55 protein-coding genes (2 of these 55 only partly in view) are annotated in these 56,262 nt (G+C 73.4%); 31 read left to right on the forward strand and 24 right to left on the reverse strand.

Annotation, left to right across the window (positions count from 1 at the left end):
- A protein-coding gene (locus Q6350_RS07840) for a lycopene cyclase family protein (RefSeq protein ID WP_305065896.1) crosses the window boundary here: on the reverse strand, positions 1-643 show its 5' portion. Its footprint begins 485 nt before the window's first position; the window shows 643 of its 1,128 coding nt (coding positions 1-643); it begins with the start codon at positions 641-643; its stop codon lies off the left edge, out of view.
- A 41-nt stretch (positions 644-684) separates the two neighbouring features.
- Here Q6350_RS07840 and Q6350_RS07845 point away from each other — a divergent pair, with 41 nt between their 5' ends.
- Entirely contained in the window at positions 685-1,095 is a 411-nt protein-coding gene (locus Q6350_RS07845) for a hypothetical protein (RefSeq protein WP_304607304.1), read from the forward strand.
- On the opposite strand, the gene Q6350_RS07850 is transcribed toward Q6350_RS07845, so the two are convergent.
- From Q6350_RS07850 to Q6350_RS07870, 5 genes are all read right to left on the reverse strand, one after another.
- Positions 1,038-2,276 (reverse strand): cytochrome P450, encoded by a 1,239-nt coding sequence (locus Q6350_RS07850; RefSeq protein ID WP_305065897.1) that lies wholly within the window; start codon positions 2,274-2,276, stop codon positions 1,038-1,040. The genes Q6350_RS07845 and Q6350_RS07850 overlap by 58 nt on opposite strands.
- The gene (locus Q6350_RS07855; protein ID WP_304603588.1) at positions 2,273-3,946 is read right to left on the reverse strand and encodes an FAD-dependent oxidoreductase; all 1,674 of its coding nucleotides are present in this window, start codon (positions 3,944-3,946) and stop codon (positions 2,273-2,275) included. Before Q6350_RS07855 ends, Q6350_RS07850 begins: the two co-directional genes overlap by 4 nt.
- Positions 3,943-4,728 (reverse strand): methyltransferase domain-containing protein, encoded by a 786-nt coding sequence (locus Q6350_RS07860; protein ID WP_305065898.1) that lies wholly within the window; start codon positions 4,726-4,728, stop codon positions 3,943-3,945. The genes Q6350_RS07855 and Q6350_RS07860 overlap by 4 nt, the downstream gene beginning before the upstream one ends.
- Positions 4,729-4,802: 74 nt before the next feature.
- Entirely contained in the window at positions 4,803-5,153 is a 351-nt protein-coding gene (locus Q6350_RS07865; RefSeq protein WP_304607308.1) for a DUF202 domain-containing protein, read from the reverse strand.
- Positions 5,150-5,608 carry a YidH family protein gene (locus Q6350_RS07870; protein ID WP_369810834.1) on the reverse strand — a complete coding sequence of 153 codons (459 nt, stop codon included), beginning with the start codon at positions 5,606-5,608 and terminating at the stop codon, positions 5,150-5,152. Before Q6350_RS07870 ends, Q6350_RS07865 begins: the two co-directional genes overlap by 4 nt.
- Before the next feature lie 64 nt (positions 5,609-5,672).
- Between Q6350_RS07870 and Q6350_RS07875 the strand changes: the two genes are divergently transcribed.
- The 7 genes from Q6350_RS07875 to Q6350_RS07905 all read left to right on the forward strand — a co-directional run bounded on the left by Q6350_RS07875 (position 5,673) and on the right by Q6350_RS07905 (position 12,620).
- On the forward strand, positions 5,673-6,098 hold the full coding sequence (locus Q6350_RS07875; protein ID WP_304603591.1) for a DUF4190 domain-containing protein: 426 nt from the start codon (positions 5,673-5,675) through the stop codon (positions 6,096-6,098).
- Between the two features lie 224 nt (positions 6,099-6,322).
- Positions 6,323-7,738 carry a trigger factor gene (tig, locus tag Q6350_RS07880; RefSeq protein ID WP_304603592.1) on the forward strand — a complete coding sequence of 472 codons (1,416 nt, stop codon included), beginning with the start codon at positions 6,323-6,325 and terminating at the stop codon, positions 7,736-7,738.
- A gap of 201 nt (positions 7,739-7,939) precedes the next feature.
- Positions 7,940-8,560 (forward strand): ATP-dependent Clp protease proteolytic subunit, encoded by a 621-nt coding sequence (locus Q6350_RS07885; RefSeq protein WP_304603808.1) that lies wholly within the window; start codon positions 7,940-7,942, stop codon positions 8,558-8,560.
- A 50-nt stretch (positions 8,561-8,610) separates the two neighbouring features.
- On the forward strand, positions 8,611-9,324 hold the full coding sequence (locus tag Q6350_RS07890; protein WP_304603593.1) for an ATP-dependent Clp protease proteolytic subunit: 714 nt from the start codon (positions 8,611-8,613) through the stop codon (positions 9,322-9,324).
- 153 nt (positions 9,325-9,477) lie between these two features.
- Positions 9,478-10,743, forward strand: coding sequence for an ATP-dependent Clp protease ATP-binding subunit ClpX (gene clpX, locus Q6350_RS07895; RefSeq protein ID WP_171246797.1), 1,266 nt, complete (start codon positions 9,478-9,480; stop codon positions 10,741-10,743).
- A 77-nt stretch (positions 10,744-10,820) separates the two neighbouring features.
- Positions 10,821-11,198, forward strand: a complete 378-nt coding sequence (locus tag Q6350_RS07900) for a chorismate mutase (RefSeq protein WP_171246798.1) — start codon at positions 10,821-10,823, stop codon at positions 11,196-11,198.
- A gap of 180 nt (positions 11,199-11,378) precedes the next feature.
- On the forward strand, positions 11,379-12,620 hold the full coding sequence (locus Q6350_RS07905) for a hypothetical protein (RefSeq protein WP_304603594.1): 1,242 nt from the start codon (positions 11,379-11,381) through the stop codon (positions 12,618-12,620).
- Positions 12,621-12,707: 87 nt separating this feature from the next.
- Here Q6350_RS07905 and valS read toward each other — a convergent pair whose 3' ends face one another.
- The gene (gene valS, locus Q6350_RS07910) at positions 12,708-15,494 is read right to left on the reverse strand and encodes a valine--tRNA ligase (RefSeq protein ID WP_305065899.1); all 2,787 of its coding nucleotides are present in this window, start codon (positions 15,492-15,494) and stop codon (positions 12,708-12,710) included.
- 109 nt (positions 15,495-15,603) lie between these two features.
- Here valS and Q6350_RS07915 point away from each other — a divergent pair, with 109 nt between their 5' ends.
- From Q6350_RS07915 to Q6350_RS07930, 4 genes are all read left to right on the forward strand, one after another.
- On the forward strand, positions 15,604-16,500 hold the full coding sequence (locus Q6350_RS07915) for a GNAT family N-acetyltransferase (protein ID WP_305065900.1): 897 nt from the start codon (positions 15,604-15,606) through the stop codon (positions 16,498-16,500).
- 27 nt (positions 16,501-16,527) lie between these two features.
- Complete coding sequence (locus Q6350_RS07920) at positions 16,528-17,538, forward strand: TIGR03557 family F420-dependent LLM class oxidoreductase (protein WP_171246802.1); 1,011 nt, start codon at positions 16,528-16,530, stop codon at positions 17,536-17,538.
- A gap of 53 nt (positions 17,539-17,591) precedes the next feature.
- Entirely contained in the window at positions 17,592-18,374 is a 783-nt protein-coding gene (gene cofE, locus Q6350_RS07925; RefSeq protein WP_305065977.1) for a coenzyme F420-0:L-glutamate ligase, read from the forward strand.
- Positions 18,375-18,473: 99 nt separating this feature from the next.
- Positions 18,474-19,262: an alpha/beta fold hydrolase gene (locus Q6350_RS07930; protein ID WP_304603597.1), complete on the forward strand. Its 789-nt coding sequence runs from the start codon at positions 18,474-18,476 to the stop codon at positions 19,260-19,262.
- Between the two features lie 36 nt (positions 19,263-19,298).
- Here the strand turns inward: Q6350_RS07930 and Q6350_RS07935 are convergent, their stop codons facing one another.
- Positions 19,299-20,519: an AI-2E family transporter gene (locus Q6350_RS07935; protein ID WP_305065901.1), complete on the reverse strand. Its 1,221-nt coding sequence runs from the start codon at positions 20,517-20,519 to the stop codon at positions 19,299-19,301.
- A gap of 114 nt (positions 20,520-20,633) precedes the next feature.
- On the opposite strand from Q6350_RS07935, the gene Q6350_RS07940 reads away from it, so the two are divergent.
- A complete protein-coding gene (locus Q6350_RS07940) occupies positions 20,634-21,071 on the forward strand; it encodes a cold-shock protein (RefSeq protein ID WP_305065902.1) in 438 nt (145 codons plus the stop codon).
- Between the two features lie 9 nt (positions 21,072-21,080).
- On the opposite strand, the gene corA is transcribed toward Q6350_RS07940, so the two are convergent.
- From corA to Q6350_RS07965, 5 genes are all read right to left on the reverse strand, one after another.
- A complete protein-coding gene (gene corA, locus Q6350_RS07945) occupies positions 21,081-22,238 on the reverse strand; it encodes a magnesium/cobalt transporter CorA (RefSeq protein ID WP_304603600.1) in 1,158 nt (385 codons plus the stop codon).
- 292 nt (positions 22,239-22,530) lie between these two features.
- On the reverse strand, positions 22,531-23,574 hold the full coding sequence (locus Q6350_RS07950) for an alcohol dehydrogenase catalytic domain-containing protein (protein WP_305065903.1): 1,044 nt from the start codon (positions 23,572-23,574) through the stop codon (positions 22,531-22,533).
- 105 nt (positions 23,575-23,679) lie between these two features.
- Positions 23,680-24,321, reverse strand: coding sequence for a maleylpyruvate isomerase family mycothiol-dependent enzyme (locus tag Q6350_RS07955; protein WP_304603602.1), 642 nt, complete (start codon positions 24,319-24,321; stop codon positions 23,680-23,682).
- A 49-nt stretch (positions 24,322-24,370) separates the two neighbouring features.
- Positions 24,371-25,057, reverse strand: coding sequence for a histidine phosphatase family protein (locus tag Q6350_RS07960; RefSeq protein ID WP_304607313.1), 687 nt, complete (start codon positions 25,055-25,057; stop codon positions 24,371-24,373).
- A 122-nt stretch (positions 25,058-25,179) separates the two neighbouring features.
- A complete protein-coding gene (locus tag Q6350_RS07965) occupies positions 25,180-26,127 on the reverse strand; it encodes an NAD(P)-dependent alcohol dehydrogenase (RefSeq protein ID WP_305065904.1) in 948 nt (315 codons plus the stop codon).
- A gap of 81 nt (positions 26,128-26,208) precedes the next feature.
- Between Q6350_RS07965 and Q6350_RS07970 the strand changes: the two genes are divergently transcribed.
- Both Q6350_RS07970 and Q6350_RS07975 read left to right on the forward strand, forming a co-directional pair.
- The gene (locus Q6350_RS07970; protein WP_304607315.1) at positions 26,209-26,850 is read left to right on the forward strand and encodes a TetR/AcrR family transcriptional regulator; all 642 of its coding nucleotides are present in this window, start codon (positions 26,209-26,211) and stop codon (positions 26,848-26,850) included.
- Positions 26,851-26,943: 93 nt separating this feature from the next.
- Positions 26,944-27,378: a hypothetical protein gene (locus Q6350_RS07975; protein ID WP_305065905.1), complete on the forward strand. Its 435-nt coding sequence runs from the start codon at positions 26,944-26,946 to the stop codon at positions 27,376-27,378.
- Positions 27,379-27,428: 50 nt separating this feature from the next.
- On the opposite strand, the gene ddaH is transcribed toward Q6350_RS07975, so the two are convergent.
- Positions 27,429-28,190, reverse strand: a complete 762-nt coding sequence (gene ddaH / locus Q6350_RS07980; protein ID WP_305065906.1) for a dimethylargininase — start codon at positions 28,188-28,190, stop codon at positions 27,429-27,431.
- Between the two features lie 161 nt (positions 28,191-28,351).
- Here ddaH and Q6350_RS07985 point away from each other — a divergent pair, with 161 nt between their 5' ends.
- The 5 genes from Q6350_RS07985 to cutA all read left to right on the forward strand — a co-directional run bounded on the left by Q6350_RS07985 (position 28,352) and on the right by cutA (position 33,265).
- Positions 28,352-29,599, forward strand: a complete 1,248-nt coding sequence (locus Q6350_RS07985) for an ATP-binding protein (protein WP_305065907.1) — start codon at positions 28,352-28,354, stop codon at positions 29,597-29,599.
- 135 nt (positions 29,600-29,734) lie between these two features.
- On the forward strand, positions 29,735-30,448 hold the full coding sequence (locus tag Q6350_RS07990; protein ID WP_305065908.1) for a hypothetical protein: 714 nt from the start codon (positions 29,735-29,737) through the stop codon (positions 30,446-30,448).
- A gap of 560 nt (positions 30,449-31,008) precedes the next feature.
- Positions 31,009-32,292 carry an MFS transporter gene (locus Q6350_RS07995; RefSeq protein ID WP_305065909.1) on the forward strand — a complete coding sequence of 428 codons (1,284 nt, stop codon included), beginning with the start codon at positions 31,009-31,011 and terminating at the stop codon, positions 32,290-32,292.
- Positions 32,293-32,350: 58 nt separating this feature from the next.
- On the forward strand, positions 32,351-32,869 hold the full coding sequence (locus tag Q6350_RS08000; RefSeq protein ID WP_304603620.1) for a hypothetical protein: 519 nt from the start codon (positions 32,351-32,353) through the stop codon (positions 32,867-32,869).
- Positions 32,870-32,947: 78 nt separating this feature from the next.
- Positions 32,948-33,265 carry a divalent-cation tolerance protein CutA gene (gene cutA / locus Q6350_RS08005; protein WP_304603621.1) on the forward strand — a complete coding sequence of 106 codons (318 nt, stop codon included), beginning with the start codon at positions 32,948-32,950 and terminating at the stop codon, positions 33,263-33,265.
- A gap of 25 nt (positions 33,266-33,290) precedes the next feature.
- On the opposite strand, the gene Q6350_RS08010 is transcribed toward cutA, so the two are convergent.
- The 6 genes from Q6350_RS08010 to Q6350_RS08035 form a co-directional block, all read right to left on the reverse strand.
- The gene (locus Q6350_RS08010) at positions 33,291-34,148 is read right to left on the reverse strand and encodes a hypothetical protein (protein WP_305065910.1); all 858 of its coding nucleotides are present in this window, start codon (positions 34,146-34,148) and stop codon (positions 33,291-33,293) included.
- Positions 34,145-34,777: a DUF6318 family protein gene (locus Q6350_RS08015; protein WP_305065911.1), complete on the reverse strand. Its 633-nt coding sequence runs from the start codon at positions 34,775-34,777 to the stop codon at positions 34,145-34,147. Before Q6350_RS08015 ends, Q6350_RS08010 begins: the two co-directional genes overlap by 4 nt.
- A gap of 100 nt (positions 34,778-34,877) precedes the next feature.
- Positions 34,878-35,723, reverse strand: a complete 846-nt coding sequence (locus tag Q6350_RS08020; protein ID WP_305065912.1) for a hypothetical protein — start codon at positions 35,721-35,723, stop codon at positions 34,878-34,880.
- A 10-nt stretch (positions 35,724-35,733) separates the two neighbouring features.
- Positions 35,734-36,351, reverse strand: coding sequence for a DUF4126 domain-containing protein (locus tag Q6350_RS08025; RefSeq protein WP_305065913.1), 618 nt, complete (start codon positions 36,349-36,351; stop codon positions 35,734-35,736).
- On the reverse strand, positions 36,351-37,415 hold the full coding sequence (locus tag Q6350_RS08030) for a glutathione S-transferase family protein (RefSeq protein ID WP_370375374.1): 1,065 nt from the start codon (positions 37,413-37,415) through the stop codon (positions 36,351-36,353). The genes Q6350_RS08025 and Q6350_RS08030 overlap by 1 nt, the downstream gene beginning before the upstream one ends.
- The gene (locus tag Q6350_RS08035) at positions 37,412-38,005 is read right to left on the reverse strand and encodes an HhH-GPD-type base excision DNA repair protein (RefSeq protein ID WP_304607325.1); all 594 of its coding nucleotides are present in this window, start codon (positions 38,003-38,005) and stop codon (positions 37,412-37,414) included. The genes Q6350_RS08030 and Q6350_RS08035 overlap by 4 nt, the downstream gene beginning before the upstream one ends.
- A gap of 30 nt (positions 38,006-38,035) precedes the next feature.
- Between Q6350_RS08035 and Q6350_RS08040 the strand changes: the two genes are divergently transcribed.
- Entirely contained in the window at positions 38,036-38,422 is a 387-nt protein-coding gene (locus Q6350_RS08040; RefSeq protein WP_304607326.1) for a DoxX family protein, read from the forward strand.
- A gap of 6 nt (positions 38,423-38,428) precedes the next feature.
- On the opposite strand, the gene Q6350_RS08045 is transcribed toward Q6350_RS08040, so the two are convergent.
- Genes Q6350_RS08045 through Q6350_RS08055 form a run of 3 tightly spaced genes read right to left on the reverse strand, consistent with a single transcriptional unit; the run spans position 38,429 to position 41,416 of the window.
- The gene (locus tag Q6350_RS08045) at positions 38,429-39,319 is read right to left on the reverse strand and encodes an ATP-binding cassette domain-containing protein (protein WP_305065914.1); all 891 of its coding nucleotides are present in this window, start codon (positions 39,317-39,319) and stop codon (positions 38,429-38,431) included.
- On the reverse strand, positions 39,316-40,389 hold the full coding sequence (locus tag Q6350_RS08050) for a putative F420-0 ABC transporter permease subunit (protein WP_305065915.1): 1,074 nt from the start codon (positions 40,387-40,389) through the stop codon (positions 39,316-39,318). Before Q6350_RS08050 ends, Q6350_RS08045 begins: the two co-directional genes overlap by 4 nt.
- Complete coding sequence (locus Q6350_RS08055) at positions 40,382-41,416, reverse strand: putative F420-0 ABC transporter substrate-binding protein (RefSeq protein ID WP_304607329.1); 1,035 nt, start codon at positions 41,414-41,416, stop codon at positions 40,382-40,384. Before Q6350_RS08055 ends, Q6350_RS08050 begins: the two co-directional genes overlap by 8 nt.
- Before the next feature lie 224 nt (positions 41,417-41,640).
- On the opposite strand from Q6350_RS08055, the gene Q6350_RS08060 reads away from it, so the two are divergent.
- Positions 41,641-43,245: a molybdopterin-dependent oxidoreductase gene (locus tag Q6350_RS08060; protein ID WP_305065916.1), complete on the forward strand. Its 1,605-nt coding sequence runs from the start codon at positions 41,641-41,643 to the stop codon at positions 43,243-43,245.
- A gap of 88 nt (positions 43,246-43,333) precedes the next feature.
- On the forward strand, positions 43,334-44,122 hold the full coding sequence (locus tag Q6350_RS08065) for an SDR family oxidoreductase (RefSeq protein WP_171246843.1): 789 nt from the start codon (positions 43,334-43,336) through the stop codon (positions 44,120-44,122).
- A gap of 18 nt (positions 44,123-44,140) precedes the next feature.
- On the opposite strand, the gene Q6350_RS08070 is transcribed toward Q6350_RS08065, so the two are convergent.
- On the reverse strand, positions 44,141-45,490 hold the full coding sequence (locus Q6350_RS08070; protein ID WP_305065917.1) for an MFS transporter: 1,350 nt from the start codon (positions 45,488-45,490) through the stop codon (positions 44,141-44,143).
- A gap of 345 nt (positions 45,491-45,835) precedes the next feature.
- Here Q6350_RS08070 and ileS point away from each other — a divergent pair, with 345 nt between their 5' ends.
- From ileS to smc, 8 genes are all read left to right on the forward strand, one after another.
- Entirely contained in the window at positions 45,836-49,186 is a 3,351-nt protein-coding gene (gene ileS, locus Q6350_RS08075; RefSeq protein ID WP_305065918.1) for an isoleucine--tRNA ligase, read from the forward strand.
- Between the two features lie 251 nt (positions 49,187-49,437).
- Positions 49,438-50,859, forward strand: a complete 1,422-nt coding sequence (locus Q6350_RS08080; protein ID WP_305065919.1) for a folylpolyglutamate synthase/dihydrofolate synthase family protein — start codon at positions 49,438-49,440, stop codon at positions 50,857-50,859.
- A gap of 102 nt (positions 50,860-50,961) precedes the next feature.
- Positions 50,962-51,957: a dihydroxyacetone kinase subunit DhaK gene (dhaK, locus tag Q6350_RS08085; RefSeq protein WP_304603635.1), complete on the forward strand. Its 996-nt coding sequence runs from the start codon at positions 50,962-50,964 to the stop codon at positions 51,955-51,957.
- Positions 51,954-52,598, forward strand: coding sequence for a dihydroxyacetone kinase subunit DhaL (gene dhaL / locus Q6350_RS08090; RefSeq protein ID WP_304603636.1), 645 nt, complete (start codon positions 51,954-51,956; stop codon positions 52,596-52,598). Before dhaK ends, dhaL begins: the two co-directional genes overlap by 4 nt.
- A complete protein-coding gene (dhaM, locus tag Q6350_RS08095) occupies positions 52,595-53,356 on the forward strand; it encodes a dihydroxyacetone kinase phosphoryl donor subunit DhaM (RefSeq protein ID WP_304603637.1) in 762 nt (253 codons plus the stop codon). The genes dhaL and dhaM overlap by 4 nt, the downstream gene beginning before the upstream one ends.
- A gap of 55 nt (positions 53,357-53,411) precedes the next feature.
- Positions 53,412-53,858, forward strand: coding sequence for a DUF4233 domain-containing protein (locus Q6350_RS08100; protein ID WP_304603638.1), 447 nt, complete (start codon positions 53,412-53,414; stop codon positions 53,856-53,858).
- A 24-nt stretch (positions 53,859-53,882) separates the two neighbouring features.
- Positions 53,883-54,323, forward strand: coding sequence for a nucleoside-diphosphate kinase (gene ndk, locus Q6350_RS08105; protein ID WP_304603639.1), 441 nt, complete (start codon positions 53,883-53,885; stop codon positions 54,321-54,323).
- A gap of 135 nt (positions 54,324-54,458) precedes the next feature.
- Positions 54,459-56,262 carry the 5' portion of a chromosome segregation protein SMC gene (gene smc, locus Q6350_RS08110; RefSeq protein ID WP_304603640.1) on the forward strand. The gene runs 1,766 nt beyond the window's last position, so only the first 1,804 of its 3,570 coding nucleotides appear in the window; it begins with the start codon at positions 54,459-54,461; its stop codon lies beyond the right edge, outside the window.

Below are 56,262 nucleotides of genomic sequence, written 5' to 3' on the forward strand. Positions count from 1 at the left end.
GCCGTCGGAGCCGCGTCCGCAGCTCGGCGACGGGAAGGCCCGGCGCGGCGGCCAGGCAGGTCTCCTCGAGCAGCATCCGGCCGGCACCCACCGGGATGGCGTAGAGGAAGGTCGGGGTGGCGGTCGGTCGCTCCTGCGCCGACCAGTCGGTGCGCCAGTCCATCAGCAGCGACTCGGCACCCTGGAGGGCCGGCTCGGCAGCCTCGCCCGGCACGACGACGCCGTAGGCGGTCTGCATCGGCGCCGGGTCGTCGGGGCGCAGGCCCGCGGGTCGTGCGCCGCGCGCGTCGACGACCACCGCGGCCTCGGCGCGCAGGGCGCCGACCTGCGCGTCGTCGAGTCGTCCGGCGCGCACCTCGACGCCGTCCAGGGGCAGGGCCGTCTGCAGCGCCGCGTTGTCGAGGACGAGGTAGGCGCGCTCGAGCGGGTGCACGCCGAGGGCCCTCAGCTCGGGGTTCTCCGCGCGTGCGCGCACCACGGAGGAGGGCAGGTCGCCGAGCTCGTCGGCCCAGAGGCCGTACGTCGGCGTCCACGTCGCGGTGGGCCGCGGGTCGACCGCGATCACCGACAGGCCGTGGGCCGCGCACCGCGAGGCGAGCGCACGCCCTGCCGGGCCCAGCCCGACCACTGCCACGTCCGCCATGTCCACCTCCGGGCCACACCCTATGTCGACAGGAGATCGCCATGCCCCACCCGCACCTGATCTGGCTGCGCAGCGCCGCGACCGTGCTCATCAGCTGCGTCATCGCGCAGGCCGGCTGGGCCTCGGCCTACCTCGGCGGAGAGCCGGGCTACCTCGACCAGCACCGGGTGGGCGCCTGGGTCACCCTGGCGGTCGCCTGGCTGGCCGTCGTGGTCTACCTCGTGCTCCGGCGTTCCGCGGGGCCGGTCAACGTGGCGCTGGCCGTGGCGGTGGCGGTGCTGGTGACCGTGCAGTTCACCCTCGGTCGGCTCGGCGGGGACCTGCGGGCGCTGCACATCTTCACGGGCGTGCTCCTCGCGGTGCTCGTGACGGCCCTGACGTCGTGGACCTACCGTCACCGGCTGCCGGAGGAGGTGGCCGGCAGCTCCAGCTCCAGCCCCCGCAGCGTGTAACCCTCGATGAGGTCGTCCCAGCCCACCGCGGGCTCCCGCACGAGACGCGGTGAGCGCGCCAGGAGCCGGGTGAGCAGCACGTCGGACTCCAGGATCGCCAGCGGCTGGCCCGGGCACTTGTGGGCGCCGTCGCCGAAGCTGAGCCCCGCGGCGTTGACGCCGCGCGGCAGGGAGCGGCCCGGGCACAGGTCCAGGCCGTCCTCGTCCGGAGCCTGCGCCTGCGGGTCGGCGTTGGCGGACCGGACGCACACGTCGACGAGGTCGCCGGCCTCGATCGTCCACGAGCCGTCGCCGTCGGTGACGCCGATCGGGTCCTGCGCGCGCCGGTACAGGTGCCCGACGACCGGCTCCAGCCGGATGATCTCGTGCAGGATCGCGAAGCGCTCCTCCTGCCCGGCGACCGCGTACCGCTCGCGCAGCGCGTCGTCGCGCAGCAGGTGCCAGGCGGCCATCGTCACGAACTCGCGCGTGGTCACCATGCCGGCCGTGCCGTAGGTGACGCACTCGACGAGGATGTCGACGTCGGTGTAGCCCTCGTCGACCAGGTGGCTGATGATGTCGTCGCGGCGCTCCCGGCGGCGCTCCCGGATGGCCGGGCGCACGTCCGCCAGGAAGAAGCGCCCGATCGGCAGCAGCCCGTTGAACGCCGCCCGCATCCACTGACGTCGGGTGCGGCCCAGGTCGCGGCGGGTGATGTCGAAGGGCGGCTGGCGGAAGAAGCTCACCAGCCGGCGCGACATGCGCGGCACCGACGACTCGGTCAGCCCCACCACCTCGGCGGTGACCTCGACGGTGTAGTGCAGCGCGAGCTCGTCGAGCTCCAGGCGGCCGCCCGGCTTGGTCTCCCCGAGCAGGCGGTCGGCGCACTCCTCCATCTGCGCGGTGTAGCGCTCGGCCACGACCACGGGCGCGAAGAAGCGGGCGACCTTGCGGCGCTGCTCGTCGTGCAGCGGCCCGTCGGAGACGAGGATCGGGTGGTGCTTGAGCCGGCCCTGGGGGATCGCCTCCGCGGTGAAGCCGGCCTGGGTCGTGGCGTGCCGGGCGCGCAGCACCTGCCGGGCGGCCTCCAGCGACCGGATACGCCACACGGTGCTCACCCCGGGGCTGCCGTCGGCGCCCTGCCGCTCCACGCGGGGTGAGCTCGGCTCGTCCGGGCGCACGGCCCGCCGTCGCGCCGTCATCGCCGCCCGACGGGGAGGCGGTCACGCACGGACCGTGCCGCGCGGGCCACGGCAGCGCCCGCCGCCGACAGGTCCGGTCGACGCCGCAGCACGCCCTGCAGCGGGACGGTCCAGACGTCCTCGCCCCGCACGCCCCAGCCCTGCAGCAGGTGGTTGGCCGCGAGCACACCGGTCACGGCGGCGCGTTCCATGAGGGCGATCGGCCAGTCGACGCGCAGGCCGTCCCCGGCCAGGGCCAGGCCCGGGTACGGGGTGTCGACGGTCAGCCGGTCGCGCCACGGGCCCGTGCCGACCAGGCCGCAGTCGTCCTCGACGAGCAGCTCCTCGTGGACCGCCTGCAGGGTGCGCGTCTCGGGGTAGACCTCGTGCAGCGCGTCGAGGAGCCGGGTGCGCAGCCGCTCGGTGTCCAGCCCGCGCGGCCCGTCGCCGGCCAGGTCGGGATCCCGCTCGGGGTCGACGGCGTAGCCGTGCAGCTCCACGACCGAGCCCCCGTGCTCACGGCTCCAGTCGGCCGCTCCCTGCTCGAAACGCTCCAGGACGGTGACGTTGTCGAGCAGGTCGTAGCCGCTGGTGCCCAGGAACGCCTCCCGCTCCGGCGCGACCGTGCCGTCCAGCCACAGCCGCAGCACCGCGAAGGGCGGGGCGTTGCGGCCCGCGGCCACCCGGCGGTGCCAGTCCTGGCGCTCCGGGGTCCCGGCGCCGCCGTCCGCCTCGTCGGCCAGCGGCGCCAGCAGCTCACGGGTCACCCGCGGATCGGTGGCGACCACGACCGCGTCCGCGGTGAGGTCCCCGGAGGTGGCGTGCACGTGCCACGTGCCGTCCTCGGCCCGCGCCAGCGCCTCCGCGCGGGTGCCGGTGCGGACGTCGACGCCCAGCCCGGCGAGGTAGCGGCCGAGCGGGGCCCACAACGCGGTGTCGTAGTCGTCGTCCGGGACGTCGAAGAGCAGACCCTCCGACGACCCCGCGAAGTAGGTGTGGAACATGCCCACCAGCTCGCCGGCTCCGAAGTCGGTCGGATGGGCGAAGAAGGACCGGGCGAACACCTCCAGGGCGAGGTGCCGTGCGCCCTCGGGGAAGCGCAGGCGGTCGAGGAAGTCCTGGGCGGACTCGCCGTCGTAGCGCTCGTGGCTCGCGGGGTAGGAGACCGAGACGAGCTCGACGGCGCTGGGCAGGTGCACCTTGGGCAGCGCCGAGACGGGGAAGGTGGGGCTCCGGACGACGAAGGCCGCGAGGTTGACCGGCGGCGTCAGCGGCAGCGCCGCGAAGCTGTCGGTGAGGCCGTCGCCGCGGCGCAGCGGGTAGTCCGCGACGGGCACCAGGTGGTCGAGCTCCGGGTCGGAGCGGCGCAGCAGCGCGCGCAGCGTGTAGTACTGCCGGAAGAAGGCGTGGAAGCCGCGGCTCATCGTGCGGCCGTCGCCGTCCGCGGGCCCCTCCGGGTCCTCGGCGTGCTCCTGGACGGGCCACGCGCGGACCCGGCCGCCGAGCTGGTCGCAGGCCTCGAGCAGCGTGACCCGCGCACCCCGCTCGGCCAGGATCGCGGCCGCGGCGAGGCCGGCGATGCCGCCCCCGACGACGACGACGTGCTGGTCGTCGGCGACGCGCTCGGCGCCGGGTGCGGCCGGGTGGAGGACGGCCGCGCCGTCGCGGCCGGGCGGGACGGGGCGGGTCATGTCAGGTCCTTCTCGGGTCGGCGGGCCAGGACGGTGTGCAGGATGCCCCGCTGCCATCCCGTGCCGGTGCGCCAGCGGATGTCGGTGAGGCCGGCCCGCTCGAGGCGGGCCTGGAGCTGGGCGGTGCTGTCGTTGTCGACGACGCTGCGCCACAGGTAGCGGTAGATCGACGGGTTGCCGCGCAGGACGACGGCCAGGGGCATGACGAGCGCCCAGCAGACGGCGGTCCAGACGGCCTGGGCCACGCGGTCGCCCTTGACGTGGTAGTCCTGCAGCGTGACCCAGCCGCCGGGCCGCACCTCGTCGTGGATCGCGGCCACGACCTCGTCGCGCTGGTCCTCGGGCACGTTGCGCAGGAGGTACGCGGCGAACGCGCCGTCCGCGTCCCGCTGGCCGTGGTCGCTCGCCACCTCGGGCAGGGCCTGGGCGAACGCCTGCACGAACCGCACACCCTGCGGCCAGGCCTTGGCCCGGGCGCGGCTCAGCATCCCGGCGGAGGCGTCCAGCCCGACGACGCGGGCGTCCTCGCCGGCCGCGTCGAGCACGGCGCGCGTCGACAGCCCGGAACCGCACCCCAGGTCCCAGAGCACGAGCGGCTCCTCGCGGGAGCGCCGCGGCAGCAGCGAGACCATCTCGCGCGCCGCGGCGTGCAGGGCGTCGTGGTAGCCCGGGTTGAGCCGGGTCAGCAGGTCGTAGCGGTCGGCGGCGCGGTCGAACTCGTCGGCGAGCTGCGCTCCGCGCGTCTCGACATGGCCTACGGCGGCGGGGCGTTTGCGTAGCACGGGCTCAGCCTACGGCGTCGGTCCGTGATGTCCGGGCTCCTGCGGACGTGTCCGGTTCACGGTCCGCGACCTCCTCAGGCGAGCAGGACGAGCAGCAGCGCGCCCAGGGCGAGCAGGCTCGTGGCGACGCAGACCGTCACGATCCGCCGGCCGTGCCGCAGCCGGGGAACCTCCTGCTGCAGACCGGCCCGCGTGTGCCGCGCATGGCGGGTGGTGAACCACCAGCCCGGCGTGACCAGGACGAGGGCGACGACGGCGGCCGCGGCCAGGGCCTCGGCGCCCTGGACGGCGGGGAAGGCGTGGATCGCCACGAGGGTGGCGGCGGCGAAGGAGATCAGGGTCCGGCGCCACGCGAGCGCCGTGCGCTCGGCCCAGCGGCCCGGGACCTCCGGCCCCGCCGGATCCTGCGCGGCGGGGGAGCTCATCGCAGGAGCAGCGCGAGCAGCAGGAGCACGCCGACGACGGCCATCGTCGCGACGAGGACGAACCCGGTCGTCGCGCCGGGCAGCTCGGCGCTCAGGCGCATCGCCCGCTCGGTGCGTGCCCACTCGACAGCGGCCACCAGGGGGACGGCGACACCGGCGAGCAGCAGCACCACCGCCGCGGCGAGCCGCAGGTGCGGCTCCATCGGCAGGTCGAGGGCCTCCAGAGCCGTTCCCGCCGCGATGAGGCCCAGCGAGGTGCGGATCCAGGCCAGCAGGGTCCGTTCGTTCGCCAGCGAGAACCGCGCGTCCGGCTCGTCGCCCCGCGCGTAGACCCACCGCGGGAAGCGTTCGGTGCGCGGACGCCCGGCGTCGCGGCGCTCGTCCGAGGTGTTCTCGTGCGGCATGGTCGACGTGGCCTCCGGGTCGGGAGCGGGCGTGCCCGGCCATCGTGGCACCCGGACGGTCCACCGGCGCGGGGTGCCGCACCGCTGGACCGTCGCGACCGCTAGGGTCGACGTCGTGACCGTGCCGAACGACCCGTACGCCGCACCCGACGGCGGCGAGCACCCGCAGCAGCGCCCGACGCGGCCGGTGCCGCCGCACTCGTCGGCCACGCCCGCCGCACCGCCGTCGTACCCGAGCCCCGCCGGTCCGGCGCCGGGCCATCCCGGCGCCGGCTGGCACTACCCGGTGCGCCGCACCAACGGCCTGGCGGTCGCCTCGTTGGTCCTGGGCATCCTGTGGCTCGGCTGGGTCGGCAGCGTCCTGGCCGTCGTGTTCGGTCACGTGGCGTTGAGACAGATCAGCAACGCGCCCCCGCACGCCCCGCAGGAGGGCCGTGGCATCGCGATCGCCGGCGTCGTGCTCGGGTGGGTCGGCGTCGCGACGCTCGGTCTCATGATGCTCTTCCTCGTCCCCGTCGCCCTGGCGCCGGTCGGCCTCTGAGGGCCGTCTCCCGGGGGGGGCGGGGCGCCACACCGTGGGGTGTGCCACTGGACGGGCGGTGTCGTCCCCTGGGGCGCGTGGCGTATGATCGTCGGGTTGCCCGTGCGCCCGTCCTCCGGGCGTCGTTCGACAAGCATCGCAAGCATCCCCGCGCCGCAGCACACCGCGCCGGCCCGCTCCGGCACGACGCGCGCGCACGCACCCGACAGTTGGAGACCATCGAAGTGAAGAGCGCCGTCGAGACCCTGGAGCCCACCAAGGTCAAGCTGACCGTCGAGGTGGAGTACGACGAGCTCAAGCCGAGCATCGACCACGCCTACAAGCACATCGCGGAGCAGGTGAACATCCCCGGCTTCCGCAAGGGCAAGGTCCCCCCGCGCATCATCGACCAGCGCGTCGGCTGGGGTGCCGTCATCGAGCACGCCGTCAACGAGGGCCTCTCCGGTTTCTACCGCGACGCCGTCAGCGCCGAGGAGCTGCGCCCGCTGGGTCAGCCCGAGGTCGAGGTCACCGGGATCCCCGAGAAGGCCGGCGAGGGCCAGCTCGAGTTCGTGGCCCACGTCGAGGTCCGTCCTGAGCTGGAGCTGCCCGAGCTGTCCGCCATGGAGCTGACCGTCGACTCCACCGAGGTCTCCGACGAGGACGTGGCCGAGCGCCTCGACTCGCTGCGCGAGCGCTTCGGCACCCTCGTGGGCGTCGACCGTCCGGCCGTCGAGGGCGACTACGTCGTCATCGACCTCAAGGCCGTCGTCGGCGACGAGGAGGTCGACTCGGTCTCCGGCGTCTCCTACCAGATCGGTGCCGGCAACATGCTGGACGGCCTGGACGAGGCCCTCACCGGTCTCTCCGCCGACGAGACCACCACCTTCACCACCAACCTCGCGGGTGGCGACCACCAGGGCGAGGAGGCGACCGTCACGGTGACCGCCACCTCCGTCAAGGAGCGCGAGCTGCCCGAGGCGGACGACGACTTCGCCCAGATGGCCTCGGAGTTCGACACCCTCGAGGAGCTCAAGGCGGACCTGCGCGAGCAGGTCGCGTCGTCCAAGTCCTCCAACCAGGCCGTCGCCGCCCGCGACGCCCTGCTCGAGAAGCTGCTGGACGCCGTCGAGGTGCCGGTGCCGTCCGGTGTCGTCGAGGCCGAGGTGAACCGTCACCTCGAGCAGGAGGGTCGCCTCGAGGACGACGAGCACCGTGCCGAGGTCACCGAGGACGCCACCAAGGCGATCAAGAACCAGATCCTGCTCGACACCCTGGCCGAGAAGCTCGAGGTCCAGGTGGGCCAGGGCGAGCTGATCGAGTACCTGGTGCAGGCCTCGCAGCAGTACGGCATGGAGCCGCAGCAGTTCATCCAGACCCTCGACCAGTCCGGTCAGATCCCGGCCATGGTCGGCGAGGTCGCCCGGTCCAAGGCGCTCGCCGTCGCGCTGCGCGACATCGAGGTCAAGGACTCCGAGGGCAACGTCGTCGACCTGACCGAGTTCATCGGTTCCGAGGAGGACGACGAGGCCGCTGCGGCAGCCACCGAGGCGGCGCAGTCCGAGATCGCTGACGCGGAGTCCGGCGACTCCGCGGCGTCGGCCGACTCGCCCGACTCGGCGGACTCCGGCGAGTCCGCGGACGAGGCCACCAAGGCCTGACGGTCCCGCACCGCACGACGACGGCCCGTACCTTCCGCGCGGAGGGTGCGGGCCGTCGTCGTCCCCGGGCCGTCCGGAGGGCCCCGGCGCCTGTGCGCCTGCAGCGAAACCGGCGCTTCCCGGGACTCTGCGGGCACCCGGTGCACGTTAGGGTCGAGCGACAGCGAAGCGAAGGAGACGGACGTGAACGACTTGCTGCAGATGGGTGACGTGGCACCGCAGGCCCGCGCCGAGGGCCAGGGCTTCGGCCTCAACGACTCCATCTACAACCGGCTCCTCAAGGAGCGCATCATCTGGCTGGGTTCGGAGGTGCGCGACGACAACGCGAACGCCATCTGCGCCCAGATGATGCTGCTCGCGGCGGAGGACCCCGAGAAGGACATCTACCTCTACATCAACTCCCCGGGCGGCTCGATCACGGCCGGCATGGCGATCTACGACACCATGCAGTTCATCCAGCCCGACGTCGCCACCGTCGCGATGGGGATGGCTGCCTCGATGGGCCAGTTCCTGCTGTCCTCCGGCGCGAAGGGCAAGCGCTACATCACGCCGCACGCCCGCGTGCTGATGCACCAGCCCTCCGGCGGCGTCGGCGGCACCGCGACCGACGTGCGGATCGGTGCCCAGCTGATCATGCACATGAAGAAGGTGCTCGCGGAGCTCACGGCCGAGCAGACCGGCCAGCCGCTCGAGAAGATCCTCAAGGACAACGACCGCGACAGCTGGTTCACGGCCGACGAGGCGCTCGAGTACGGCTTCGTGGACCGCGTCGTCGCCAACGCTTCCTCGGTGTCCGGGGGCGGCGGCACGACCGCCGAGTGACCCGACCACGGTCGACCGAGACCCCAGCTGATTTCCCACCGAGGAGAACCATGAGCTACTCCGCCGAGTACCAGTTCGCCGAGCGGGCCGCGCGTCTCGCCGGCGACGCCGCCCGCCCGGGCGGGATCGCGCTGCCGCACGGCGCCCCGTCGTCGCGGTACGTCCTGCCGCAGTTCGAGGAGCGCACGCCGTACGGCTTCAAGCGCCAGGACCCGTACACCAAGCTGTTCGAGGACCGCATCATCTTCATGGGCGTCCAGGTCGACGACGCGTCGGCCGACGACATCATGGCCCAGCTGCTCGTCCTGGAGTCCCAGGACCCGGACCGCGACGTGATGATCTACATCAACTCCCCGGGCGGCTCCTTCACCGCGATGACCGCCCTGTACGACACGATGCAGTTCATCAAGCCCCAGATCCAGACCGTCTGCCTCGGGCAGGCGGCCTCGGCGGCGGCCGTGCTGCTCGCCGCCGGGCAGCGGGGCAAGCGTCTCGCGCTGCCCAACGCCCGGGTGCTGATCCACCAGCCCGCGATGGAGGGTGGCGGTTACGCCCAGGCGTCCGACATCGAGATCCACGCCAACGAGCTCATCCGGATGCGCGAGTGGCTGGAGGAGGCGTTGGCGCACCACACGGGCAAGCCCGTGCAGGAGATCCGCGACGACATCGAGCGCGACAAGATCCTCACCGCCGCCCAGGCCCAGGAGTACGGCCTGGTGGACCAGGTCCTCGACTCCCGCAAGCCCGCTCAGCTCGGTGTCTGAGCAGCCGGTTCACCGGTGACGACACCGCTCGCGACCCGGGTGCCGACCGTCGTGTCGGCACCCGGGTCGCGCCACACCGGAGTTCTCGGCTGACAACCGGGCCCGGGTGGTGTGGAATGGTCGGAGACGCGCACGAGAACAAGGAGGCCCGCGGTGGCGAGAATCGGTGACGGTGCAGACCTGCTCAAGTGCTCCTTCTGCGGGAAGTCGCAGAAGCAGGTCAAGAAGCTCATCGCTGGGCCGGGTGTGTACATCTGCGACGAGTGCATCGACCTGTGCAACGAGATCATCGAGGAAGAGCTCGGTGAGACCACGGAGCTGGGGCTGACCGAGCTGCCGAAGCCGCGGGAGATCTTCGACTTCCTCGAGCAGTACGTCATCGGCCAGGAGCCGGCCAAGCGGGCCCTGGCCGTCGCGGTCTACAACCACTACAAGCGCGTGCAGGCGGCGCCGGCGGCGAAGGACGACCAGGACGCGGTGGAGATCGCCAAGTCCAACATCCTGCTCATCGGCCCCACGGGGACGGGCAAGACGTACCTGGCGCAGACGCTCGCGAAGATGCTCAACGTCCCGTTCGCCATCGCCGACGCCACGGCGCTCACCGAGGCCGGGTACGTGGGCGAGGACGTCGAGAACATCCTCCTCAAGCTCATCCAGGCCGCCGACTACGACGTCAAGAAGGCCGAGACCGGCATCATCTACATCGACGAGATCGACAAGGTGGCCCGCAAGGCCGAGAACCCGTCGATCACGCGGGACGTCTCGGGCGAAGGCGTGCAGCAGGCGCTCCTGAAGATCATCGAGGGCACCAGCGCGTCGGTGCCCCCGCAGGGCGGGCGCAAGCACCCGCACCAGGAGTTCATCCAGATCGACACCTCGAACGTGCTGTTCGTCGTCGCCGGAGCGTTCGCGGGTCTGGACGACATCATCGCCTCGCGGGCGCGGCAGCGCGGGATCGGCTTCTCCGCCCCGATGGAGTCGACCACCGACGTCGACCTCTTCTCGGAGGTCCGGCCCGAGGACCTGCACAAGTACGGACTGATCCCCGAGTTCATCGGTCGACTGCCCGTGATCTCCTCCGTCTCGCCGCTCGACCGAGACGCCCTGGTGCGCATCCTCAGCGAACCGCGCAACGCCCTGGTCAAGCAGTACCAGCGCATGTTCGAGATCGACGGCGTGCGCCTGGAGTTCGCCGACGACGCGATCGACGCGATCGCCGAGCAGGCGCTCCTGCGCGGGACGGGTGCACGCGGGCTGCGCGCGATCATGGAGGAGGTCCTCCAGCAGGTGATGTTCGACGTGCCGAGCCGCGACGACGTCGAAGGGGTGGTCATCACCCGCGAGGTCGTCGAGGAGAACGTCAACCCGACGATCGTGCCGCGGTCCTCCGGTCCCGTGCGCAACCGCAAGTCCGCCTGATCGCACCGCCTCGGACGGCCGGCGGCCACATCGTGGCCGGGCCGTCGCGCTGACGTCGACGCCCGTAGGATCGAGCCATGGCTGAGCCCTTCGACGAAGCGCCCGTGCCCGAGACCGGTCGTGCGCTGCCGACCGAGATCCTCGGCCTGCGCAGCACGATCGACAACATCGACGCGGCCCTGGTGCACCTGCTCGCCGAGCGGTTCCGGGCGACGCAGCGCGTCGGGGAGCTCAAGGCCACCGAGGGGCTGCCGCCGGCGGACCCGCAGCGTGACCGTCAGCAGATCGACCGTCTGAAGGCCATCGCCTCGGGCGCCGGGCTCGACCCCGAGTTCGCCGAGCAGTTCCGCCACTTCATCGTCTCCGAGGTGATCCGCCGCCACGAGCGCATCGCGGCCGAGCACGCCGCCGCCGGGCGTGCCGACGAGGTACCACCCCTGGACACCTACAGTTGAAGAGGTGGCGGCTTCTGAGCCGCCCGAGCACCTCGCCGCGCCCGGCCCCGGTTCACGGCGGACCTGCGCCCCTCCGTGCATCGCCCCTGGTGAGAAGGCCTTTTCGCCATCGCGGATGCGCACTGCGCCGATCCGGAGCAGGCTGGAGGTTCACAGTCGACGGACCCGAGGGGGAACTGCATGAAGATCGATTGGCTCAAGCCCTTGGTCGGCCGCCCCGGCCCGTTCGCGACCGTCTATCTCGACGCCACGCGTTCGGTCGAAGCCGGTGACAAGGATGTGGCGAACCGCTGGCGCTCCGTGCGCCGTTCGCTCGCCAAGCAGGGTGCCACGGACCAGGTCCTCAACGACCTGGACGACGCCGTGGACCGCCCGACGTGGGTGCACGGGCCGCACGGTCGAGTGCTCATCGCCGACGACGAGGGTGTTCTCGTCGACCGGGTGCTGAAGGAGCCGCCGCCGGTGATGGCGGGTGTCTGGCACCGCGTGCCGAGCCTGCTGCAGGCGGCACGCTCGGCCGACGAGGAGGTGGACGCGCTGGTCGTCGCCGTCGACCGGCTGGGGGCCGACTTCTTCCCGGTGGGGTCCGACGGGTTCCCGTCCGGGGACAAGGAGACGTTCGAGGGCCCCGACGACGAGGTGTCGAAGACCTCGAGCACCTCGACGAAGCGGTCGGTGATCGAGTCGCGTGCCGAGGACTCCTGGCACCGCAACGCCGAGGCGATGGCCGGCGAGATCGACCGCCGCGTGGCCGCCTCCCGACCGGAGATCCTGCTGCTCACCGGCGACGTGAGGGCCGTGAGCATGGTCCGGGACGCGCTCGGCCAGCAGGCGGCTCAGCTGACCGTCGAGGTGTCCGGCGGCGGCCGGGACGACGGTGTGCACGCAGGGCACTTCGCCGAGACCGTCGCCGAGGCGCTGGACTCGTTCCGGGAGCGCCGCCGCGAGGCGGTGCTGGCCGCGCTGCGTGAGGGCCTGGGCCGTGAGTCCGGTGCCGTCACGAGCATCGGTGACGTCGCCCAGGTGCTGGCCCGTGGCCAGGTGAAGCAGCTCGTGCTCTCCGAGGAGCTCGCGGACGACGCGGCCCGGGCGCTGCACGCGTGGGTCGACGGTTCGGTCGACGAGCCCGGGCTCGGTGGGCTGCTCAACGGTTTCCAGCTCTGGATCGGACCGGACCCGATGCACATCGCGGCCTCGCGGACCGAGCTCGACGGGGTCGGGGACCTCGAGGAGCTCCCGGCCGCGACGGCCCTGCTGCGTGCCGCCATCGGCCAGGACGCCGGGCTGGTCTTCGCGCCGACCGGGTCGGTCGAGCTGCGCGACGGCGTCGCGGCGACGCTGCGCTGGGACGACGGCGGCACGCCGCACGAGTCGGCGGCCACGATGAGCGGCGACGACGGACGGGTCTCCATGGCCCACTGAGAGGTCGCACGACAAGGCCCCGGCACCCTGGGAAGGGTGCCGGGGCCTCGTGCTGTCGCGGGTGTCCGCGGAGGAGCGCCCGGGGGCTCAGCCGCGCGGCTTCTTGACCGGCGGCTCGCCGAGCTCGTGGTCGACCACGACGATGCCGCCCTGGACGTCCGGGTCGCCCTGGCCGTCGGTGGCCTCGACGAGCTCGAGGGGCCCGGTGACCCGGCCGGCGCCGCGCAGGTCCACCACGGCGGACTCGACGCCCGGGAGCAGGTGCGCGGGCACGGCCACCGTCCCGGACAGGATCGGGGTCTTCATGGAGACCTTGGCAGCCGACTTCAGCTTGCGCAGCGCCGCCAGCGCGTGGCCCGCGGCGGTCAGGGCGGTCGGGTCGACGCCGGCCGCGGCGTCGCGCAGCGGCCGGGCCGTCGGCCACTCCGCGCGGTGCACGGACCCGCTGCGCCACCAGGACCAGACCTCCTCGGTGGCGAACGGGATGAACGGCGCCAGCAGGCGGAGCATGACGTCCAGCGCGATCGCCAGCGCCGTGCGGGCCGAGAGCGTGTCGGCGGTCACCGTGCCGTCGGCGCCGTAGGCGCGGTCCTTGACGAGCTCGAGGTAGTCGTCGCAGAACGCCCAGAAGTACGACTCGGTCAGCTCCAGGGCCCGGGTGTGGTCGTAGGACTCGAGCGCCGTGGTCGCCTGGTCGACGACGTCGGCCAGCCCGGCCAGCATGGCGCGGTCCAGGTCGACGGTCACGGCCCCGGGGTCCAGAGCGATCTCGCCCGCACCGGTCTCCGGGTCGACGCCGAAGGTCAGCGCGAACTTCGAGGCGTTGAGCACCTTGATCGCCAGGCGCCGGCCGATCTTCATCTGACCGATCTCGAACGCCGCGTCCGTCCCGAGGCGTGCCGCGGCCGCCCAGTACCGCACGGCGTCGGACCCGTGCTGCTCCAGCAGGTCCATCGGGGTGACGACGTTGCCCTTGGACTTGGACATCTTCTTGCGGTCCGGGTCGAGGATCCAGCCGCTGATGGCCGCGTGCTTCCAGGGCAGCACGCCGCACTCGAGGTGCGAGCGCACGACCGAGGAGAACAGCCAGGTGCGGATGATGTCCTGGCCCTGCGGGCGCAGGTCCATGGGGAAGACGCGGTCGAACAGGTCGGCGTCGCGCTCCCAGCCGGAGACGATGAGCGGCGTCAGCGAGGACGTCGCCCAGGTGTCCATCACGTCGTTGTCGCCGACGAACCCGCCCGGTACCCCGCGCTGGGACTCGTCGTAGCCGGCCGGGGCCTGCGACGTCGGGTCCACCGGGAGCTCGGCCTCGGACGGCGTGATGAGGCGGTCGTAGTCGACGTCGCCGTGCTCGTCGACGCCGTACCAGACCGGCACCGCCACGCCGAAGAACCGCTGCCGGGAGATGAGCCAGTCACCGTTGAGGCCGTTGACCCAGTTCTCGTAGCGGACCCGCATGAAGTCGGGGTGGAAGTCCAGCTCCTTGCCCCGTCCGAGCAGCTCGGCCTTCAGGTCGCGCCGGGTCCCGTCGGCGTTCCACTCGCGACCGCCGTTGCGGATGTACCACTGGCGCGAGGTGACGATCTCGAGCGGCTTGTCGCCCTTCTCGTAGAAGTTCGTCATGCGCTGGGTCGGGGTCGGCTCGCCGTCCAGGTCGCCGGACTCGCGCAGCGCGTCCACGACGGCGGTGCGGGCGCTGAACGACGTCTTGCCGGCCAGTCCCTCGGCGTAGAGGTCGGCGCCGGGGCCGCCGGCGATCCACTCGGGCGTCTCGCGGGCGAGCCGGCCGTCCCGGCCGATCACCGAGCGGGTCGGCAGCTGCAGCTCGCGCCACCACTGCACGTCGGTCAGGTCGCCGAAGGTGCAGCACATGGCGATGCCGGCACCCTTGTCCATCGCGGCGGCGTGGTGGGCCAGCACGGGCACCTCGACGCCGAACAGCGGCGAGGTGACCGTGGTGCCGAACAGGTGCTGGTAGCGCTCGTCGTCCGGGTGGGCGATGAGGGCCACGACGGACGGCACCAGCTCGGGGCGGGTCGTCTCGATGTGGACCGGCTCGCCGCCGTCGCGGTGGAACGCGACGCGGTGGTAGTGGCCGGGGTACTCCCGGGCCTCGAGCTCGGCCTGGGCCACGGCCGTCTGGAACGTGACGTCCCACAGCCCGGGCGCCTCGGCCTGGTAGGCCTCGCCCCGGTCCAGGTTGCGCAGGAACGCCCGCTGGGAGGCCGCGCGCGAGGTCGAGTCGATGGTCTGGTACGTCTGCGACCAGTCCACGGACAGGCCGAGCAGGCGCCACAGCTCCTCGAACTGGCGCTCGTCGTCGGCGGTGAGCTCCTCGCAGAGCTCGATGAAGTTGCGGCGGCTGATCGGCACCTGGTCCGCCGGCTTCACCTTCTTGCCCTCGGTGCCCTGGTGGGGCGGGGTGAAGTCGGGGTCGTAGGGCAGCGACGGGTCGCAGCGCACGCCGTAGTAGTTCTGCACGCGGCGCTCGGTGGGCAGGCCGTTGTCGTCCCACCCCATCGGGTAGAAGACCTCCTTGCCGCGCATGCGCTGGAACCGGGCGACGACGTCGGTGTGGGTGTAGCTGAAGACGTGGCCCACGTGCAGCGAGCCGGAGACGGTCGGGGGCGGGGTGTCGATCGAGAAGATCTGGTCGCGGGTGGCCGACCGGTCGAAGGCGAACGTGCCCTCGGCGGCCCACCGCTCGTCGAACTTCTGCTCCAGACCGTCCGTGCTGACCTTGTCCGGTACCTCCCTGACCACCGCGCGCACGACGTCGGCTACCTGCTCGGCCTGGCTGCCGGAGGTCGCGTTCGCTGCGGGGGTCTGTGCGGGCGCGGCGGGCGCCCCGGGGTTCGGGAAGTCGCTCATGGTGCCTCATTGTCCCAGATCCCCCGGGGCGGGCGGACGCCCGCCCGACACGGGGGAACGCGGGGTGGGGCGTGGTGCTCGAGCGGCACGACTGGCTAGGGTCGGGCCCATGAGCGTGAGGGGTCACGTCGACGTCCTGCGGCGGTTCAACCGGAGCTACACCCAGCGGGTGGGCGTGCTGGAGGAGTCCTTCCTGGGCCTGGGCATGGCGCTCGGCACCGCGAGGCTGCTGTACGAGATCGGCGCCGCCCCGGACACGACCCGCGCCCTGCGCGCGCGGCTCGGCCTGGACCGCGAGTACCTGCGTCGGTTGCTGCGTCGGCTGCAGGAGGAGGGGCTGGTGAGCGTCGCGCCCGACCCGGAGGACCCGCGCCGTCGGCGGGTCACCCTGACGCCGGCGGGCCGTACCGCCTGGGAGGAGCTCGACCGACGCTCCGACGAGCGGGCCCGTCGGCTCGTAGACCCGCTCACCGCGCGGCAGCGTGCCCGGCTCTCGGCGGCGCTCGGCGAGGCGGACCTCCTCGTCCGCGCCGCCACCGTCGAGCTGGTGACGGTCGCGCCGGACGATCCCGTCGCGCGGCGGGCCGTGCTCGCGTTCTTCGCGGAGGTCGGCGACCGTATCGGCGGCACCGCGGTGTTCGACGTCGACGCCGCGCTCGCCGCGGACGCCGAACGGCTCGTCCCGCCGCTCGGCGGGTTCGTCGTCGCCGCCTCCGGCGGGGACCCGGTCGCCTGCGGGGGTGTCCAGGACCTGGGGGACGGTGTCGCCGAGATCAAGCGGATGTGGGTCGACCCCGCGTGGCGCGGTGCGGGGCTCGGCTCGCGACTGCTGCGCCGCCTGGAGGACCTCGCGGTCGAGCTCGGGCACAGGGAGGTCGTGCTCGACACGAACGGGGTCCTCGGCGAGGCGGTCGTGATGTCCGAGGAGGCCGGCTACCGGCAGGTCGAGCGCTACGACGACGACCCGTCCGCGACGCACGTCTTCGCCAAGGACCTGACCACGTGATGTCCGCGGCGGCGTAGGGTCGTCCCCATGGCAGCTTCGAAGGACTTGACCGTCGGCTACGCCGCGATGCTCGAGCAGTTCCACCCCACCGACGTGGTCGACTACTCGGCCTACGCCGAGGAGCACGGATTCGACGGCGTGATGGCCGCCGACCACTTCCAGCCCTGGGTGCCGCAGCAGGGGGAGGCCGCGTTCGTGTGGAACGTGCTGACCGCCCTCGGCGAGCGCACACGCGGTGACATCGGTCCGGGGGTGACCTGCCCGTCGTTCCGGTTCCACCCGGCGATGGTGGCGCAGGCCTCGGCGACCCTCGCCGCGATGTACCCCGGTCGGCACTGGCTCGGGCTGGGCTCCGGCGAGGCGCTCAACGAGCACGTCACCGGCGGCTACTGGCCGGAGGCGCCGGAGCGCATCAACCGGATGTTCGAGGCCATCGACATCATCAAGAAGCTCTTCGCCTCCGGCGTCGAGGGCAAGGACGTCAAGCACTCCGGGCAGTTCTACAAGATGGAGTCCACGCGGTTGTGGACCATGCCCGAGGTCCCGCCGGAGATCCTCGTCGCCACCGCCGGGCCGATCACGGCCAAGCGGGCCGGCAAGCACGCGGACGGCCTCATCACGGTGGGGGCGCCGCTGGAGAAGATCGAGATGCTGTTCGGCCGGTTCGACGCGGGCGTCAAGGAGTCCGGTCGGGACGCCTCGACGATGCCGAAGGTCCTCCAGGTGCACATGTCCTGGGCGGAGACCGACGAGGAGGCCATGGCCAACGCCATGACCGAGTGGCCGAACGGCGGCATGAAGTTCCCCAAGGCCGACATCCGGTCGCCGCACGACTTCGCCCAGATGGCCAAGCTGGTCCGCCCCGAGGACTTCTCCGGGCGCATGGTGGTCTCCGCCGACCCGGACGAGCACCGCCAGGCCATCCAGCAGTACGTCGACCTCGGGTTCGACCGCATCTACCTGCACAACGTGGGCCGGAACCAGAAGCAGTGGATCGAGGTCTTCGGGCGCGAGGTGCTGCCGAAGCTGGTCCGGTGACCGGTCCCGACGACGCGGCGCACGGCGCCACGGCCCTGCTCGACGGCGCCCGGATGATGCTCTGGGCGCCGCCGGGCCTGGGCGAGGTCCGCCCGGGCGACGATCTCGCCCTGCTGGTCGGCGACCTGCTGGCGGCCGACGCCGACCGGACCGGTGACGCCCTCGCCGAGGGTGACGTCGTCGTCGTCACGTCGAAGATCGTCTCCAAGGCCGAGGGGCGTGTCGTGCGCGCCGCGGACCGCGAGCAGGCGATCACCGACGAGACCGTGCGGGTCGTCGCCACGCGCGAGCGGCCGGACGGCCTGCCACCGCTGCGGATCGTCGAGAACCGGCTCGGGCTGGTGATGGCCGCCGCCGGGGTCGACGCCTCGAACACGCCCGACGGCACCGTGCTGCTGCTGCCCGAGGACCCGGACGCCACCGCGCGCTCGGTGCGGGCGGCACTGCGGGCACGGTACGGGCTGGACCGGCTCGGCGTCGTCGTCACCGACACCGCGGGGCGCCCGTGGCGGGAGGGTGTCACCGACATCGCGATCGGCGCGGCCGGTCTGACGGTGCTGGACGACCTGCGCGGCGGCACGGACTCCCACGGGCGGCCGATCTCGGTGACGGTCACCGCGGTGGCCGACGAGATCGCCGCCGCCTCGGAGCTGGTCCGCGGCAAGGCGACGGGCCGGGCGGTCGCCGTGGTGCGCGGCGTCGGGCGGTTCGTGCTCGGCGGTGACGACGGTGCGGGACCGGGCGCGCGCCGCCTCGCGCGGACCGGTCCCGACGACCTGTTCCGCGAGGGGAGCGCCGAGGCGTACGCCCGGGGACTGGCCGACGGCCGGGGGTGACGGGCCTCACGAGGTGGGGCGTCCCGTCGCCGAGCGGCGCCGGGTGCTGCACTATGGCCCTGGCGACCGGGTCGACCACCCGGCGGGAAGGAGACGGAGATGACCCACCACGTGACGAGCGTGGCCGGAGACAGGGTCGGGTTCGACCGCGACGGCGAGGGGCCCGCGGTGGTCTTCGTCGCCGGGGCGGGGCCGTACCGGGCGATCGACCCCGTGACCACCGAGACCGCTCAGCGGTGCGCGCGGCAGGGGCTGACCGCGGTGGTGTACGACCGGTTGGGTCGGGGCGACAGCCCGGCGGACGGGGTGCTCGACCTGGAGCGTGAGCTGTCCGCCCTCCACGCCGTCATCGACGCCGCCGGTGCGCCGGTGGTGCTGGTCGGTCACTCCTCGGGCGCCGCGCTCGCGCTGTGCGCCGCGGACGCGGAGATGCCGGTCTGCGGGCTCGTGCTGTGGGAGGCGCCGTTGGCGCGGTCTGCCGACGACACCTACGAGTGGATCACCGAGTTCGAGAAGCGGCTGGACGCCGAGGACTACGTGGGCGCCCTCGAGCAGTACATGAAGGACCTGCCGCGCGAGTGGCTCGAGGGGCTGCGCGCCTCGCCGGACTTCGAGCAGATCGCACGGGCCTCGATCAGCCAGCGCGCCGACGGCCAGGCGCTGGTGCGGGCCACCGACCTCATCGAGGCGGACCTGCTGCGCGAGCTCGCCGTCCCGGTCCTGGCGACCTACGGCACGCGGACCTTCGACGAGATGCCGGTCGCCGCCCAGCGCGTCGCGGACGCCGTCACCCGCGGCCAGGCACGGGAGGTCGCCGGCGCCGACCACACCTGGGACGTCGGGGCGATGGCCGACCAGATCGTGCAGTTCGTCCGCGACGAGACCTGAGTCCTGCCCACGCGGCAGCGCGTGCGCCGACCGGGGTCAGCGCGGCGCGTCGTCGTCGGCGTCGCCCCTGGCGGGGCCCTCCGGATCCTGCGGGGCGGTGGCGGGCCGGTCCGGTGCCGCCACCACGGGGTCCGGGGCGGCCCGGTCCTCCGCCGCGGGTTCGACGTCGTCACCGGAGAGCCAGCGCAGCCAGTCCTGACGGGGATCGCCCTCGAGCAGCAGGGCCCGGACCAGCAGCGTCAGCGGGATCGACAGGATCGCGCCGAGCGGGCCGATGACGAACGTCCAGAACACGACGGACACGAAGCTCAGGGTGAGCGAGAGCGAGACGGCGTCCGAGACGAACTTCGGCTGGACGAACACCTGCAGGACGACGTTGACCACGCAGTAGATCGCCACCACGGCCAGGGCGAGCTGCCACCCGCCCACGACGAAGGCCATGACCATGGGTGGCACGAGGCCCAGGATGAAACCGATGTTCGGCACGAAGTTGGTGACGAACGCCAGGATCGCCCAGATCGCGGCACCCGGGACCCCGAGCAGCGACAGCGCGATCCCGTCCACGACCGCGACGACCGCGCCGAAGGTGGCGTTGACGACGTAGTAGCGGCGCACCCCGCTGCTGAAGCGGGTGGCGCGCTCGATCGCGCCCGCACGCGAGACGCCGAAGTACCGGGGGGCGGTGGCGTACCGGCCGGCGTCGGCCGCCATGAACACCGCGTAGGCGAGCACGAAGAAGAACGCGGTCCCGATGCTCAGCGCCGTCCCGCTCACGCCGCCCGCCAGCGACAGGATGTTCGTCGGCTGCACCCAGGAGGTGACCGCGTCGGCGATCTGGGTGTCCAGCCCGGCGGTGGCGAGCCAGGTCTCGACCTCGGAGACCGCGTCGCGGAGCTGCGGCACGAAGTCGCGCACCAGCGCGGCGAACCGGAAGCCGGACCACACCAGCATCGCCAGGAGCGCGGCGAGGATCAGGTACGCGACGACGATGACGGCGGTGGTGGCCAGCCAGCGCGGCCAGCCCCGCGCCAGCAGCGGGAACCGGACCGGGTGACAGATGATGATGATCACCGCGGCGAGGAACAGGGGGGCGATCACCTCGGCGGCCGCGTGCAGGCCGGCGAGCACCACGACGCCGCAGGCCAGGGCCAGCAGCGTGCGTGACGCCGGGGACGACGCGGGCCCGGGCCCGGCCGACCGGCGGTCGCCGTGCGGGGGAGGCGTGCTGCTGGCCGGGGAGCCGGGCGTGGACGTCACACGGCGACCCTAGCCGCGGGGTGTACGTTCCAGCCCGCCGCCGCGCCGTCCCGCGGTTATGCTGCAGTGAGACGGGGCGACGGCGACAGGGGGCGGTGGACGGTGCGCGGTGACGTGGTGCGGTACGACGCGATCAAGGGCTACGCGTTCGTCGCGTCCGACGAGCTGGACGAGGACGTGTTCCTGCACGTCAACGACCTCGACTTCGACAAGGCGCTGATGGCGGTCGGCACCGTCGTCGACTTCACCCACGAGATGGGCGAGCGCGGCCCGCGGGCGGTGAGCGCCTCGCTGATCTCCTCCCCGGTGGCGGACGCGGTGCATGCCGCGATGGGCGGACCGTCGTCGCGCGACGGTGCCGCGCCGGCGAGTCCCGCCGCCTCGGGCGACCAGCACGACGGGTACGCCGACGTGCTCTCGACCGCCGAGCTGCGGTCCGAGGTCACCGAGACGTTGCTGTCGACGGTCGGCGACCTCACCGGCCGGCAGGTGCTGGCGGTGCGCAGCGCGGTCGAGAAGATGGCGCGACGCCACGGCTGGCTGGACGCCTGACGGACGTCGTCAGATCCACTTCTTCCAGCGGAACACGGCGAACAGGCTCACGCTGACGCCGAGCATGAGCACCAGCGCGACCGGGTAGCCCCAGGCCCAGTGCAGCTCGGGCATGATGTCGAAGTTCATGCCGTACACGGTGCCCACCAGGGTCGGGGCGAACAGGATCGCGGCCCAGCCGGAGATCTTCTTGACCTCCTCACCCTGCTGGATCGACACCTCGGTCAGGTGCGTCATCTCCTCGTTCTGCCGCTGGGCGACGAGGGTGGCGTTCACCGTGAGGATGTCGCGCAGCGCGACGCGGTAGGTCTCCACCGACTCGGCGACCTCCGTGAGGTGGTCGGCGACGTCGCGCAGGTAGGCCTGGAGCTCCTCGTCGACCTGGTACTTCTCGGCCCCCTTGGCCAGGGACAGGCAGACGCTCTGCAGCGGGCGCACCGCGCGCTGGAAGTCGACGAGCTCGCGGGACAGCTCGTAGATGCGCCGCGACACGTGGGCGTCGCCGGAGAAGACCTCGCCCTCGATCTGGTCGATGTCGTAGTCGAGCCCCGAGACGACCGGCGCGTAGTCGTCCACGACGCGGTCCATGATCGCGTACAGCACGGCCTCGGGGCCGCGGGCGAGCATCTGCGGCGTCGACTCGAGCCGGGCGCGCACGGCGGTCAGGTCGGGGGAGTCCCCGTGCCGCACCGAGACCACGAAGTCCGGTCCCACGAACAGGTGCAGCTCGGAGAACTCGACCTCCTCGATCGAGTCCAGGTAGCGCGCGGCGTGCAGGACGACGAAGAGCGTGTCGCCGTACCGCTCGATCTTCGGGCGCTGGTGGGCCTGGATCGCGTCCTCGATCGCCAGCGGGTGCAGGTCGAACTCCCGCGCCAGGGCGGCGAGCTCGTGCTCGTCGGGGCGCTCGAGCCCGATCCAGGCCATGCCGCCCGGCGTGGAGCGCAGCGCGCGGAACGCGTCGGCGAGCCGGGTCACGCTCGCGCTGCGGTGCCCCTCCTCGTCGTAGACGGCGGCGGCCACCATCGCGGAGCGCGGGCGGATCGGCGTCGGCGGAGTCGGGGTCTCCGCGGCGTACGGCGGCGTGCCCGGCGCGCCGGGACGACGCGGGCGCAGGGCACCCAGCATCTGGCGGGTACGGACGGAACGGTTGGAGCTGAAGGCCATGAGGGGACTCCCAGGCGTGCAGGAACGGTGGTCTGCGTGCTGGATCCCGCGACTGACGACGAGTGCGCCGTGCCGACGGCGTGGGGGAGCGGTGGCATCACCCGCCCGATGACGGACGGGTCGTGTCGAGCCGGGTCAGTCGCGGCTCGGACTACTGGGAGGCTCGCTGCGGGTCATGCGCGTACCTCCTTCACGTTCGGGCGGCGCTCGCGCCGCCGACTCCTGGCCGAGGTCAGTCTACTCCGGGCCTGTTCACGGTGCCCGAGCCGGGCGCCGTGGCATCGGTCACGCGTCAGCGCCGCGGGTCGCAAACCGTCATGCCCGCCCGGCTCGTGGTCCGCAGGTTCGGCAGCAGGCGGGCGGCGGTGTCCAGGTCGACCACGTCGTCGAGCAGGTCCTGGGGGCGCAGGGTGCCGTCGGCGACCAGGGCCATCATCGCGGGGTAGTCGGCGGCGGGCATGCCGTGCGAGCCCAGCAGGTCGAGCTCGAGCGCGATGACGCGGTCCATCGGCACCGGGGGATGACCCTCGACGGCGGGCAGCAGCCCGACCTGCACGTGCCGGCCGCGCCGGCGCAGCGCGCCGATCCCCGTCGCGCAGGTCTCCGGGGAGCCGACGGCGTCGAGCGCGACGTGCGTCCCGCCGTCGGACAGCTCGTGGATCGCCGCCACCGTGTCGCCGCCGTCGGCGAGGAGCGTGTGGTCGGCGCCGGCCCGGCGCGCGGCCTCCAGCGCGGCCGGGTCGCGGTCCACGGCGATGACGCGGGCCCCGCGGGCGGCGGCGACCATGACGGCGCTCAGCCCCACGCCGCCGGCCCCGACGACGGTGACCTGCTCGCCGGCACGCACCCGGGCCCGGTGCGTGACCGCGCGGAACGCGGTGGCGAACCGGCAGCCCAGTCCGGCCGCGGTGGTGTCGGTGACGTCGTCGGGCACGGCGACGAGGTTGGTGTCCGCGGCGTGCAGCGCCACCAGCTCGGCCCAGGAACCGTGGTGGGTGAACCCGGGCTGGGTCTGGTCCGGGCACACCTGGGCGTCGCCGGCGCGGCACCAGGCGCAGCGCCCGCAGCCGCACACGAACGGCGTGGTGACCCGGTCCCCGACGCGCCACCGCTGCACCCCCGCGCCGACGGCGGCGACCGTGCCCGCGAGCTCGTGCCCGGGGACGTGCGGGAACGTGGTGATGTCGCCGTCGTGGCCGGCCCACCCGTGCCAGTCGCTCAGGCACAGCCCGGTGGCGTGCACCCGCACGACGACGCCGCCGTCGGGCGCGACGGGGTCGGGCAGCTCGCGCACGGTCACGGGGCCGCCGAAGGCGTCGTAGACGACGGCGCGCACCTCAGGCCTCCTCGGCCATCGGCCGGGGCGACGCGGCGCGGGGCCGGGCTGCGGTTGGCATGTCGCGATGATCGCACGTGGGCGGACGGTCCGGTGGGGCAGTTCTCATGCAGCGCGCGTGCGGTCGCCCATCAGCTCGACGCCCGCTCCATCGAGCTCGTCGAGGAACGCGGCCCGGCCGGCCATCGCCATCACCAGGGCGAGCGTCGTACCGCGGACGACCGGACCGTCCCCGTGCCGGAAGGGAGAGTCGGTGGCGACCAGCTCCAGGCCGCGTGCGACACTGCGGCTGTCCACGGCGGCGTCCTTGGTCACGAAGAACTGCGCCACCTCGACGGCGGACTCGACGGACGGCCCCCCGACCAGGCCCAACGGTCGGCGCACGTCCTCGCCGTGCACGACGACCTCCCCCAGCCAGGCGCCGACGTCGCGGGACGGCGCCACCGTGCTCGCGGTGACGGCCCGGAACCGGGCCAGGGTCTCCGCGGGTGTGCTCCCGCGGTGCTCGGCCAGGCGGCGGGCGTTGTGGCGGTCCGGGTCGAGGCCGGCGCCGACCATGCTGCGCAGCCAGGCCCACCGCCCGAGACTCGCCCCGGCAACCAGGTGGGCGACGACGTCCTCGACGGTCCAGTCGCTGCACAAGGAGCGCGCTCGCCACTGCGCGTCGTCGACCTCGGCGAGGTCGTCGGCCAGCGCCGACCGTTCGGTGTGGACCAGCGCCCAGAGGCGCTCGTGGTGCGTCGTCACCCGCCTATCCCAGCGCATCGGCGGCGAGCGGGCCACTCCGGGGCGGCCGTCAGCGCGCGGCCGCCGCCGGGACCGGGGCCGGACGGGCCGCGACCGCGCCGTGGCCGGCGACGTCGACGCCCGCCTGCACGACGCGGGTGACGCCGTCGGAGACCTCGACCGTCGAGACCGACGCGTTCGGCAGGGCTGCCAGCCGGGACGGCTCCACCGTCCACAGGTAGGCGGCCAGCGTCAGGCCGTGGCCGACGACGAGGACGTGCTTCCCGTCGGCGCGACCGGCGCCGGTCGCGCCGCCGTCCGGCGCCGCGTGGGCCGCGACGATGCGCGCGAACACCGAGCGCACCCGGTCCATGAAGTCACCGCCGGACTCGCCCCCGCCGACACCCGGGTGGGTGCCCGCGAGCATGGCCGGGACGAGCTCCGACCACGGGACCTCGGCGTCGAGGGTGCGCTCCGGGCGCCGCTCGAAGCTGCCGAACGACAGCTCGCGCAACCCCTCCTCGATGCGGAGCCGGTGGCCGGGGTGGTGCTGGAGGATCTCCGCGGCGGTCTGGACGGCGCGGCCCTGCGGGGAGGAGTAGACCGCGTCGAAGGACCGGTCGGCCAGGTGTTGCGCCGTGACGCGGACGCCGGCGCGGCCCGTCCGTGTCAGCGGGGAGTCGCAGGCGCCCTGCAGGTGACGTCGGGCGTTGAGCGTCGTCTGCCCGTGGCGGACGAGCGTGAGCGTGAGGGTCATCGTCGGTGTGACCTTTCGTCGGGTGTCTTCCTCCTCGACGGTAGGGCCGCGGGGTGGACCGCCGGTGGCCGGCCGGTGTACGCGCGCCGGCGGTCCGACGGCGGATGCGTGGCGCCTGTCCCTCAGGGCGTGACGACGATGTTGCCGACCTTGCGGCCGGTGTCGATACGTGCGTGCGCGGCGGCGACGTCGTCGAGCCCGCCGACGGACTCGACGACCGGGGCGAGCTCCCCGTCGGCGAGGAGGCGGAGCAGCTCCGCGACGTCCTTGGGCTTCTCGGGTGCCGGGCCGGAACGGACCCGGCCGAACGAGGTGATCGTCTGGCCGAACGTGCCGGTGACGAGCAGCAGGATGCCGTCCTCGGTGAGCAGGCGTCGTCCGGCCCGGGTGCTCAGCGCCCCGACGACGTCGACCACGACGTCGTAGCGGCCGGTGAGCTCGGTCACGGGTGTGGTCGTGTAGTCGACGACGTGCTGGGCGCCGAGCCGGCGGACCAGGTCGAGGTTCGGCGTGCTCGTGACGCCGGTGACCGTCGCGCCGAGGTGGCGGGCGAGCTGGACGACGCTCGTGCCCACCGCGCCGGAGGCACCGACCACGAGAACCGTCGTGCCGTCGGTGACCGTCGCCCGGCGCGTCAGGTAGTGCAGGGCCGTCGTGCCGCCGAACAGCACGGCCGCGGCGTCCTCGTGGCTGACGCCCCCGGGCTTCGGGACGGCCCGCTCGGCGGGGACGACGACGAGCTCGGCGTGGGTCCCCATCCGGCCCCCGGTCATCCCGGCGACCTCATCGCCGGCGGAGAGGCCGGTCACGTCCGGACCGACCGCCTCCACGACGCCGGAGTAGACGCCGCCGAGGATCGGGCGGCGCGGACGGCGGAGGCCGAGGCCGAGCCGGGCGAGGAGGCGGAAGCCGGCGGGGAACCGCGACCCACGGATGCGGGCGTCGGCGACGGTGACCGCGGCGGCCCGCACGCCGACGAGCACCTCGCCCGGTCCTGGAACCGGATCGGGGACGTCGTCGACGTGGACGACCTCGGGCGGGCCGTACCGCCGGGCGACTGCTGCACGCATGATTCCTCCTGACAGGTGTAAGGCTGGTGGCTCCACTGTAGGCTTACGGGTGTAAGAACGGCAAGGGTTCGAGGAGGATTCGTGGCACGCACGACGCTGAGCAGCGCGAAGATCGTCGAGGCGGCGGTCCAGGTCGCCGACGAGGGCGGGCTGACGGCCGTCAGCATGCGCAACGTCGGACGACGTCTCGGCGTCGAGGCGATGTCGCTCTACCACCACGTCGCGAACAAGGAGGCGTTGCTCGACCAGCTCGCCGACTGGGTGTTCACCCGCATCGCCCTGCCCACCGTGGGCGACCCGTGGCGACCGGCGATGGCGGCCCGGGCCGAGTCGGCGCGGACGGTCCTGGCGGCGCACCCCTGGGCCCTCGGCCTCGTCGAGTCGCGGCGCACTCCCGGCCCCGCTCTGCTGCACCATCACGACACCGTGCTCGGGTGCCTGCGTGCCGGCGGCTTCTCCGTCGTGCTCGCGAGCCAGGCCTTCGCGGCCATCGACGCCTACGTCTACGGGTTCGTCCTCACCGAGCAGAGCCTCCCGTTCGAGGCCGGTGAGGACGCCGGGGAGTTCGTGGCGGCCGTCGACCTGCCGCTGGCGGAGTACCCGCACCTGGCCGAGATGGTCGGCGAGCTCGTGGTCGGCGGCGACTACCGCTTCGCCGACCAGTTCGACGACGGGCTCGCACTCGTCCTGGACGGCCTCGAGCGGCGGCTGGCCGGCGCCTGACCCTGAACGAAGCCGTCCGCCGCCGGGGGTTCCGCACGGCGGTTCGCGAGGTTACGGTTCCCGGGTCGGGCACGTCGACGAGGGGCCAGGGGCATGGACGATCTGATCGGACCGCGCTACTACGACCTGGACGGCATGCCCATCTCCCAGGCGCGCTGGGCCGTCATGTGGCACACGGCCGAGCGGCTCGTGGCGCAGACGCTGGTGGGCGCCGACTACGTCGTCGAGGTCCGCTGGGTCGGTGTCGATCGGGAGGAGGTCCGGCACGAGCGCCCGCTGATCTACCGGGTGACCGTGCACCCGCTGGGGTACGTGCTGCCCGCGGGCGCCGACGACGACAGCCCGGTCTCGCTGCTGCTCACCGACGAGACGACGCACGAGGAGTCCTACCCCGACCGGGCGACGGCGATCGTCGGCCACGACCTGCTCGTCGACTCCGTCCGGCGTGGCCTCGCCGCGGCGTCGTTCGGGACCAGCGGGTGCGTCCCGTTGCGCGACCTGATCGCCGAGCCGCCCCTGGCGGCCTGATCCCCGCGAGTCAGGACGTCCGGCCGCGAGTCAGGACGATCGGCGGCGAGTCAGCGCACCCGCACCGACAGGCAGGTCACGCACCCCTCGAGCTTCTCGAACTCCGTCACCGGTGTGGTGACGACGTCCAGGCCACGGTCCCGGAGCAGGTTCGCGGTGCGCGGCGCGCTCGCGGACAGCAGCACCGTGCGGTCGTCGAGGACGACGACGGCGTTCCCCTCGGGCTCGGGGACCGGCACGAAGCGATCGAACAGGTCGGGAGCCTCGACCAGCGGCTCGTGGCCGATGACGGTGCCGTCCGGCAGCGCGGTCACTGCGCTCTTGAGGTGCAGCACGCGGGTCACCGGGACGGTCACGACCCGCCAGCCGCGAGGCTCGAGGAGCGTGCGGAGCTGCTCCACGCCGTCGTCGTCGGTGCGGCTGCTGCGTCCGACGTAGACCGTGCGCCCGACCTTGAGGACGTCGCCGCCCTCGAGGGTGGCGGGTGCCTCGATCGCGGCGACGTCTAGGCCGAGCGACTCGACGACAGGACGCATGCTCGCGACTTCACCCCGGCGCGACGCGGCCCCGGGGCGGGTCAGGACGGCGAGGTCGTCGAACACCACGACGGCGTCCTCGACGAAGACCCCGTCCGGGTGCTCGTCGGCCGCCGGGAGCTCGTGGACCTGCCAGCCGCGGGTCCGGAACCCCTCGACGTACTCCTGCCACTGCCGCTGGGAGAGCTCGGCGTCGACCGGGACGCGGTCGAGGTGGGTCAGCTCGCCCTCGGCGAGGCGGGGTGACGGCGAGCGGACGAGCAGGGTGCCGGGCATGAGGCGACCGTAGCGTGCCGCCGCCTGGCCGCAGACGCCACGGGCGGCGTGGCGCCGCACGGGTGCACGTCGTCGAGCTTGCGTGCTGACGTTCTGCCATCTGCAGCGTAGAGGGGCTGCTATCTGTAGCGTAGAAAGCCTGCTATATGTACAGTAGCCTGGTGGAAGCCTACCGGCGCAGAGTTCTCGATGCTGTTCTCGACGACCTCCAGCCGAACCTGCGCGCCGTCGTCATCCAGGGCGCCAAGGGCGTCGGCAAGACGGCGACCGCGGCGCGCCGTGCTCGGAGCGTCATCCGTCTCGACCGCGAGGTGGAACGGATCGCGTTCGCCGCCGAACCCGAGGTGATCAGGGAGATGCCGGGACCGGTTCTCCTGGACGAGTGGCAGCGTTGGCCCGAGTCCTGGGACGTCGCACGGCGTGCAGTGGACGACGGCGTCGCCCGCGGTCACCTGATCCTCGCCGGCAGCTCCGCCCCTCGGGGCGCCACGGTCCACTCCGGGGCCGGCCGCATCGTCCCCTTCCGGTTGCGGCCCATGAGCCTGTCCGAGCGCGGTGTCGATGATCCGACCGTCAGCCTCGCGGACCTCCTCGCCGGCGAGGCGACCGTGCGCGGTGCAACCTCGCTCTCGCTCTCCGACTACGCGGAACAGATCGTGGCCACCGGCTTCCCCGGCATCTACGCCGAACCGGCACGTACCCGGCCGGCACTCGTCGACGCCTATCTGGAGAACCTCGTTCAGCGCGAGTTCCCCGAGCAGGGTTACCCCGTGCGCAAGCCCGAGGTGCTCGGTGCCTGGATGGCGGCCTACGCTGCGGCGACGTCGACAACGACCGGGTACGGCCGGATCCTCGACGCGGCCACGCCCGGTCAGGGGGACAAGCCGGCGCGGACCACCACCATGACCTACCGCGACGCCTTGAGCGGCCTGTGGGTGCTGGACCCACTTCCGGCGTGGCTCCCGACCCGCAACGAGTTCGACCGCCTCGCCAGCACGCCGAAGCATCAGTTGGCCGACCCCGGACTCGCGGCCCGTCTGCTGCGTGCCACAGGTCCATCCCTCGTGCGAGGTCGTCACGATCATCTCCTCGGGCCGCTGTTCGAACACCTCGTCGCCCTGTGTGTGCAGGTGTACGCCCAGCCGAGCGGGGCGACCGTGTCGCACCTACGCACCCGGAACGGTGACCACGAGGTCGACCTCGTCGTGGAAGGACCGGACGGAGGCGTGGTGGCGATCGAGGTCATGGTCACCCCGACGCCGACCGACGGGGACCTCAAGCATCTGCGTTGGCTGCGGGGCAAGCTGGGCGACGACCTTGCCGACGCGGTGGTGGTGACGACCGGGCCGCGCGCCTACAGGCGGCAGGACGGGATCGCCGTCGTGCCGGCAGCGTTGCTCGGGCCGTAGGCCGCGGCGGGTCGATCGACGACCGGTGCTGGCCACCCAGCGTCCCGTCCGCCAGGATTCTGGTCGTGACCCGCACGTCCTGGTGACGGAGCGAGACCTCTCCGTCCGACCCCATCCGAAGGAGCATCAACGACCATGGCGACACGCCTGGCCAGTGGCCAGTCCCTGCTCGACCGACTCCCCGGGCGGGAGGCGCTGCTCGAGCAGGACGTCCGGTTCCGTCCGCGGTGGTGGACGACGCGCGTGCCGGCGTCGGGGTGGCTCGACGACCTGCCCGAGGACCCGCCCGGAGGGGATTACCGCCGGATCTCGCGCGGCCGGGTGCTCGACGCCGCCGACGGTTCCGACGACTGGGAGGCGCGGACGCTGCTCGCAGCCGGCGTGTGGAGCGCGGGGGACAGGGCCCTCGTAGCGAGCCGCGGCGCGCGAGCCCTCGGCGGGACGGAGCCGTCCGAGCTGCTGTCACGGCTGCGCCTGGCCGCCAAGCACCTCGGCACCGGGCGGGGCGCCGTCGATGCCTACCGCTCGATGCTGCGTGGCGGGTCCGCGCACGTGAAGCACCTCGGCCCCACGCTGATCAGCACGTACCTCTACGCCGCGGACTTCGGCAACCGGGGTGGGGTCCGGGGCGGTGACGCGCTGGTTCTGGACCGTTTCGTCGTCCGGGCGCTCAACGACCACCACGGCTGGTCGGTGCCCGAGGACGGTCCGTGGTCCGCCGACCTGTACGCCCGGTGGCTCGACGTCGCCACGGAACAGGCGTGGCTGGCAGCGATCGAGCTCGGCCGCACCGTGCGGGGCGACGAGATGGAGTTCGCGTACGCAGCGCACGGCAAGTCGCTGGGGTAGTCAGACGCCAACCGGGTGAAACCGGACGCATGCTCTGGTCACCCCGCCGTCGTTGTCGGCATGTCGAGCTCGACGCCCTCGCCGAAGGAGCCCAGCGTCAGTGGGTCCGTGCCGTGAGCGCGGGCAGCAGGCGGGCCTTCGGCTGTCCAACGTGGCCCTCGACGTCGTCGATTTCGTCGAGCGTGGCCGCGAACGCCGCCGGCGCACCCTGCGGCATGTCACCAACACGACCAAGGACTGTGCCCATCGCGCGTCGTTGACGAGTCGGAGCGGCGCTCCGAGCTGGGGGAGGGACCGGGCGTCGAGCAGGGTCGGTTCCACCTGGTCGCCGTACGGCGACATGACAGCCATGTCGCCGTACGGCGACATCCGCCTGCTCACCGTTGCGGCGACCCAGGTCACGGCGCAACGCGTCGTGAGCATGTACCGTGGCCCACGGTCGGATCGCCTCGGCGCTCCGACCGTGAACCAAACCAGGCTTGTGTATCTACCAGGTGCTCCTCGCGCCCACGGCGGCACGACGATCGTGCGGCGACGCCGCGCTGGAGGAGACCGAGAGCATGACCCTGTCCGAGACGCTGGCCCGGACGACGAACGCCCCGGCCACGGACCGCCCCGCCGACGAATCCGGTCCCACCCTGGTCCAAGCCATGGGCCGCACCTACTTCCCGCTCGCGTTCGTCGCGCGGCTCCCCTTCGCGATGATGGTTGTCGGGGTCCTGACGATCGTGGTCGCCGGACGTGACTCCCTGACCCTGGGCGGCCTGACGTCAGGTGTCGTCGGCATCGGTGGCGCGGCGATCGGCCCGCTGATCGGCGCCTGGGCGGACCGCGCCGGGCAGCGCACCGTGCTGCTCGTCACCGCCGCCGTGAACAGCCTCCTGCTCGTCGCCCTGACCGCTGCGGTGTACGCCGCGGTGCCGGACGTCGTCGTCCTGGCGATCGCGTTCGCCATCGGCGCCTCCGCACCGCAGGTGCCCCCGATGTCGCGCAGCCGCCTCGTCGGGGTCATTCACTCCCGCCTTCCTGCGGCCGTCCGCGCTCGCACGGTGAGCCGCACGATGTCGTACGAGTCCGCCGCGGACGAGATCGTCTTCGTCATCGGGCCGTTCGTCGTCGGCCTGCTGGCCGCGGCGTTCGGTCCCGCCGCGCCGATGCTCGCCGCCGCGGCGCTGACCGCGCTGGCCGTCGGCGCGTTCGCGCTGCACGCCTCGGCCCGCACGACGGCGGCCCAGGACGCGGGCACGACGGCTCACGCTGCGAAGTCCGCCGAGCAGGCCCCGGCCTCCGAGCTGTGGCAGGCGCGCGTCCTGGTGCTGGTCGCCGGGTTCGTCGGCATCGGGCTGTTCTTCGGCGCCACGCTGACGGCGATGTCCGCCGTCACCGGGGACGCCGGCCACTCCGAGCGGGCGGGTCTGCTGTACGGGTTCATGGGCATCGGCTCCGTGGTCTCGGCCCTGGCGGTCTCTGCGCTGCCCGCTCGGTTCAGCCTGCGGGCACGCTGGCTGACGGCAGCCGTCGTGCAGCTCGTGGGTGCCGTCGTCGTCGCGACCGCGGCCTCGACCGGCGTGCTGATCGCCGGGCTCGTGATCGCCGGTCTCGGCATCGGCCCGAGCCTGGTGACGATCTACTCCCTGGGCTCGCACCGCAGCCCGATCGGGCGTGGCACGACGCTGATGACGATGCTCGGATCGGCCATCATCCTCGGGCAGTCGGCCGCCTCGGCGGGCACCGGTGCCCTCGCCGACACCGTCGGGACGACCGCCGCCCTGGCGATGCCGGCCGTGGCCGCCGGCGTCGTCCTCGCGGCCGCCGCTGGGAACTGGCGGCAGGCCGACCGATAGACTCGGCTGAATGCCTCCTGCCGACCGCTGGGATCAGACTCTCGCCGACGATGGCGCGGTGCAGTTCAGCGCGTCGCGACGGTGGCTGTTCTTCCCGCTCGGTGTCGCGGTCGTCCTCGTCGGCCTCGGGGTGCAGCTCTGGAGCGATCCGGGGGCGTCTCGCCTGATCGCCGGTCTCGTCGTCGGGGTCCCCGCGGTCGGTGTCGTCGCCCTCCTCTGGCGTATCGCACGACCGTTCCGCCTCGTCGTCACCCCGGACGTCGTCCGGTACCGCCGCCTGGAGGTGCCGTGGAGCGACGTCGTCGCGGTGCACGACCGGACCACCGGGGCGAACCGGTTCCTGCTCCTGCAGTGCACCGAGGACTCTGCCGCGCGGCTCGGGTCCCATCCCGGCCTGACGCGCCGGCTTCTGCGGCACGACGACGAGACGCGCGGCCGAGCGTGCGTCGAGATTCCGGGGCCGTTCGACCACCACGAGGAGCTGGTGGCCTGGCTCGAGGCCGTGCGCGCACGGAACGCAGGGGGCGACGTCGAGGCTCCCGTCGACGACCCGGAGAACGCCGAGCCTCCGCACTGAGTGGTGACGCACGGGCGATCGACGCCCGTCGAGGCTGCCTGCTGCTCGATGGGTGACTCACGGGATAGCGTCGTCGGCATGGATGATGTCGTGCAGGTCGTGACCACGATCGACTCCGAGGACACCGCGAACAAGCTGGTTCGCGACGCCGTCGCGCGCCGTCTGGCCGCCTGTGGGCAGGTGGACGGCCCCGTCACCAGCGCCTACTGGTGGGACGGCAGCGTCGAGACCGCCACCGAGTGGCGGGCGACCTTCCGAACGACGGCGGATCGTGCCGGCGAGCTGCAGACATGGCTGATCGAGCAGCACCCGTACGAGGTGCCCGAGGTGCTCGTGAGCCCGGTGACCGACGGGAACCCCGACTACCTGGCCTGGGTGCGTTCCGAGGTGGGCTGACCCGCCTGAGGGGCGAAACGCCGCTTCAGCCCGTGAGCCGCACCTCCGCGTCATGCACCTCGATCGGGTCGGTGCTGTCCGTGGTGGTGAGCTCGCCGTCGATGTCGGTCCAGGTCGGTGTTCCGGTGATGCGGAACTGCCCGTGCCAGGTGGTGGTGAGGCTCGCGGTGAACGTGCCGGGTTCGGGGTAGGGCAGGTTGATGGCGTCGGCGCTGTCCCAGCGGCCGCCCGGATGGTCCGTCGTGATCGGCGTGGTGTCGTCGCCGGCGTCCCAGGTGAACTCGGCAGGATAGGCCCGGATCTGGACGGGGACGCCGAGGAGCGCGGTGTCCATGACCTGGTCCGTGTCGTCGGTGCGCGGATGGATCCCGAAGTTGACGATCGCCCAGTCGCGCTCGATCTCCAGATGAATCTGTGCGGGTTCGACGGGCATGTTCTGGAAGGCGCGCTCAGCCTCGGCCTCGAGGTCGGCCGCCGTGACGCAGGTCCCCTCGCTGATCAGCCGGGGCGCGGACTCCGCGCCATTGGCGGCGAGAGTGACCGCGAAGAGGCCTGCCAGGGCGAAGGCGTCGTCCGGGCAGTCGATGCCGGTGGCTATCGTCTCGGTGCCCTCGTCGCAGACGGTGCGGAGCACGCTGTTCTCCAGGTCGCTCAGCAGGCAGTAGTGCACCGTGGCGCGGAAGTAGCGGGTGTCGGAGGCGAAGTCGCCGCCGGTGCCGTTGAGGAGGGCGTCCTGCTGCTCAAGCGTGGCACCGACAGTGACCGAAGGATCCTGTCCATCTTGAACGCCAGTCTGGTAATCGGGAGGTTCAGCAGCGACTGCGCCGGATGAACACAAGAGAACCATCGCGAGCGCACCTGCAACGGAAGCTCTGGGAGTCACGGCGCATCGTTCGGGATCGGGGCAATCTCGACGAGAACCCAGGTGCCGTCACGTAGCGCGATTTCGGCTCGACGTTCTGCTGTCGTTGCTGCGGAGTCCATGAGTACCTCGCCAGAAGGTGCCGCAATGCTTGTTGCATGCTCGCGAACGGTGATGTTCATGGGCCAGATGCCGGTGATCACGTCGCGTGCAAACACCTTGTCTACCCTGACTTCGTAGCCGCCACCTTCGAACAGGTCACCCCTCTCAGCGATCAACTGCGCTTGATCGAGACGCGATTCGCAGTAGTCGCAGGACCTGTGCGAGTGCCGTTCCCACGCGGTGGTGTCGCCAGAGACCATCATCGGCTGTTCGAGTCCGAGGATGTACTCGACCGCCGCCGCAGCGCCCTCGGCGTTCTTCTTGTCCATCGCCGCCGGGCGCTCGGGCTTCGTCGGGCCGGTGGGGGAGGGCGACGGGGACGGGGTCGGCTCCTCCGATGGCGCCGTCGTCACAGGGGCAGAGGAAGGCTCGCTCGCCTGCGCTTCCGGCTTCGGATCACCCCCGGTGCATCCGGCCAGGAGCCCCAGGACGACCAGGGCCGGGACGAGTCGTCGAAGCGATGAGTGGTGCCGGGGTGTGCGCGCCATTGCGTCTCCAGGGCATCAGTGGCAGGACGTCACCAGACCCTAGCGAGCCGGACACATCGGGCGAAACCTCCCGCCCACCCTGTGGACGGAGCTGCCGACCTCAGGCGAGCTGCGCGGTGAGGACGATGTCCTCGCCGACGTCGAGCTGCACGTCCGCCAGCTCCACGCCGGGCGGCAGGGACGCGCCCAGGTCGACCTTGCGGCCCGCGGCGGCCTCGAGCCGGCCCTTGATGGCCCCGAGCATGGCTCCGACGATCGGGTTGCCGCTGGACAGCTCGACGTCACCGACCGTGAGCACCATGGCGTCGTCGACGGACGCCGAGGCGGTCGCGGTCACGGTCGCCGACAGGAACGACTTCTTGATCCCGGCCTCGATGCGCAGCGACGCCGCGCGCGGTCCGGCCTGCTCGACCTGCAGGTCGAAGTCGTTGAGCGCGATGCCGTTGCCGGACAGCGCCACCGCCAGCAGTCCCTGCACGGTGCCGGCCAGCCCCTCGTGGGACACGGCCAGCCGGGCGTTCCCGGAGACGGGGGAGTCGTCGGACGGCTCGACGAGCTCGGCGCCGACCATCTCGTCGGCCGTGGTCACCCAGGAGAAGCGGAGCCCGGTGATCTCGGCGGTCAGGTCGACAGGCAGGTCGACGGCAGCCATCGGGTGCGCGTCGATCCGCAGCCGGCGCAGCACCGCGTCCTCACGTCCGGTGATCTCCGGCCGCCACGGCGCCGGGGTCTCCTGCGCACCGGTCGGCATGCCCATCACCACGCCCGTGAGGTCCACGTCCAGCGAGGAGATGTCGCCGCCGTCGAGCACGGGCAGGACCTTGGCGTCGTCCAGGTTCTGGACCTGGTCGCCGGCCAGGGCGACGAGCGCGGCGCGCAACCGCGCGGCCAGATCCTCGTCCGTGGCGGGGCGCGGGGCGGTACCGAGGGGGAGCAGTGCGTCCATGCGGTCGAGCCTAACCGCCGTCCCCGATCGTCGGCGCCACGGGTGGCGACGCCCCGGCTCGCCGTCGGGCGCGGACCAGCCGCCATCCCGCGATCGCGAGAAGGACCACCAGCGGGACGACCAGCAGGGGGAGCAGGATCGCCGTCAGCGACAGGCCGACCGACGCGCCGTCCTCGGCCGAGGACAGCACGGGCGCCGCGAGACCACCCGTGGCCGCGTTGGCGCCCGCCCGCACCCCGGCCTTGGTGAGGTGCACGATCAGTGCCAGGACGATGCCCAGCACCACCGGTACCCAGTCGCCGGACTCCACGAAGGCACCCGGGTCCTCGACCCGCGTGGTCGACGACGTCGCCCCGGCGCCGAACGCGATCCCCCCGGCGCCGGGGCGCACGACGGTCTGCACGAGGTCGTTGACGGAGTCCAGCACGGGCACCTTGTCGCCGACCGCCTCGAGAACGAGCAGCACCCCGAGGACCACCAGCACCCAGCCGTTCTCCAGCCAGGACCAGGAGGCGGGGAGCGTCAGCAGGTCGCTGTACCGGGCGAGCAGTCCCAGCGCCAGCAGCGGGATCCAGGCGTTGAGCCCGGCGGCGAGCGCGAGCCCCGTCCCGGTGGCCAGCTCCAGCATCAGCGGGGCACGAGCGGGTTGTGCCCCGCCGTCACCCGCTCCTCCGTACGGACCGGCCCCGGCGCGGTGCCATCGCCCCAGGGGTCGCCGCCGAAAGACTCCCGGCCGTGCGGCGTCAGCCAGCCGGACAGGTCCGGTCCGACGGGGACGATCTGCGTGGGATTGATGTCGGTGTGCACCACGTAGTAGTGCTGCTTGATCTGCTCGAAGTCGACCGTGTCGCCGAACCCGGGCAGCTGGAACAGGTCGCGGGCGTACGCCCACAGCACCGGCATCTCGGTGAGCTTGTTCCGGTTGCACTTGAAGTGCCCGTGGTAGACGGCGTCGAACCGCACCAGCGTGGTGAACAGCCGCACGTCGGCCTCGGTGACCGCCTCGCCCATGAGGAACCGCCGGGTGCTGAGCCGGTCCTCCAGCCAGTCCAGCGCGGTGAACAGCCGCTCGTACGCGCTCTCGTACGCCTCCTGCGACCCGGCGAACCCGCACCGGTAGACGCCGTTGTTCACCTCGGTGAACACCCGCCGCATCACCGACTCCATCTCGGCGCGCTCGTCGGCGTCGGCCGGCCACAGCGTCGGGGCGCCGTCGCGGTGGTGCTCGGTCCACTCGGTCGACAGGTCGTGGGTGATCTGCCCGAAGTCGTTCGTGACGACGGCCCCGTCCCGGGTGTCCACGATCGCGGGCACGGTGATGCCGCGCGGGTACTCCGGGTCGCGGGCGAAGAAGGCCTCCTGCAGCCGCTCGATGCCGAGCACCGGGTCCCGGCCGCCGGGGTCGAGGTCGAAGGTCCAGCTGCGCTCGTCGTGGGTCGGGCCGGGCATGCCGATGCTGAGCACGTCCTCCAGGCCGAGCAGACGCCGCACGATGATCGAGCGGTTCGCCCACGGGCAGGCACGGGCCGCCACGAGCCGGTACCGGCCGGGCTCGACGGGGTAGCCGTCGGCGCCGTCGCGGGTGATCCGGGTCGAGAGGTAGTTCTGGTCGCGCACGTACTCCTGGCCGGGGACCGTGTAGGTCCCGCCCTGGGCGTGCTCGGGACGCTGGGTGGTCTGCTGCTCGCTCACTTCGCCGCCTTTGCTGCTGCCTTCTGGGCCTTCTTGAACTCCCGGACCTCCTGCAGGGACTCGGCGCTGGTCACGTCCGCGATGGAGCGGCGCGACCCCTCGTCGCCGTAGTGCCCGGCGGCCTCGCGCCAGCCCTCGGGCTCCACGCCGCGCTGCTTGCCGAGCAGCGCCAGGAAGATCTGCGCCTTCTGCGTGCCGAACCCGGGCAGGGCGTTCAGCCGCTGGAGCACCTCGGCCCCCGTGGGTGCCCCGCCCGAGGCGCCCGGTGCGGTCCAGATCCGGGTCACGTCGCCGTCGTAGTCGTCGACGACGGCGCGCGCCACGGCCTGCACCCGCCCGGCCATGGAGCGGCCGTAGCGGTGGATCGCCGGGGGAGTGGTCGCCATCTCGATGAACGCGTCGGGGTCGGCGTCGGCGATCGCGGCCGGGTCGAGCGTCCCGAACCGGTCGGCGATCTTGCGGGGGCCCGCGAACGCGTGCTCCATCGGGTACTGCTGGTCCAGCAGCATCCCGATCAGCAGGGCGAACGGGTCCTCGCTCAGCAGGCGGTCCGACGCGTCGTCGCCGGTCATCCAGAGCTGTGCGGTCATGGACCCCATCCTGCCCGATACCCTCGGCGGATGGCTCGACACCCTCACGTCCTGGCCGGCTCCCTCGCCGCCGCGCTCACCGTCACCGGCACCCTGCACTTCGTGAACCCCCGCGTGTTCGAAGGGCTCATCCCGAAGGCCCTCGGTTCGCCGCGCGCCTGGGTCTACGGCAGCGGCGCGGCCGAGCTCGCCTGTGCCGCCGCGGTCGCCGTCCCGGCCACCCGCCGCGTCGGTGGCCTCGCGACGGCGGCGCTGTTCGTGGGCGTGTTCCCCGGCAACGTGAAGATGGCCCTGGACTCCCACCCGGGCGCCCGGCACTGGTCCCGCAAGCCGTCGGTGGCCTGGGGCCGGCTGCCGCTGCAGGTGCCGCTGGTGGCCTGGGCGTGGCGGGTCGCCCGCAGCGCCGACCGCGACTGAGCGGGCTCAGACCTCGTCGAAGGTGAGCACCGGCCGCCCGGTGCGCGGGTGCCGCAGCACCGTGGTGCGCACCCCGTAGGTCGGGTCGATCACCTCGGGCACCAGCACCTCCTCGACCGGCCCCGCCGCGACGACCCGACCGGCCGGCTCCGGGGCGAGCACGACGACGTGGTCACACGTCGCGGCGGCCAGCGACAGGTCGTGCAGCGCCGCCAGCACCGTGACGCCGTCGGCCGCGAGCTCGCCGACCAGCCGCATCGTGGCGAGCTGGGCCGCGACGTCGAGATGGTTCGTCGGCTCGTCCAGGAGCAGCACCCGGGGCTGCTGGGCGAGCGCCCGGGCCATGTGCACGCGCTGACGCTCGCCGCCGGACAGCGTCGACACCTCCCGCGCGGCCAGGTCCCCGGCTCCGGCCCGCTCCAGGGCGGCGTGCGCGATCGCGTGGTCGTCCTCGGTGGGCCCGGCCAGCACCGATCGGTGCGGCGTGCGGCCGAGCAGGACGGCGTCGAACACGGTCACCGGCAGCTCGGAGGCGGCGTCCTGCTCGACGAACGCCAGGGTCCGAGCCCGACGGCGGCGCGCCATCGCCAGCAGGTCCTGCGACGCCTCCGCATCGCCCGGAGCGCCGCGCCGGGAGACCAGGGACACCAGCCCGCCGTCGGGCCGCTCGACCCCGGCGACGAGGCGCAGCAGGCTGGACTTGCCGGTCCCGTTCGGCCCGACGAGGCCGGTCAGCGCTCCGGGGGGAGCGGTGACGTCGACGTCGTCGAGGATGAGCCGGTCGCCGACGGACCAGCGCACGCGCTCGGCCGTCAGGCCGGCGCCGTGCCCCGTCCCGACGGCGAGCGTCTCCGCCGTCGGCTGTTCGGTCGGGGGAGATCCGGAGATCTGCGTCATGCCCGGGCCTTCCCCTTCCAGAGCAGCACCGCGAACACGGGTGCGCCGATCGCGGCGGTGACGATGCCGACCGGCAGCTCGCGCGGGGCGAAGACGGTGCGGGCCAGGGTGTCGGCCCACATCAGGAACGTCGCCCCGCACAGCATCGACAGCGGCAGCAGGGCGCGGTGCCGGGCGCCGGTGATCGTGCGCACCGCGTGCGGCAGGATCAGGCCGACGAACCCGATCGCCCCGGACTGGGACACCAGCGCGCCGGTCAGCAGGGCGACGCCGATCAGCAGCACCCAGCGCACCGCGGCGACGGGGACGCCGAGCGTCGCGGCGGCGGTGTCGCCGAAGGTGAACGCGTCGAGCACCGATCCGGTCGAGGCGAGCAGGGTGCCGAGCACGAGCACGGCGCCGCCGGTGATGAGCACCGAGGGCCACTGCGCCCCGGCCACCGACCCGAGCATCCAGGACAGGATCTCGCGGTACTGGTCGCCCTGGGCGGACCAGAAGATGACGAAGCTGGTCGCCGCGGCCGCGAGCTGGGACACCGCGAGCCCGGCCAGCACGGTACGTCCGGGGGACAGGCCCCCGGCGCCGCGCCCGGCCGCCGTGGCCAGCGCCAGCGTCGCCACCAGGGCGGCGGCCGCCCCGACGAACGCCGCGACCGGCAGCACCGCCAGCCAGCCGAGCACCAGCACGCTGACGGCGCCCAGCGACGCCCCCGAGCTGAGCCCGAGCAGGTAGGGGTCGGCGAGCGGGTTGCGGGTCAGCGACTGCATCACCACGCCGCACACCGCCAGACCCGCGCCGACGGCCGCGGCGGTCAGCACCCGGGGCAGCCGCAGCTGCCACACGATGCCGTCGTCGAGCCGGTCGGGGGCGGCCAGCCCGAGCAGATCGCCCAGCCCGAGCCGCGTCGCCACGACCTGCCCGACGTCCGACGGCGTCAGCCCGGCCGGGCCGATCGCCACCGTGACGACGACGCTGGCCAGCAGCGCCGCCGTCGTCACGCCGAGCCACGCCAGCAGCCGGCCCCGCGACAGCGTCGCGGGGACCGGAGCGCGCGTGGCCGTCTCACTCATCGAGGTCGAGCTCCGCGAGCTGGTCGGCGAGGTCGGCGGCGGCGTCGGCGTTGCGCACGCCCGCCTCCGTCGCGGGGAACGGCACGACAAGGTAGCGCTCCTCGCGCACGGCCGACAGCTCGGCGGTGGCCGGGTTCTCCTCGAGCCGGGCGATCTTGTCCTCGGCCGAGTTCCAGGTGGCGTCCACCAGCACGACGACGTCCGGGTCGGCGTCGACGATCTCCTCCCACGACAGCGAGGTCCAGGTGTCCTCGACGTCACCGGCGACGTTGTCCAGCCCAACGGCGTCCAGGATCATCTGCGGCGCGCCGATGCCGGCCCCGACGTAGGGGATGTCGCTGCCGGAGGAGTACCACAGGGCGCTCAGGCCGCGGTCGTCGGGGGTGACGCCGTCGAGCACCGCCTGCTGCTCCGCGACCAGCTCGTCCGCGGCGCCGTTCACGTCGAAGATCCGGCCGACCTCGGTGATCTCGGCGAACACCTCGTCGAAGGTCAGCGGGTTCGGCATGTAGGCCGGGTCCTTGCAGGCCGCCGGGGCGACGTAGCTGTTCACCCCGAGCGAGGACAGGGTCTCGCGGTCCCCGGCGCCGTCGGCGGCCACGTTGGACTCCCACCCGGCGTAGACCAGGTCGGGCTCGAGCTCGAGCACGGCCTCGGTGCCCGGCACCTCGTCGCTGAACGGCTCGGCGACAGCAGTGCCCTCGACGTCGTCGGCCAGCCACTCGGGCACGGGGCCGTCGAGGAAAGCCGACCCGACGACGCGGTCGCCCAGGCCGAGCGCCAGCAGCGTCTCGGCGGTGGAGGACTTGATGGTGACGACGCGTTGCGGGGCGGCCTCGAAGGTCACCTCGGTGCCGCAGTTGTCGAGGGTCAGCGGGTACTCGGTGGTGGCCGCGGTGCCGGCCGCGGCGGACTCCGCGGTCGACGGGGCGGCGTCGTCGGCCGGCACGGTCTCCGCCGAGCAGGCGGCGAGGGAGGCGACGGCGGTGGTCGCGAGGACGAGGGCAGCGATGCGCGCTCGGGGCACGGGTGGGCCTCCCGGAAGGCAGGTGGTATGGGTGGCGGGTGCGGCATCTCGCACCGACCGGACCTGCGGCCCAAAGAAGGGGCCGCACCGACGGGCGAGTCTCCGGTGCCCGTGGTCCGCGAGGACTCCCACCCTAGTACCCGCGCATTACGGGCTGATGACGGTCCGCCTCCGACGGCGGAACGGGCGCGGCGAAGGGCGCTCGCGGTGGCAGGGTGGACCGTATGAGGTTCCGAGCACGGGATGGGTGGGCCGCGCTGGCCGGCGTCGTGGCCGCCGGCGCGGGCCTGGCGCTGTCCGAGCTGGTCGCCGCCTGGGTCGACCCGGCCTCCTCGCCGGTGCTGGCCCTGGGCGGTGTCGTCGTCGACAACGTCCCGCCGTGGCTCAAGGACTTCGCCGTCGAGTGGTTCGGCACCGCCGACAAGCTCGTCCTGCTGTCCACGATGGGGGTCGTGCTCGCCGCCGGTGCGGTCCTGGCGGGGTTGCTGGAGCTGCGCCGCCCGCCGGCGGGACGGGTCCTCATGGGCGCCGTCGGCCTGCTCCTCGCGATCATCGCGGTGACCCGGCCCGGGGCCACACCGCTGTGGGCGCTCCCGGCGGTCCTCGGTGTCGGGAGCGGCGTCCTGCTGCTGCGGCTGCTCGTCGCCCGGGTGCCCGCGCGGGCCGCCGTGGTGCCGGTGGGTGCCGGCGCCGGGTCGGGCGGCGCGACCGACGTCCCGGCGGGCGAGCCGCCTGCCGCCGCGTTGTCGGACGACGGCGCCTCACGCCGCACCTTCCTCATCTGGACGGGGGCGACGGCCGTCGGCGGTGTCCTCGCCCTGGCGGCCTCACGTGCCCTGGCCGCCGGCAGCCGGGCGGTCGAGGTGGTCCGCGAGGCCATCCGCCTGCCGTCCGCGGCCACCCCCGCGCCCGCGGTGCCGGCCGGCGCCGACCTCGGTGTGCCCGGCACCGAGCCCTACGTCACGCCCAACGCCGACTTCTACCGCATCGACACCGCGCTGCGGGTGCCGAAGGTCGACCCCGCCACCTGGTCGCTGCGGGTCACCGGTCTGGTCGACGAGCCGTTCGAGATCACCTGGGACGAGCTGCTCGAGCTGCCGATGACCGAGCACCACGTGACCCTGTGCTGCGTCTCGAACGAGGTCGGCGGCGACCTCGTCGACAACGCCCTGTGGCTCGGCCACCCGATCCGCGAGCTGCTGGCCCGCGCCCGCCCGCAGGCCGACGCCGACATGGTGCTGTCGTCCTCGGTGGACGGCTGGACGGCGGGCACGCCGCTGGAGGTGCTCACCGACCCGGACCGGGAGGCGCTGGTCGCCGTCGGGATGAACGGCGAGCCGCTGCCCGAGGAGCACGGCTTCCCGGCCCGCCTGGTCGTGCCCGGCCTGTACGGGTACGTCTCGGCGACCAAGTGGGTCACCGAGCTCAAGGTCACGCGGTTCGCCGACGACCAGGGCTACTGGACGCCCCGCGGCTGGTCGGCGATGGGCCCGGTCAAGCTGCAGTCCCGGATCCACGTGCCGCGGCCGGGCGCTGCGGTCGAGGCCGGGCAGGTGACCATCGCCGGCGTCGCCTGGGCCCAGCACACCGGGATCTCCGGCGTCGAGGTGCGCGTCGACGACGGCGAGTGGATGGCGGCCGAGCTCGCCGACACCGTCGGGCCGGACACCTGGCGCCAGTGGCGCCTCGACTGGGACGCCACCCCCGGCGACCACCAGGTGGCCGTGCGCGCCACGGACGCGAACGGCCAGGTGCAGACCGCCGAGCAGGCGCCGCCGGCCCCGGACGGTGCGACCGGGTGGCACGCGGTCTCCGTCACCGTCGGCTGATCCGCTCCCGGGAAGCTCTCGTCCCTGTCCCGGGCGTGGTTGGCTTTCCTCCGTGGCCGCGAACCGTCCGACCCCGAGGAGCCGACCCATGAGCAGCAACCCGTCCGCGCCCGCCCGCCGTGCCCTCGTCACCGGGGCGTCCTCCGGCATCGGGGCCGCCGTGGTCCGCCGCCTGCGCGCCGAGGGCTGGCGGGTGGTCGCCGCCGCGCGGCGTGCCGACCGGCTCGAGGCGCTCGCCGCCGAGACCGGGGCCGAGGCCTACCCCCTGGACATCACCGACGACGCGGCGGTCGCCGCGCTCGCGGCGCACCTGGAGGCGACCGGCGGGCTGGACGCCGTGGTCAACAACGCCGGCGGGGCCCTGGGCCAGGACCGGGTGGAGGACGGCGACGTGGACGGCTGGCGGCGCATGTACGAGCTGAACGTGCTCGGCACCCTGCGCGTCACCCAGGCGGTGCTGCCCCTGCTGCGCGCGTCGGCCGAGGCGGCGGGGCCCGACGGCGGGTCCGACGTCGTCGTGGTGACCTCCACGGCCGCCCACGGCGCCTACGAGGGCGGGGCCGGGTACACCGCCGCCAAGCACGCCGAGCGGATGCTGTCCACGACCCTGCGCTGGGAGATCGCCGGCGAACCGGTCCGGGTCATGGAGATCGCCCCGGGAGCCGTCGCCACCGAGGAGTTCTCCCTCGTGCGGTTCGACGGCGACGCCGACCGGGCCGCGGCCGTGTACGAGGGCTACCAGCCGCTGCTCGCCGAGGACGTCGCCGACGCGGTCGCCTGGACCCTGACCCGCCCGGCCCACGTGAACACCGACCTGATGGTCATCCGGCCGCGGGCGCAGGCCCACAACCAGAAGATCGCGCGCACGGGCGTGTGACGGTCCGACCGGCCCGGGTCACGCCGGCCGGTCCGCGGCAGCCGCTCGGTCCGGTCCGGTCCGGGACCGGGCGGTCAGCGCCACCACGGGCAGCACGGCCAGGGCCAGCAGCCCTCCGCCGAGCGAGAGGACGGCGAAGCTGCTGGACGCCACGACGAAACCGGACCCGAGCCCGCCGGCAGCTCCCGCCAGCGCGAGCGAGAGGTCGACCGCGCCCTGGGTGCGGGCCCGGGTCGCCAGGGGCAGCGACGACGTGAGCATCGCGGTGCCGGACACCAGCCCGAGGCTCCAGCCCAGACCCAGCAGACCGAGGCCGACGGCGAGACCGACGACGGACGACGACGGCACGAGCCCGGCCACGAGACCGGAGGCCAGCAGCGTCATGGCCGCGGCGACCGCCACCCGGAGCGGCCCGAACCGGTCGGTCAGCCAGCCGGACAGCGGCGAGGGCAGGTACATCATCCCGACGTGCACGGCGATGACGAACCCGGCGGTCGACACCGCGTGCCCGTGGTCGGCCATGTGGACCGGCGTCATCGTCATGATCGCGACCATGACGGCCTGCGTGAGGACCATGACCGTCCCGGCGACGAGCACCGCGCGGCGCACGGCCCCGGGGTTCTCGGCCGCGGTCTCCGCCGGGGCGTCGTGCGCCGTCGCGCCCGGTACGGCGTCGTCCGTCTCCGGGACCTCGACCGCGGCGGGCACCGTCGCGTTCTCGACCGCGTCCTCGTCGAGCCGCCGGGCCAGCAGCAGCGGGTCGGGCCGCAGCGCGACCCCGAGCACGATCCCGGCCGCCGCGTAGGCGGCGCCGCCGAGGATGAACGGGCCGGTCAGCGCCGGCAGACCCCAGCCCGTGGCGACGTCGCCCATGACGCCCACGAGGTTCGGGCCGGCGACGGCGCCCAGCGTCGTGGCGACCAGCACGGTGCTCAGGGCCCGGGCCCGCCGGTGCGGTGCGGCGAGGTCGGCCCCGGCGTAGCGCGCCTGCAGGTTGGTGGCCGTGCCCGCGCCGTAGAGCGCGAACGCCCCCAGGAGGACCCAGACGTTCTGGGCGGCCGCGGCGGCCACGACGACGAACGCGCCGACGGCGCCGGCGACGTAGCCGGCGGCGAGACCCGCGCGGCGGCCGTGGCGCTGCGACAACCGGCCGACGGCCAGGGCCGCCAGGGCCGACCCGCCGGTGAACAGCGCCGCGGGGAGGCCGGCGAACCGTGCCGAGCCCAGCAGGTCCGTCACGAGGAGCGCGCCGACGGTGATGCCGGCCGCGAGTCCGGCGCCGGACAGCACCTGGGCGAGGACCAGGACGCGCAGCGTGCGGCGCTGCACCTCCACGACGGGACGGGTGGATGCCGGGGCGGCGGACATGGTCCTCCAGGTCGTACGCGCAGGGATACCCCGCAGGGTACTCCTGAAAGTCGGTGCGGTTCCGGCGCGGCGCGGGCTACCATGGTCCGCACAGGCGTCGACCCGGCCATCACCGGCGAGCCTCCGGAAGAAAGGCGCGACCCGGCGCCGAGTAGAACCGGACGGGTGGGCCCGTCACAGCCTCCGACGAGCGGTGGACCGGTTCCTCGAGGACACGGTCCGCAAGCGGGGTGGTACCGCGGCCCGGCACCTGAGTCGTCCGCCAGGACGGCGTGGGGAGCCGACGTCGTCCTCGCAGTGCACCACGACGACCCGTACCGCCCGCTCGTTCAGGAGAGCCCGCCCATGGCCTACCCGCTGCACCGCACGTCCGACGGCGCCGCCGACGCGCCCACCGCCACGCCCGGCGAGGCGTTCGGCATCGCCGGCGTCCCCGCGTCCCCGCAGCTGCCGCAGATCGAGCGCGACGTGCTGGCGTACTGGGAGGCCGACGACACCTTCCGCGCCTCGGTGGCCAAGAACCCGGCGGGGGAGCACGGCGAGAACGAGTTCGTGTTCTACGACGGCCCGCCCTTCGCCAACGGCCTGCCGCACTACGGCCACCTGCTGACCGGCTACGTCAAGGACGTCGTGCCGCGCTACCAGACCATGCGTGGCAAGCACGTGGAGCGCCGCTTCGGCTGGGACACCCACGGTCTGCCCGCCGAGCTCGAGGCGATGAGCCAGCTCGGCATCAAGACCAAGGACGAGATCCTCGAGCTCGGGATCGAGAGCTTCAACGACGCCTGCCGCTCCTCGGTGCTGAAGTACACCGCCGAGTGGCGCGACTACGTCACCCGCCAGGCGCGCTGGGTCGACTTCGACCACGACTACAAGACCTTCAACCCCGACTACATGGAGTCGGTGATCTGGGCGTTCTCCGAGCTCCACCGCCAGGGGCTGGTGTACGAGGACTTCCGCGTCCTGCCGTACTGCTGGAACGACCAGACGCCGCTGTCCAGCCACGAGCTGCGCATGGACGACGACGTCTACCAGAACCGCCAGGACCCGGCGGTGACGGTGGGCTTCGAGGTCCTGACCGTGCCGGAGCGCGCCGCGTCGGCCGGGCTGACCGCGGGCGACCGGCTCCTCACCTGGACCACGACGCCGTGGACCCTGCCGTCCAACCTGCTCGTCATGGTCGGGACCGACATCGACTACGTGGTCGTCGAGGCCTCGCCGACGGGGTCGCCGCAGCGGTTCGTGCTCGCCGAGGCGCGCCTGGACCACTACGCCCGCGAGCTGACCGACGAGGGCGCCGAGGCCCCGCGCGTCGTGGCCCGGCTGACCGGTCGCGACCTGCTCGAGACCACCTACGCCCCGCCGTTCTCCTACTACGCCGGTCGCGAGCGCGCCCACCGCGTCGTCGAGGCCGACTTCGTGACCACCACGGACGGCACCGGCCTGGTGCACTCCGCCGGCGCCTTCGGCGAGGACGACAAGATCGTCTGCGACCGCGAGGGCGTGGCCAGCGTCATGCCGGTCAAGGCGGACGGCACGTTCACCGCACCGGTCGAGGAGTACGCCGGCCTGCAGGTGTTCGACGCCAACGCCCCGATCATCGACCACCTCAAGGCCCGGACCCGTGGCGAGGCCGACACGGGGTCCGTCAGCGCCGGGACGGTGCTGCTGCGCCGCGAGTCCTACGACCACGCCTACCCCCACTGCTGGCGCTGCCGGCAGCCGCTGATGTACATGGGCGTGTCCTCCTGGTTCGTCGAGGTCACGAAGATCAAGGAGCGGATGCTCGAGCTCAACGAGCAGATCGCCTGGACCCCGGACCACATCCAGCACGGCCAGTTCGGCAAGTGGCTGGAGAACGCCCGCGACTGGTCGATCACGCGCAACCGGTTCTGGGGCTCCCCGGTGCCGGTGTGGAAGTCCGACGACCCCGCCTACCCGCGCGTCGACGTCTACGGGTCCTTCGCGGAGATCGAACGGGACTTCGGGCGGCTGCCGCGCAACGCGGCGGGCGAGCCGGACCTGCACCGTCCTTTCGTCGACGACCTCACCCGGCCGAACCCCGACGACCCCACGGGGCGCTCCACGATGCGTCGCGTCGAGGACATCCTGGACGTCTGGTTCGACTCCGGCTCGATGCCGTACGCCCAGGTGCACCACCCGTTCGAGAACGCCGACTGGTTCGAGCACCACTACCCGGGCGACTTCATCGTCGAGTACATCGGCCAGACGCGCGGCTGGTTCTACACGCTGCACGTCCTGGCCACGGCGCTGTTCGACCGCCCGGCCTTCCGGTCGGCGGTCTCGCACGGCATCGTGCTGGGCTCCGACGGGCGCAAGATGAGCAAGTCGCTGCGCAACTACCCGGACGTCACCGAGGTCTTCGACCGGGACGGCTCGGACGCCATGCGGTGGTTCCTCATGGCCAGCCCGATCCTGCGCGGCGGCAACCTCGTGGTGACCGAGGACGGCATCCGGGACGCCGTGCGCCAGGTGCTGCTGCCGCTGTGGAGCACCTACTACTTCTTCACCCTCTACGCGAACAGCGCGCAGGACGGCGCCGGGTACGTCGCGAAGCCGGTCACGGGCGACCGCGTGCCGGGTCTGCCGGCCCTCGACCGCTACCTGCTGGCCCGCACGCACGACCTCGTCGGCACCGTCACCGAGCAGCTCGACGCCTACGACGTCGCCGGGGCGTGCGAGACCGTCCGCGAGCACCTCGACGTGCTGACGAACTGGTACGTGCGCACCCAGCGCGACCGCTTCTGGGCGGAGGACGCCGACGCGTTCGACACCCTGTACACCGCCCTCGAGGTGCTGTGCCGCGTCATGGCCCCGCTGGCCCCGCTGGTCACCGAGGAGATCTGGCGCGGCCTGACCGGCGGCCGGTCGGTGCACCTGGCCGACTGGCCGAGCCTGGAGGCGCCCGCCGGCGCGACCGTCGGCTGCGCCGAGGCCGAGGCGCTGGTCGCCGACGACGCACTCGTGGCCGCGATGGACGAGGTGCGTGCGGTCGTGTCCTCGACGCTCGCGCTGCGCAAGGCCCACCAGCTCCGCGTGCGCCAGCCCCTGGCCCGCCTCACGGTCGCGGTGCCGGACCCGGAGGCGCTCGCGGGCTACACCGGGCTGCTCACCGGGGAGCTGAACGTCAAGGCCGTCGACCTGGTCCTGGCCGACGCCGCGGCCTCCGAGCGGTTCGGGATCACCGAACGGCTGGCGGTCAACGCCCGGGCGGCCGGGCCACGCCTCGGTCGCGGGGTGCAGGCGGTCATCAAGGCGGCCAAGGCCAGGGCGTGGCACCAGGCCGACGGCGAGGTCGTCGTGACCACCGACGACGGCGACGTGCCGCTGCTCGCCTCCGAGTACGAGCTCACCACCGTGGTCGGCGACGAGGCCGGCGCCGACGTCGCGGCGAGCGTGCTGCCGGGCGGCGGGTTCGTCGTCCTGGACCTCGCGCTCGACGACGCCCTGCGTGCCGAGGGGTACGCCCGCGACGTCGTGCGTGACGTCCAGGATGCCCGCAAGGCCGCCGGGCTCGAGGTGAGCGACCGCATCGCGCTGACGCTCGAGGTCCCGGCCGGCGACGTGGAGGCCGTCGAGGCGCACCGCGACCTCGTCATGCGCGAGACGTTGGCCACGTCGATGACGGTGACCGGCGGCGACGGCGAGCGCACCGTCCAGGTGGCCAAGGCCTGACGCGGCCCGGCCCGCTCGCCCTCGCGGGTCAGGACGGCTCCTCGCGGGTCAGGACGGTTCCTCGCGAGTCAGGACGCCGCGTGGCGAGTCAGGACGGATCCGTCCTGACTCGCCGCGTGCGGTCCTGACTCGCCGCGTGAGGTCCTGACTCGCGACCGGGTGCCCTGATTCGCGGGACCGTGCCCTGACCCGGCAGGGGAGGGTGCGTGACCCGTGCGCTGATCCGGCGGCCGGTCGCGTAATCTCGTGGCGTGAGCGACGAGCAGGGCAAGACCAAGAAGCAGAAGGCCGACGAGCGCAAGGCGGCCCGCGCCGCGGCGGAGGACGCGGCCGCGTCCGAGGACCTCGAGCGCATCTACGCCCACATCGTCTCCCGCGCGCCGGAGCACGACGTCTCGCCGACCCTCGACCGGGTCGCGCGGCTGCTCGAGCTGCTCGGGGACCCGCAGCGCACCTTCCGTGCGATCCACCTGACCGGCACGAACGGCAAGTCCTCCACCGCGCGGATGGCCGAGCGCCTGGTCCGGGAGCACGGGCTGCGCACCGGGCTGTTCACCTCCCCGCACCTGAGCAGCGTCACCGAGCGCATCCAGGTCGACGGCGAGCCGCTCGGCGCCGTCCGGTTCGTCGAGACCTGGAACGACGTGTACCCGTACGTCCAGGTCGTCGACGCGGAGCTGGAGGAGGCCGGGCAGTCCCGCCTGAACTTCTTCGAGGTCCTCACCGGTCTCGCCTTCGCCGCCTTCGCCGACGCGCCCGTCGACATCGCCGTGCTCGAGGTCGGCATGGGCGGCACCTGGGACACGACCAACACCGCCGACGCCGACGTCGCCGTCATCACGCCGATCAGCGTCGACCACGAGAAGTGGCTGGGGTCGACGCCGGCGGAGATCGCCGCGATCAAGGCCGGCATCATCAAGTCCGACGCGACGGCGTTCTCGGCCGTGCAGCGTCCCGAGGTCGACGAGGTCCTCGCCGAGCGGGCCGTCGAGGTCGGCGCCCGGCTGCTGCGCGAGGAGGTCGACCTCGAGGTCGTGGCGCGCCAGGTCGCCGTCGGCGGGCAGATGGTGACGCTGCGCACCCCGCTGGCCACCTACACCGAGATCTTCGTCCCGCTGCACGGTGAGCACCAGGCGCACAACGCGCTCCTGGCGCTCGCGGCCGCCGAGCAGGCCCTCGGGGGCCGTGCCCTGGACGGGGGAGCCGTGGAGACGGCGTTCGCGGACGTCAGCGTCCCCGGGCGGCTGGAGCTGGTCCGGTCCAGCCCGACCGTGCTCGTCGACGTCGCGCACAACCCGCACGGCGCCGAGGCGCTGGTGGCGGCCCTCGACGAGGCGTTCACGCTGCGCACCGTGGTGGGCGTCGTCGGGCTCATGGCCGACAAGGACGCCGAGGGGCTGCTCGCCGCGCTGGAGCCGGGGATGTCGCAGGTCGTGCTGACCCGCAACTCCTCGGACCGGTCGGCCGACCCGTTCGCCGTGGCGGAGATCGCCCGGGAGATCTTCGGCGACCACCGGGTCCACGTCACCGAGCGCCTGGACGAGGCGCTGCAGGTCGCCACGGACCTGGTCGAGTCGGCGGACACGGTCGGCATCGGTCACGGCACGGGCATGGTGGTGACGGGTTCCGTCGTCACCGTGGCGGACGCCCGCCTCCTCCTCGGCCGCGGCTGACGGGCACCGACGCCGGGCGGGTGGTTTTCCCGCGCACGCTGCGACGTCTCCGGCACGGGTGTTGGATAGGGATCGGACACCCCGCGCTGAGGAGGTTGTGCGATGAAGAAGTTGCTTGACGACCCGGCACAGGCCGTCACCGATTCGCTCCGAGGATTCGGTCTGGCCCATGCCGACCAGGTCTCGGTGCACACCGAACCCAACTTCGTGACCCGGGCCGGCGGGACGCCCGCCGGGCAGGTCGCCGTCATCAGCGGCGGCGGCTCCGGGCACGAACCGCTCCACGCCGGCTTCGTCGGAGCGGGCATGCTGGACGCCGCCGTGCCCGGGGAGGTCTTCACCTCGCCGACGCCGGACCAGGTCCTGGCGGCGGTGCAGGCCGCCGACGCCGGGGCCGGCGTGCTGCTCATCGTCAAGAACTACACCGGCGACGTGCTGAACTTCGAGACGGCCGCCGAGCTGGCCGAGGCCGAGGGCATCGAGGTCGCCAGCGTGCTGGTGAACGACGACGTCGCGGTGGAGGACTCGCTGTACACGGCCGGCCGTCGCGGCGTGGCGGGCACCCTGGTGGTCGAGAAGGTCGCCGGTGCCGCGGCCGCCCGGGGCGCCTCCCTGGCGGAGGTCGCCGCGCTGGCAGAACGTGTCGTGGCCGGGGTGCGCTCCATGGGCGTGGCCCTCACCGCCTGCACCGTGCCCCACGTCGGGCGGCCGAGCTTCGACCTGGCGGACGACGAGGTCGAGATCGGCATCGGGATCCACGGCGAACCGGGCCGTCAGCGCGTCCAGGCGGCCGGGGCCAGCGACATCACCCGCCGGCTGGTCGACTCCGTCCTCGACGACATCGACCTCGCCGCGGGGTCCCGGGTCCTGCTCTTCGTCAACGGCATGGGCGGGACGCCCGCCAGCGAGCTCTACGTCGTGTACGGCGTCGCCCGGCAGATGCTGGCCGACCAGGGCGTCGAGGTAGTGCGCTCGCTCGTGGGCAGCTACGTGACGTCCCTGGAGATGCAGGGGGTGTCGGTGACCGTCGCCGTCCTCGACGACGAGCTCCTCGAGCTCTGGGACGCGCCGGTCCGGACCCCGGCCCTCACGTGGTGACCGAGCTCGACGTCGGATGGGCCGAACGATGGATCCGGCAGGCGGCGAGCGACCTCAAGGCGGGCCGTGACGAGCTGACCGAGCTGGACCGCCGCATCGGGGACGGGGACCACGGCAACAACATGGACCGCGGCTTCACCGCCGTCGTGGCCAAGCTCGACGGCCAGGAGGCACCCGCCGAGACGGTCGGGCAGGTGCTGAAGCTGGTCGCCACCACCCTGATGTCCACCGTGGGCGGGGCGTCCGGGCCGCTGTACGGCACGGCGTTCCTGCGGGCGTCGAAGGTCGTGGACGAGGCCACGGCGGACGCGGGCCACCTGGTGTCCCTCCTGGAGGCCGCCACGGAGGGCATCGTCGCCCGCGGCCGCGCGCACGTGGGGGAGAAGACGATGGTCGACGCCTGGCAGCCGGCCGTCGAGGCCGCCGAGAGCGCCGCGGAGTCCGGTGACGCCCTCGCCGTGCTGCGGGCCGCCGCGGAGGCGGCGGAGGCGGGTGCGGTCGCCACCGTCCCGCTCGTGGCGACCAAGGGCCGTGCCTCCTACCTCGGCGAGCGCAGCGCGGGCACGGAGGACCCGGGCGCGCGGTCGACGGCGATGCTGCTGGCCGCGGCCGTGACCGCCGCGGAGGGAGCGGCGGCGTGAGCGTCGCCCTGGTGCTCGTCTCGCACTCGACACGCCTGGCCGACGGCGTCGCCGAGCTGACGGCCGAGATGGCGCCGGACGTCGTGGTGCGCTGCGCGGCGGGCGACGTCGACGGCGGGCTCGGGACCTCCCTCGAGCGGGTGCAGGAGGCCCTGGACGCCGCGCTCGCGGGTGCCGCGTCCGCCGTCGTGCTCGCCGACCTCGGGTCGGCGGTGCTCACCGTGGAGTCGGCGCTCGAGATCGACCCCGACCTCACGCGCCGCGTGCGCCTCGTCTCGGCCCCGTTCGTCGAGGGTGCGGTCGCCGCGGCGGTCACGGCCCAGCAGGGCGCGGAGCTGGACGGCGTCGTGGCCGCGGCCGAGGACGCCGCCCGGTCCATCGGACCGGAGCCGGTGTACGAGCTCGTCGAGTCCTCGGGGGCCGAGGGGCCCCCGGTCGCGGCGACGGGCACGCAGGGCGAGGTGGTCCCCGAGCCGGGGGCACCGTCGTCGGGAGCCGCGGACGAGGTCAGCACCGTCGTGGAGATCCGCAACCCCCTCGGGCTGCACGCCCGTCCGGCCGCCGTCGTCGCCCGCTCGGTGGCGGACCTGGGCGTGCCCGTGACGGTCGAGGGGGCGGACGCGACCAGTGTGCTCGCCCTGATGTCGCTGGGCACGACTGCGGGGCAGCGGGTGACCGTCACGGCCCGGGGCGAGGGCGCCGACACCGCGGTCGCGCTCGTGACGGGACTCATCGAGGGTGGCTTCGGCGAGGCGTGAGATCGGTCACCCCGCCGCCGGCGGGAGGGCCCCGCGGGCCGGATACCCTGGGACGGTGAGCCGCACGAAGGACGACCGCCCCCGCCCCGGCGACCGCATCACGCCGCGCAAGCCGGCGAAGGTCCAGTTCGCCGCGACGATGCTCCAGCTCGAGGCGTTCGTGGTGCTGTTCGCGGCGCTGGCCCTGTACGGCCTGCGCGACTCCGAGTTCGAGCGCGGACCCCTGGTCATCGACTCCATGGCGGCGATGTGGACCGTCACGGGTGTGCTCTTCGTGGTGCTGGTGGTGCTCTCCCGGCTGGTCTCGCGGCCGGGCGGGTACGTCGCCGGCACGGTGGTGCAGGTCCCGGTGCTGGCCCTGGGGCTGCTGCTGCCGATGATGTTCCTCGTGGCGGGGATCTTCGTCGTCCTGTGGGTCGTCGCGCTGCGGCTCGGCGCCCGCATCGACGCCGAGCGCGCCGCGTACGACGCCGAGAACCCGGGCACCGCACCCAACGCGTGAGCGCCGCGCGGTTAGGGTGACGGCATGACCCAACCGACCACCTCTGCCATCGAGCGCACGCTGATCCTCGTCAAGCCGGACGGCGTCCGGCGCGGCCTGTCCGGCGAGATCCTGCGGCGCGTCGAGGCCAAGGGCTACACGCTCGCCGCCGTCGAGCTCGTGCACGCCACCCCCGAGCAGCTCGCCACGCACTACGCCGAGCACGAGGGCAAGCCCTTCTACGCCCCGCTGGTGGACTTCATGCTGTCCGGCCCGACCCTGGCCGTCATCGCCGAGGGCGACGGCGTCATCGCCGGGTTCCGGTCGCTGGCCGGGGCCACCGACCCGACCGCCGCGGCGCCGGGCACGATCCGCGGCGACCTCGGCCGCGACTGGGGCCTGAAGGTCCAGCAGAACCTCGTGCACGGCTCGGACTCGCCGGAGTCGGCCGACCGCGAGATCGGCATCTGGTTCCCGCAGTCCTGACGTACCGACCCGCGGTACCGCCCCGACGCCGCACGGCGCCGCGGGCGGAGGGACGTCCTCCGCCCGCGGCGCGGCCGCCGGGAACGCCGGGGCAGATGCGCGGGTTCCTCGGCGACGGCGGATAGGCTCGCCGTCGTGCACCTCAAGACGCTCACCCTGCGCGGCTTCAAGTCGTTCGCCTCGGCGACGACGCTGAGGTTCGAGCCGGGGATCACGTGCGTCGTCGGTCCCAACGGGTCCGGCAAGTCCAACGTCGTGGACGCCCTGTCCTGGGTGATGGGGGAGCAGGGTGCCAAGTCGCTGCGCGGCGGCAAGATGGAGGACGTCATCTTCGCCGGCACGGCGGGTCGCCCGCCGCTGGGCCGTGCCGAGGTCTCGCTGACCATCGACAACACCGACGGCGCGCTGCCGATCGACTACACCGAGGTCACGATCTCGCGGACGCTGTTCCGCAGCGGCGGGTCCGAGTACGCCATCAACGGCAGCACCTGCCGGCTGCTGGACGTCCAGGAGCTGCTCAGCGACTCCGGCATCGGCCGGGAGATGCACGTCGTCATCGGCCAGGGGCAGCTCGACGCCGTGCTGCGCGCCACGCCCGAGGAGCGGCGCGGCTTCATCGAGGAGGCCGCGGGTGTCCTCAAGCACCGCAAGCGCAAGGAGAAGGCGCTGCGCAAGCTCGAGGCGATGGCCGGCAACCTCGCCCGGCTGACCGACCTCACCACCGAGCTGCGGCGTCAGCTCGGCCCGCTGGGCAAGCAGGCCGAGGCGGCCCGCAAGGCCCGGGCGGTGCAGAGCGAGGTCCGTGACGCACGGGCCCGGCTGCTGGCGGACGACCTCGCCCAGCTCGGTGCACGGCTCGAGCAGGAGCGTGCCGACGAGGCCGCGCTGAAGGAGCAGCAGCGAGCCACCGAGGAACGGCTGGCCACGAGCCGGCGGCGGCTGACGGGGCTCGAGGCGACCGCGGCCGGGACGGGTCGCGCCGCCGCGCGCGCCTCGGAGACCGTGCACGCCCTGGACGGGCTGCGCGAACGCCTGCGTGGGCTGGGTTCGCTGGCCGACGAACGGGTGCGGCTGCTCGGCACGGCCGAGCCCGAGCACCGCGGCCAGGACCCGGACGAGCTCGACGCCCAGGCCGAGCGCGCGCGGGTGTCCGAGGCGGAGCTGGCCCGTGAGGTGGAGCTGGCCCGCGAGGCGCTCGAGGCCGCCGAGGCACGCCGCGCGGACGCCGAGCGCGTCGCCCAGGACGCGGAGCGCGAGCTCGCCACCCTGCACCGTGGGGCGGCGGACCGGCGGGAGGGGCTGGCCCGCCTGGCCGGTCAGGTGTCCACGTGCCGCAGCCGGGTCGAGGCGGCCGACGCGGAGATCGAGCGGGTGCGGGACGGGCTCGCGGAGGCCGAGCGCCGCGCGGAGGAGGCCGCCCGGGAGTTCGCGACGCTGGAGGCGGAGGCCGTCGGCGCCGAGGCCGGTGAGGAGGGGCTCGACGCCGAGCACGAGCAGGCCGCCGAGGACCTCGCCCGCGCGCGGGAGGCCGTCGACCGGCTCACGGACCTCGTGGCGACGGCCGAGAAGGACCGCGCGACCTGGTCGGCCCGGGTCGAGGCCCTCGAGCTGAGCCTGGACCGCAAGGACGGCGCCGGCGCGCTGCTCGCCGCCGACCAGCCGGGCGTGCTCGGTTCCGTCGCGGCGCTGCTCGGCGTGGAACCGGGGTTCGAGGAGGCGGTGGCCGCGGCGCTCGGCCCGTTGGCCGACGCCGTGGCGGTCGAGAGCCTCGAGGCCGCCGTGGACGCTCTGCGGCTGCTCCGCGACGACGACGGCGGACGGGCGGGTCTCGTGGTCGGCGCGTCGGCGCCCTCCGCGACGGGCCGGGACCTGGGTGAGCTGCCGGCCGGCACGCGACCCGCGGTGGACGTGGTCACGGCCTCGGGAGCGGCCGGTGCCG

Origin of the sequence: Isoptericola sp. b515, assembly GCF_030588125.1 — a bacterium.
Taxonomy (GTDB): Bacteria; Actinomycetota; Actinomycetes; order Actinomycetales; family Cellulomonadaceae; genus Isoptericola; species Isoptericola sediminis.

Excerpts from the sequence above, each read along its gene's own strand:
- Q6350_RS07930 (WP_304603597.1), top strand. The coding sequence starts at position 18,474 with ATGACCCACCACGTGACGAGCGTGGCCGGAGACAGGGTCGGGTTCGAC.
- Q6350_RS07920 (WP_171246802.1), top strand. The coding sequence starts at position 16,528 with ATGGCAGCTTCGAAGGACTTGACCGTCGGCTACGCCGCGATGCTCGAG.
- Q6350_RS07915 (WP_305065900.1), top strand. The coding sequence starts at position 15,604 with ATGAGCGTGAGGGGTCACGTCGACGTCCTGCGGCGGTTCAACCGGAGC.
- Q6350_RS07845 (WP_304607304.1), top strand. The coding sequence starts at position 685 with ATGCCCCACCCGCACCTGATCTGGCTGCGCAGCGCCGCGACCGTGCTC.
- Q6350_RS08015 (WP_305065911.1), bottom strand. The coding sequence starts at position 34,777 with ATGGCGCGCACACCCCGGCACCACTCATCGCTTCGACGACTCGTCCCG.
- Q6350_RS08035 (WP_304607325.1), bottom strand. The coding sequence starts at position 38,005 with ATGACCGCACAGCTCTGGATGACCGGCGACGACGCGTCGGACCGCCTG.
- Q6350_RS08025 (WP_305065913.1), bottom strand. The coding sequence starts at position 36,351 with ATGCTGGAGCTGGCCACCGGGACGGGGCTCGCGCTCGCCGCCGGGCTC.
- Q6350_RS07975 (WP_305065905.1), top strand. The coding sequence starts at position 26,944 with ATGGACGATCTGATCGGACCGCGCTACTACGACCTGGACGGCATGCCC.
- Q6350_RS08070 (WP_305065917.1), bottom strand. The coding sequence starts at position 45,490 with ATGTCCGCCGCCCCGGCATCCACCCGTCCCGTCGTGGAGGTGCAGCGC.
- cutA (WP_304603621.1), top strand. The coding sequence starts at position 32,948 with ATGGATGATGTCGTGCAGGTCGTGACCACGATCGACTCCGAGGACACC.
- Q6350_RS07855 (WP_304603588.1), bottom strand. The coding sequence starts at position 3,946 with ATGACCCGCCCCGTCCCGCCCGGCCGCGACGGCGCGGCCGTCCTCCAC.
- Q6350_RS08045 (WP_305065914.1), bottom strand. The coding sequence starts at position 39,319 with ATGACGCAGATCTCCGGATCTCCCCCGACCGAACAGCCGACGGCGGAG.
- Q6350_RS08060 (WP_305065916.1), top strand. The coding sequence starts at position 41,641 with ATGAGGTTCCGAGCACGGGATGGGTGGGCCGCGCTGGCCGGCGTCGTG.
- Q6350_RS08020 (WP_305065912.1), bottom strand. The coding sequence starts at position 35,723 with ATGGACGCACTGCTCCCCCTCGGTACCGCCCCGCGCCCCGCCACGGAC.
- Q6350_RS07885 (WP_304603808.1), top strand. The coding sequence starts at position 7,940 with ATGGGTGACGTGGCACCGCAGGCCCGCGCCGAGGGCCAGGGCTTCGGC.
- Q6350_RS07905 (WP_304603594.1), top strand. The coding sequence starts at position 11,379 with ATGAAGATCGATTGGCTCAAGCCCTTGGTCGGCCGCCCCGGCCCGTTC.
- corA (WP_304603600.1), bottom strand. The coding sequence starts at position 22,238 with ATGGCCTTCAGCTCCAACCGTTCCGTCCGTACCCGCCAGATGCTGGGT.
- Q6350_RS07990 (WP_305065908.1), top strand. The coding sequence starts at position 29,735 with ATGGCGACACGCCTGGCCAGTGGCCAGTCCCTGCTCGACCGACTCCCC.
- ileS (WP_305065918.1), top strand. The coding sequence starts at position 45,836 with ATGGCCTACCCGCTGCACCGCACGTCCGACGGCGCCGCCGACGCGCCC.
- ndk (WP_304603639.1), top strand. The coding sequence starts at position 53,883 with ATGACCCAACCGACCACCTCTGCCATCGAGCGCACGCTGATCCTCGTC.
- Q6350_RS07865 (WP_304607308.1), bottom strand. The coding sequence starts at position 5,153 with ATGAGCTCCCCCGCCGCGCAGGATCCGGCGGGGCCGGAGGTCCCGGGC.
- Q6350_RS08050 (WP_305065915.1), bottom strand. The coding sequence starts at position 40,389 with ATGAGTGAGACGGCCACGCGCGCTCCGGTCCCCGCGACGCTGTCGCGG.
- Q6350_RS07900 (WP_171246798.1), top strand. The coding sequence starts at position 10,821 with ATGGCTGAGCCCTTCGACGAAGCGCCCGTGCCCGAGACCGGTCGTGCG.
- valS (WP_305065899.1), bottom strand. The coding sequence starts at position 15,494 with ATGAGCGACTTCCCGAACCCCGGGGCGCCCGCCGCGCCCGCACAGACC.
- dhaK (WP_304603635.1), top strand. The coding sequence starts at position 50,962 with ATGAAGAAGTTGCTTGACGACCCGGCACAGGCCGTCACCGATTCGCTC.
- Q6350_RS07995 (WP_305065909.1), top strand. The coding sequence starts at position 31,009 with ATGACCCTGTCCGAGACGCTGGCCCGGACGACGAACGCCCCGGCCACG.
- ddaH (WP_305065906.1), bottom strand. The coding sequence starts at position 28,190 with ATGCCCGGCACCCTGCTCGTCCGCTCGCCGTCACCCCGCCTCGCCGAG.
- Q6350_RS08040 (WP_304607326.1), top strand. The coding sequence starts at position 38,036 with ATGGCTCGACACCCTCACGTCCTGGCCGGCTCCCTCGCCGCCGCGCTC.
- Q6350_RS07960 (WP_304607313.1), bottom strand. The coding sequence starts at position 25,057 with ATGACCCTCACGCTCACGCTCGTCCGCCACGGGCAGACGACGCTCAAC.
- Q6350_RS07965 (WP_305065904.1), bottom strand. The coding sequence starts at position 26,127 with ATGCGTGCAGCAGTCGCCCGGCGGTACGGCCCGCCCGAGGTCGTCCAC.
- Q6350_RS08065 (WP_171246843.1), top strand. The coding sequence starts at position 43,334 with ATGAGCAGCAACCCGTCCGCGCCCGCCCGCCGTGCCCTCGTCACCGGG.
- cofE (WP_305065977.1), top strand. The coding sequence starts at position 17,592 with ATGATGCTCTGGGCGCCGCCGGGCCTGGGCGAGGTCCGCCCGGGCGAC.
- Q6350_RS07850 (WP_305065897.1), bottom strand. The coding sequence starts at position 2,276 with ATGACGGCGCGACGGCGGGCCGTGCGCCCGGACGAGCCGAGCTCACCC.
- Q6350_RS07890 (WP_304603593.1), top strand. The coding sequence starts at position 8,611 with ATGAGCTACTCCGCCGAGTACCAGTTCGCCGAGCGGGCCGCGCGTCTC.